General features: G+C 37.8%; 62 protein-coding genes and 1 pseudogene (1 of these 63 running past the window's edge). 20 read left to right on the plus strand and 43 right to left on the minus strand.

What is annotated here, in order from left to right:
- Positions 1-208: 208 nt before the first annotated feature.
- The 16 genes from HMPREF2795_RS02140 to HMPREF2795_RS02215 all read right to left on the minus strand — a co-directional run bounded on the left by HMPREF2795_RS02140 (position 209) and on the right by HMPREF2795_RS02215 (position 14,223).
- Positions 209-1,474, minus strand: a complete 1,266-nt coding sequence (locus tag HMPREF2795_RS02140; protein ID WP_075228120.1) for a tyrosine-type recombinase/integrase — start codon at positions 1,472-1,474, stop codon at positions 209-211.
- Positions 1,475-1,585: 111 nt separating this feature from the next.
- Entirely contained in the window at positions 1,586-1,843 is a 258-nt protein-coding gene (locus tag HMPREF2795_RS02145; RefSeq protein ID WP_075228121.1) for a MerR family transcriptional regulator, read from the minus strand.
- A 13-nt stretch (positions 1,844-1,856) separates the two neighbouring features.
- On the minus strand, positions 1,857-2,969 hold the full coding sequence (locus HMPREF2795_RS02150; protein WP_075228122.1) for a CHAP domain-containing protein: 1,113 nt from the start codon (positions 2,967-2,969) through the stop codon (positions 1,857-1,859).
- Between the two features lie 16 nt (positions 2,970-2,985).
- Positions 2,986-3,210, minus strand: coding sequence for a hypothetical protein (locus HMPREF2795_RS02155; RefSeq protein WP_075228123.1), 225 nt, complete (start codon positions 3,208-3,210; stop codon positions 2,986-2,988).
- A gap of 1 nt (position 3,211) precedes the next feature.
- Positions 3,212-5,095, minus strand: coding sequence for an MFS transporter (locus tag HMPREF2795_RS02160; protein ID WP_075228124.1), 1,884 nt, complete (start codon positions 5,093-5,095; stop codon positions 3,212-3,214).
- A gap of 11 nt (positions 5,096-5,106) precedes the next feature.
- A complete protein-coding gene (locus tag HMPREF2795_RS02165; RefSeq protein ID WP_075228125.1) occupies positions 5,107-7,611 on the minus strand; it encodes an ATP-binding protein in 2,505 nt (834 codons plus the stop codon).
- A gap of 13 nt (positions 7,612-7,624) precedes the next feature.
- Entirely contained in the window at positions 7,625-8,035 is a 411-nt protein-coding gene (locus tag HMPREF2795_RS02170) for a conjugal transfer protein (RefSeq protein ID WP_049503699.1), read from the minus strand.
- Between the two features lie 2 nt (positions 8,036-8,037).
- Positions 8,038-8,262: a TcpD family membrane protein gene (locus HMPREF2795_RS02175; protein WP_001095596.1), complete on the minus strand. Its 225-nt coding sequence runs from the start codon at positions 8,260-8,262 to the stop codon at positions 8,038-8,040.
- Positions 8,263-8,271: 9 nt separating this feature from the next.
- Entirely contained in the window at positions 8,272-9,267 is a 996-nt protein-coding gene (locus HMPREF2795_RS02180; protein ID WP_075228126.1) for a conjugal transfer protein, read from the minus strand.
- A gap of 10 nt (positions 9,268-9,277) precedes the next feature.
- Positions 9,278-9,835: a conjugal transfer protein gene (locus tag HMPREF2795_RS02185; RefSeq protein WP_075228127.1), complete on the minus strand. Its 558-nt coding sequence runs from the start codon at positions 9,833-9,835 to the stop codon at positions 9,278-9,280.
- Position 9,836: 1 nt separating this feature from the next.
- Positions 9,837-10,070, minus strand: a complete 234-nt coding sequence (locus tag HMPREF2795_RS02190; protein WP_000456042.1) for a hypothetical protein — start codon at positions 10,068-10,070, stop codon at positions 9,837-9,839.
- A gap of 14 nt (positions 10,071-10,084) precedes the next feature.
- Positions 10,085-11,317 carry a replication initiation factor domain-containing protein gene (locus HMPREF2795_RS02195; protein ID WP_075228128.1) on the minus strand — a complete coding sequence of 411 codons (1,233 nt, stop codon included), beginning with the start codon at positions 11,315-11,317 and terminating at the stop codon, positions 10,085-10,087.
- A 207-nt stretch (positions 11,318-11,524) separates the two neighbouring features.
- Positions 11,525-13,213: an FtsK/SpoIIIE domain-containing protein gene (locus HMPREF2795_RS02200; RefSeq protein WP_075228129.1), complete on the minus strand. Its 1,689-nt coding sequence runs from the start codon at positions 13,211-13,213 to the stop codon at positions 11,525-11,527.
- 13 nt (positions 13,214-13,226) lie between these two features.
- Positions 13,227-13,688 carry a hypothetical protein gene (locus HMPREF2795_RS02205; RefSeq protein ID WP_013904644.1) on the minus strand — a complete coding sequence of 154 codons (462 nt, stop codon included), beginning with the start codon at positions 13,686-13,688 and terminating at the stop codon, positions 13,227-13,229.
- Between the two features lie 21 nt (positions 13,689-13,709).
- On the minus strand, positions 13,710-14,006 hold the full coding sequence (locus HMPREF2795_RS02210; RefSeq protein WP_006149313.1) for a hypothetical protein: 297 nt from the start codon (positions 14,004-14,006) through the stop codon (positions 13,710-13,712).
- A 34-nt stretch (positions 14,007-14,040) separates the two neighbouring features.
- Entirely contained in the window at positions 14,041-14,223 is a 183-nt protein-coding gene (locus HMPREF2795_RS02215; protein ID WP_049488287.1) for a hypothetical protein, read from the minus strand.
- Between the two features lie 660 nt (positions 14,224-14,883).
- Between HMPREF2795_RS02215 and HMPREF2795_RS02220 the strand changes: the two genes are divergently transcribed.
- The 7 genes from HMPREF2795_RS02220 to HMPREF2795_RS02245 all read left to right on the plus strand — a co-directional run bounded on the left by HMPREF2795_RS02220 (position 14,884) and on the right by HMPREF2795_RS02245 (position 18,590).
- Entirely contained in the window at positions 14,884-15,231 is a 348-nt protein-coding gene (locus tag HMPREF2795_RS02220) for a helix-turn-helix domain-containing protein (protein ID WP_049502657.1), read from the plus strand.
- A gap of 57 nt (positions 15,232-15,288) precedes the next feature.
- Positions 15,289-15,705 (plus strand): pyridoxamine 5'-phosphate oxidase family protein, encoded by a 417-nt coding sequence (locus tag HMPREF2795_RS02225; protein WP_049502658.1) that lies wholly within the window; start codon positions 15,289-15,291, stop codon positions 15,703-15,705.
- Positions 15,706-15,734: 29 nt separating this feature from the next.
- A complete protein-coding gene (locus tag HMPREF2795_RS10850; protein WP_261675613.1) occupies positions 15,735-16,007 on the plus strand; it encodes a hypothetical protein in 273 nt (90 codons plus the stop codon).
- 204 nt (positions 16,008-16,211) lie between these two features.
- A complete protein-coding gene (locus HMPREF2795_RS10855; RefSeq protein ID WP_261675614.1) occupies positions 16,212-16,748 on the plus strand; it encodes a hypothetical protein in 537 nt (178 codons plus the stop codon).
- Positions 16,729-16,914, plus strand: a complete 186-nt coding sequence (locus tag HMPREF2795_RS02235) for a hypothetical protein (RefSeq protein ID WP_006595229.1) — start codon at positions 16,729-16,731, stop codon at positions 16,912-16,914. Before HMPREF2795_RS10855 ends, HMPREF2795_RS02235 begins: the two co-directional genes overlap by 20 nt.
- A 120-nt stretch (positions 16,915-17,034) precedes the next feature.
- Complete coding sequence (locus HMPREF2795_RS02240; RefSeq protein ID WP_075228130.1) at positions 17,035-17,895, plus strand: ImmA/IrrE family metallo-endopeptidase; 861 nt, start codon at positions 17,035-17,037, stop codon at positions 17,893-17,895.
- Between the two features lie 8 nt (positions 17,896-17,903).
- Positions 17,904-18,590, plus strand: a complete 687-nt coding sequence (locus HMPREF2795_RS02245) for a LexA family transcriptional regulator (RefSeq protein ID WP_075228131.1) — start codon at positions 17,904-17,906, stop codon at positions 18,588-18,590.
- A 112-nt stretch (positions 18,591-18,702) separates the two neighbouring features.
- On the opposite strand, the gene HMPREF2795_RS02250 is transcribed toward HMPREF2795_RS02245, so the two are convergent.
- Together HMPREF2795_RS02250 and HMPREF2795_RS02255 are read right to left on the minus strand one after the other, a co-directional pair.
- The gene (locus HMPREF2795_RS02250; protein ID WP_070458754.1) at positions 18,703-20,073 is read right to left on the minus strand and encodes a sensor histidine kinase; all 1,371 of its coding nucleotides are present in this window, start codon (positions 20,071-20,073) and stop codon (positions 18,703-18,705) included.
- Positions 20,070-20,768 carry a response regulator transcription factor gene (locus HMPREF2795_RS02255; protein WP_006149379.1) on the minus strand — a complete coding sequence of 233 codons (699 nt, stop codon included), beginning with the start codon at positions 20,766-20,768 and terminating at the stop codon, positions 20,070-20,072. Before HMPREF2795_RS02255 ends, HMPREF2795_RS02250 begins: the two co-directional genes overlap by 4 nt.
- A gap of 223 nt (positions 20,769-20,991) precedes the next feature.
- Here HMPREF2795_RS02255 and HMPREF2795_RS02260 point away from each other — a divergent pair, with 223 nt between their 5' ends.
- The 3 genes from HMPREF2795_RS02260 to HMPREF2795_RS02270 are packed head-to-tail and all read left to right on the plus strand — an operon-like array spanning position 20,992 to position 23,383.
- Positions 20,992-21,903, plus strand: a complete 912-nt coding sequence (locus HMPREF2795_RS02260) for an ABC transporter ATP-binding protein (RefSeq protein WP_080979260.1) — start codon at positions 20,992-20,994, stop codon at positions 21,901-21,903.
- A gap of 5 nt (positions 21,904-21,908) precedes the next feature.
- Positions 21,909-22,658 (plus strand): ABC transporter permease, encoded by a 750-nt coding sequence (locus HMPREF2795_RS02265; RefSeq protein WP_075228132.1) that lies wholly within the window; start codon positions 21,909-21,911, stop codon positions 22,656-22,658.
- The gene (locus tag HMPREF2795_RS02270; RefSeq protein ID WP_006149384.1) at positions 22,655-23,383 is read left to right on the plus strand and encodes an ABC transporter permease; all 729 of its coding nucleotides are present in this window, start codon (positions 22,655-22,657) and stop codon (positions 23,381-23,383) included. The genes HMPREF2795_RS02265 and HMPREF2795_RS02270 overlap by 4 nt, the downstream gene beginning before the upstream one ends.
- Before the next feature lie 69 nt (positions 23,384-23,452).
- Here the strand turns inward: HMPREF2795_RS02270 and HMPREF2795_RS02275 are convergent, their stop codons facing one another.
- Together HMPREF2795_RS02275 and HMPREF2795_RS02280 are read right to left on the minus strand one after the other, a co-directional pair.
- The gene (locus HMPREF2795_RS02275; protein WP_049526032.1) at positions 23,453-23,815 is read right to left on the minus strand and encodes a hypothetical protein; all 363 of its coding nucleotides are present in this window, start codon (positions 23,813-23,815) and stop codon (positions 23,453-23,455) included.
- A gap of 297 nt (positions 23,816-24,112) precedes the next feature.
- Positions 24,113-24,475 carry a MerR family transcriptional regulator gene (locus tag HMPREF2795_RS02280; RefSeq protein WP_075228133.1) on the minus strand — a complete coding sequence of 121 codons (363 nt, stop codon included), beginning with the start codon at positions 24,473-24,475 and terminating at the stop codon, positions 24,113-24,115.
- Between the two features lie 283 nt (positions 24,476-24,758).
- On the opposite strand from HMPREF2795_RS02280, the gene HMPREF2795_RS02285 reads away from it, so the two are divergent.
- Entirely contained in the window at positions 24,759-25,514 is a 756-nt protein-coding gene (locus tag HMPREF2795_RS02285) for an SDR family NAD(P)-dependent oxidoreductase (RefSeq protein WP_075228134.1), read from the plus strand.
- A gap of 192 nt (positions 25,515-25,706) precedes the next feature.
- Here the strand turns inward: HMPREF2795_RS02285 and HMPREF2795_RS02290 are convergent, their stop codons facing one another.
- The 3 genes from HMPREF2795_RS02290 to HMPREF2795_RS02300 all read right to left on the minus strand — a co-directional run bounded on the left by HMPREF2795_RS02290 (position 25,707) and on the right by HMPREF2795_RS02300 (position 27,831).
- The gene (locus HMPREF2795_RS02290) at positions 25,707-26,318 is read right to left on the minus strand and encodes a Fic/DOC family protein (RefSeq protein ID WP_075228135.1); all 612 of its coding nucleotides are present in this window, start codon (positions 26,316-26,318) and stop codon (positions 25,707-25,709) included.
- On the minus strand, positions 26,311-26,499 hold the full coding sequence (locus HMPREF2795_RS02295; protein ID WP_000171299.1) for a hypothetical protein: 189 nt from the start codon (positions 26,497-26,499) through the stop codon (positions 26,311-26,313). The genes HMPREF2795_RS02290 and HMPREF2795_RS02295 overlap by 8 nt, the downstream gene beginning before the upstream one ends.
- A gap of 177 nt (positions 26,500-26,676) precedes the next feature.
- Positions 26,677-27,831 carry an MFS transporter gene (locus tag HMPREF2795_RS02300; RefSeq protein ID WP_075228136.1) on the minus strand — a complete coding sequence of 385 codons (1,155 nt, stop codon included), beginning with the start codon at positions 27,829-27,831 and terminating at the stop codon, positions 26,677-26,679.
- 226 nt (positions 27,832-28,057) lie between these two features.
- Here HMPREF2795_RS02300 and HMPREF2795_RS02305 point away from each other — a divergent pair, with 226 nt between their 5' ends.
- Together HMPREF2795_RS02305 and HMPREF2795_RS10860 are read left to right on the plus strand one after the other, a co-directional pair.
- Positions 28,058-28,360, plus strand: a complete 303-nt coding sequence (locus HMPREF2795_RS02305) for an ArsR/SmtB family transcription factor (protein ID WP_006146248.1) — start codon at positions 28,058-28,060, stop codon at positions 28,358-28,360.
- Positions 28,361-28,412: 52 nt separating this feature from the next.
- Entirely contained in the window at positions 28,413-28,544 is a 132-nt protein-coding gene (locus HMPREF2795_RS10860; RefSeq protein ID WP_006146247.1) for a hypothetical protein, read from the plus strand.
- Between the two features lie 563 nt (positions 28,545-29,107).
- Here HMPREF2795_RS10860 and rpmG read toward each other — a convergent pair.
- The 4 genes from rpmG to HMPREF2795_RS02325 all read right to left on the minus strand — a co-directional run bounded on the left by rpmG (position 29,108) and on the right by HMPREF2795_RS02325 (position 30,814).
- Complete coding sequence (gene rpmG / locus HMPREF2795_RS02310; protein WP_001265622.1) at positions 29,108-29,257, minus strand: 50S ribosomal protein L33; 150 nt, start codon at positions 29,255-29,257, stop codon at positions 29,108-29,110.
- Between the two features lie 15 nt (positions 29,258-29,272).
- On the minus strand, positions 29,273-29,455 hold the full coding sequence (gene rpmF / locus HMPREF2795_RS02315; protein ID WP_003009516.1) for a 50S ribosomal protein L32: 183 nt from the start codon (positions 29,453-29,455) through the stop codon (positions 29,273-29,275).
- A 148-nt stretch (positions 29,456-29,603) separates the two neighbouring features.
- A complete protein-coding gene (locus HMPREF2795_RS02320; protein ID WP_075228137.1) occupies positions 29,604-29,804 on the minus strand; it encodes a type II toxin-antitoxin system antitoxin in 201 nt (66 codons plus the stop codon).
- A 2-nt stretch (positions 29,805-29,806) separates the two neighbouring features.
- Entirely contained in the window at positions 29,807-30,814 is a 1,008-nt protein-coding gene (locus HMPREF2795_RS02325) for an SPFH domain-containing protein (protein ID WP_075228138.1), read from the minus strand.
- Positions 30,815-30,998: 184 nt separating this feature from the next.
- Between HMPREF2795_RS02325 and ilvD the strand changes: the two genes are divergently transcribed.
- Positions 30,999-32,702, plus strand: a complete 1,704-nt coding sequence (gene ilvD / locus HMPREF2795_RS02330; protein WP_000137339.1) for a dihydroxy-acid dehydratase — start codon at positions 30,999-31,001, stop codon at positions 32,700-32,702.
- Between the two features lie 105 nt (positions 32,703-32,807).
- The gene (locus tag HMPREF2795_RS02335) at positions 32,808-33,176 is read left to right on the plus strand and encodes a VOC family protein (RefSeq protein WP_000492762.1); all 369 of its coding nucleotides are present in this window, start codon (positions 32,808-32,810) and stop codon (positions 33,174-33,176) included.
- A gap of 194 nt (positions 33,177-33,370) precedes the next feature.
- Here the strand turns inward: HMPREF2795_RS02335 and HMPREF2795_RS02340 are convergent, their stop codons facing one another.
- From HMPREF2795_RS02340 to tgt, 3 genes are all read right to left on the minus strand, one after another.
- Entirely contained in the window at positions 33,371-33,712 is a 342-nt protein-coding gene (locus tag HMPREF2795_RS02340) for a metal-sulfur cluster assembly factor (RefSeq protein ID WP_001206377.1), read from the minus strand.
- Between the two features lie 263 nt (positions 33,713-33,975).
- Positions 33,976-35,793, minus strand: a complete 1,818-nt coding sequence (locus tag HMPREF2795_RS02345; RefSeq protein WP_001220901.1) for an acyltransferase family protein — start codon at positions 35,791-35,793, stop codon at positions 33,976-33,978.
- Between the two features lie 132 nt (positions 35,794-35,925).
- Positions 35,926-37,068 (minus strand): tRNA guanosine(34) transglycosylase Tgt, encoded by a 1,143-nt coding sequence (gene tgt / locus HMPREF2795_RS02350; protein WP_004250663.1) that lies wholly within the window; start codon positions 37,066-37,068, stop codon positions 35,926-35,928.
- Between the two features lie 116 nt (positions 37,069-37,184).
- Between tgt and HMPREF2795_RS02355 the strand changes: the two genes are divergently transcribed.
- A complete protein-coding gene (locus tag HMPREF2795_RS02355) occupies positions 37,185-38,042 on the plus strand; it encodes a DUF975 family protein (protein ID WP_075228139.1) in 858 nt (285 codons plus the stop codon).
- A 47-nt stretch (positions 38,043-38,089) separates the two neighbouring features.
- On the opposite strand, the gene HMPREF2795_RS02360 is transcribed toward HMPREF2795_RS02355, so the two are convergent.
- The 8 genes from HMPREF2795_RS02360 to HMPREF2795_RS02395 all read right to left on the minus strand — a co-directional run bounded on the left by HMPREF2795_RS02360 (position 38,090) and on the right by HMPREF2795_RS02395 (position 46,178).
- The gene (locus HMPREF2795_RS02360) at positions 38,090-38,452 is read right to left on the minus strand and encodes a DUF1304 domain-containing protein (protein WP_075228140.1); all 363 of its coding nucleotides are present in this window, start codon (positions 38,450-38,452) and stop codon (positions 38,090-38,092) included.
- A 10-nt stretch (positions 38,453-38,462) separates the two neighbouring features.
- On the minus strand, positions 38,463-38,888 hold the full coding sequence (locus tag HMPREF2795_RS02365) for a MarR family winged helix-turn-helix transcriptional regulator (protein ID WP_075228141.1): 426 nt from the start codon (positions 38,886-38,888) through the stop codon (positions 38,463-38,465).
- Between the two features lie 158 nt (positions 38,889-39,046).
- Positions 39,047-39,910 carry a DUF2262 domain-containing protein gene (locus HMPREF2795_RS02370; RefSeq protein WP_000184918.1) on the minus strand — a complete coding sequence of 288 codons (864 nt, stop codon included), beginning with the start codon at positions 39,908-39,910 and terminating at the stop codon, positions 39,047-39,049.
- A gap of 149 nt (positions 39,911-40,059) precedes the next feature.
- Positions 40,060-41,205 carry a LysM peptidoglycan-binding domain-containing protein gene (locus tag HMPREF2795_RS02375; protein WP_049502673.1) on the minus strand — a complete coding sequence of 382 codons (1,146 nt, stop codon included), beginning with the start codon at positions 41,203-41,205 and terminating at the stop codon, positions 40,060-40,062.
- A 177-nt stretch (positions 41,206-41,382) separates the two neighbouring features.
- Entirely contained in the window at positions 41,383-41,997 is a 615-nt protein-coding gene (locus HMPREF2795_RS02380) for an HAD-IA family hydrolase (RefSeq protein ID WP_000719439.1), read from the minus strand.
- A 3-nt stretch (positions 41,998-42,000) separates the two neighbouring features.
- Positions 42,001-43,281, minus strand: a complete 1,281-nt coding sequence (locus tag HMPREF2795_RS02385) for an MATE family efflux transporter (RefSeq protein WP_075228142.1) — start codon at positions 43,279-43,281, stop codon at positions 42,001-42,003.
- A 60-nt stretch (positions 43,282-43,341) separates the two neighbouring features.
- Positions 43,342-44,826, minus strand: coding sequence for a threonine synthase (gene thrC, locus HMPREF2795_RS02390; protein ID WP_075228143.1), 1,485 nt, complete (start codon positions 44,824-44,826; stop codon positions 43,342-43,344).
- Between the two features lie 74 nt (positions 44,827-44,900).
- Entirely contained in the window at positions 44,901-46,178 is a 1,278-nt protein-coding gene (locus HMPREF2795_RS02395; RefSeq protein ID WP_075228144.1) for a glutamate-cysteine ligase family protein, read from the minus strand.
- A gap of 372 nt (positions 46,179-46,550) precedes the next feature.
- Here HMPREF2795_RS02395 and adhP point away from each other — a divergent pair, with 372 nt between their 5' ends.
- The 4 genes from adhP to HMPREF2795_RS02415 all read left to right on the plus strand — a co-directional run bounded on the left by adhP (position 46,551) and on the right by HMPREF2795_RS02415 (position 50,769).
- Entirely contained in the window at positions 46,551-47,570 is a 1,020-nt protein-coding gene (gene adhP, locus HMPREF2795_RS02400; protein ID WP_075228145.1) for an alcohol dehydrogenase AdhP, read from the plus strand.
- 441 nt (positions 47,571-48,011) lie between these two features.
- The gene (locus HMPREF2795_RS02405; protein ID WP_000021981.1) at positions 48,012-49,001 is read left to right on the plus strand and encodes a PTS sugar transporter subunit IIB; all 990 of its coding nucleotides are present in this window, start codon (positions 48,012-48,014) and stop codon (positions 48,999-49,001) included.
- A 29-nt stretch (positions 49,002-49,030) separates the two neighbouring features.
- On the plus strand, positions 49,031-49,843 hold the full coding sequence (locus HMPREF2795_RS02410; RefSeq protein ID WP_001280303.1) for a PTS mannose/fructose/sorbose transporter subunit IIC: 813 nt from the start codon (positions 49,031-49,033) through the stop codon (positions 49,841-49,843).
- A 14-nt stretch (positions 49,844-49,857) separates the two neighbouring features.
- On the plus strand, positions 49,858-50,769 hold the full coding sequence (locus tag HMPREF2795_RS02415; RefSeq protein ID WP_075228146.1) for a PTS system mannose/fructose/sorbose family transporter subunit IID: 912 nt from the start codon (positions 49,858-49,860) through the stop codon (positions 50,767-50,769).
- A gap of 595 nt (positions 50,770-51,364) precedes the next feature.
- Here the strand turns inward: HMPREF2795_RS02415 and HMPREF2795_RS02420 are convergent.
- The 5 genes and pseudogenes from HMPREF2795_RS02420 to HMPREF2795_RS02445 all read right to left on the minus strand — a co-directional run.
- Complete coding sequence (locus HMPREF2795_RS02420) at positions 51,365-51,610, minus strand: glutamate synthase (protein ID WP_070458797.1); 246 nt, start codon at positions 51,608-51,610, stop codon at positions 51,365-51,367.
- Positions 51,611-51,776: 166 nt separating this feature from the next.
- Positions 51,777-52,355 carry a DUF4230 domain-containing protein gene (locus HMPREF2795_RS02425; RefSeq protein WP_083279572.1) on the minus strand — a complete coding sequence of 193 codons (579 nt, stop codon included), beginning with the start codon at positions 52,353-52,355 and terminating at the stop codon, positions 51,777-51,779.
- Between the two features lie 261 nt (positions 52,356-52,616).
- Positions 52,617-53,932: pseudogene (locus tag HMPREF2795_RS02430) on the minus strand (ISL3 family transposase).
- Positions 53,933-54,070: 138 nt separating this feature from the next.
- Positions 54,071-55,405: an aminopeptidase C gene (gene pepC, locus HMPREF2795_RS02440; protein ID WP_075228148.1), complete on the minus strand. Its 1,335-nt coding sequence runs from the start codon at positions 55,403-55,405 to the stop codon at positions 54,071-54,073.
- A 110-nt stretch (positions 55,406-55,515) separates the two neighbouring features.
- Positions 55,516-56,171, minus strand: the 3' portion of a protein-coding gene (locus HMPREF2795_RS02445) for a pseudouridine synthase (protein WP_075228149.1). It continues 67 nt past the right edge of the window; only the last 656 of its 723 coding nucleotides appear in the window; the start codon falls outside the window, past its right edge; it ends in the stop codon at positions 55,516-55,518.

Below are 56,171 nucleotides of genomic sequence, written 5' to 3' on the forward strand. Positions count from 1 at the left end.
AAGGTAGTGAAAAAGGTAGTGATTCGGTTGATTTTTATTGCAATGTAGTGAAATTTAAAATTTCAAGAATCGCTTAAAATCAAGGGCTCTCACATCTATTGACGTGTAGTGAATCCCTATTTCACCTCTGTAAGGGTTAAATAATTGACCTGTAACCCTTGCCACATCAAGGAGTACAGGCTTTTGAAGTAAAAAGGTAGTGATTGTATTAATCCGTGAGTTCTTGTAGTTTATCCAGAAAAATATCAACTGCTTCGAATTTTTTCTTTGGTGCTAGTTCAGCATATGTATCCATAGTTGTGGTAATAGACTTATGTCCCATCCTATGTTGTAGCTCTTTCCAGTTAGTTCCGGCATTGAGCATCATAGATGCATGTGTATGTCGGAATAGGTGAAACCCATAATCTGGTAGTCCCAATTCGATCAGTCGTTTTTTTAGAGTTGCACGCTCATTTCTATCACACATATAATTTCCATAAATCGTCGGAAATATCAATTTGGATCTTGGTAAATGATGTTCTTCAAAGTAGAGACTCATTTCTTGATGAAATTCTCTTAGTCCTTCTAAAGTTGATATAGGAACAGCAACTCTACGATTACCGGCATCAGTTTTAGGAGAATTCTTACAAATGATCCCTCCTTTTTGGTTCAATTTTTTATTAGCACTTTTCCACATTAAAGTTTTATTGACAATGATTTCATTAGTTTCAAAATCAAGATCAGTAATTTCTAAAGCTAATAGTTCATTGATTCGTAGTGCTGAAGCCAGTAATGTATTACAAATGATTTTAAACCGCCGATTTGCTCTCGTGTTTGGTAGTGTGTCAAGGTAAGTTAACCAAAGTTTTAAATCCTCATCATGAAGGACCATGATACGTTCTTTAATAGCTTTGGGTTTTGGTGGTATCTTGATTGTCTTTGCAGGATTGTTTTTTAAACCGCAATTTGTTATTCCAAAATCAAAAATATCACTCATTTTATGTGCCATTGCACCAAAATCTTTTGCACTGCCTTTCGGGGCACGTTTTTTCCCAGATTCAATTGCTTGTTTGGCTTTTTTGGCTAATTGATTTAGCCATAATTGGATATCTGATGCTTCGATCTGCTCTGGTCTATAATCGCCAAATTGTGGAATGATGTAAGTATCTAAGTACCCTCGAACGCGATTTATTGTATTTTGCGAAGATACCCAAGTTTTAAAATGGCTGAACCAAATTTCAGCTAAACTTTCAAAATTACCGATTTGGATAGTTTCTTTAGTAGTTGACCCAGATTTTTCAAATTGAATTTTGGATTCAATAATTTTTCTATCTAGAGCTTTTAATGTTTTAGCAGTGATTGTTCTTGTAATTCGCTTACCAGTCTTAATGTCTGTTCCGATATAAACACCTTTGATTGAATAGCTTATTTCACCGTTCTGCTTGGTAATTTTTATAACTTTTTTATTGTTGTATTGAATGGTTTCTTTATTCATATCGCCTCTTGATTCGGATATTTAAAAGGCTAAAATAAGACCCTCACCTTCTTTTAAGATGATATTATTTTAGCATATTCATGAGTTGTTTGTTGCAATTCTGCTTTACTATTAAGTTGATAGAAATTTAATGATGTCATGCCGTTTATAGTAGACTGTTCTCGTTCCTTCAATAGGTGGCTCCAGACGAGCTAGTCCTTTTCTTTCCCAACTTTTCAGTGTGTTAGGTGATATATTCAATTCTTTTAGAACTTCTTTTTGAGTTATAATTTCCAAGTGATTGGAGTTGCTTTTTTTGTCAAGAAGGTTCACCAATACTTGAAGAAGATTTTCAATTTTATCTAGTTTTACTTGTTGTGGTGTATCCATATAATTATCCTTTCTAATGTCCTATTACATAGGTAAATTGTTTGGCAGTTTCCGCATCAAATGTCCGGTAACTAATGATCCCCAATCCTTTAACATTACACTCTGAGACGAGAATTGAACCATCTGATTTGACCTGTTCCACAAATGAAATGTGCCCGTATATTGGATCAGCTCCAGCTTGGCCAGGGCTAAATGATAGTGCAGAGTGTTCTGTTGGTGTATGGGTTGTTGTGAATCCTGGCTTATTCATCCATTGTCCACCATTTCCCATAAATGGATCAAAGTTGACTCCGACTTGTTTTCCACGGTTGAAGACATACCAGGTACATTGTCCCCAAGGATAGGTACTAGTGATATATCCTGTGGTGTCAATAGCTGTTGTCAGACTATAACCCACCGGTATATCATTTGAAGTGACTCCTCCACCATCTCTAGTTTTTCCTGTAGTTTGTTCAGGAGCTTTTGGTGTTCCTCCATGTTCATCAATGAAGGCATCCAGTTTTTGCATGGTTTCTGCACGTCTTTTTCCCGATCCTGTAGTATCTGTAAAATAGACTCCACCATCATTTGCTGGATTGAGTGTTCCATTCGCAAACTTTTTAGCCTTGTCATCTTGAATTTTGAAGGTTTGGTTTTTATTTCCAATGATGGTTTGTTGGGTTAATCCGACAACAGCAATCTCATCATTAAAATTATTGGCATATTCTGGATTGGAGTCATAGGCCCCAAAACCAAACATATTGGCTCCAGGATTAGTGGCTACTCCAGCAGTTCCAAGGGAACTTTCATTCAGTGCGATCGCAACAATTCCACGGACATCAAGATTAGATTTAGCTTCCCATTCGAGAAGCTTTTTTCCATTAATTCGGTTCTTATCATAGGAGATTCCTAACGTATCTAAAAAGCCGTCTAATTGCTCTGCTGTGATACCGAAGCGATGAACAAGTAGGTTATGAGTATAAGGGTCTCCATCTGACCAGTGATCCGCATAAGTCACTCCATTTTGAGATTGGGGCGAGCCATTCGTTCCACCACCTCCGACAGCCCCCATAAGGATAATGATAATGAGGACTGGTAGAAAGAGAGGAATGAGACCAGCTAATAGAAACCATTTTAGTTTTTTCATCGAATCTCCTTTCTAGTTAATGTCTTATATAAGCAGTGAACAGGACAGTCCCAAAACGCCATTTAGCATCTAGAACGACTGAATAGGACTTAGCCTGTAAGATAATTTTGTCTTGCTCTTGTTCTGTGACTGGAAATAAAAGAAGGAAATCGACTGAGCGTTTTCCTTCTTGGTAGGCCTGATAAAGAGTTTCTTCAAGAACCCTTGGAAAAGAAGTTCTTGAGCGTATTTTCGTATTCATATCATTCTCCTCTAAGTTGTTTTAAGCGTTCTGTTAATCTGTCTCTTCGTTCAATATTGGCTCTTAATTTATCATCTCGTGTCATAGTCTTTCTATAAGTACGAGTGAAAGCATTCGATCCTTGAGCTTTGTACATAGCTTGAGGATCTTTATATTCCTCTAATTTGCGCTCAATACTATTAATGCGGAGTTGTTTAAATGGAGAAATCCATTCTTCTTTAAGAGTTTGAAATTCCTTGTTTGAACTTGATGTTGGCTCCGCTGTGATTGGGGATTCCATTGAAGGAGTTGGTGTTTTTTCTTCAGCTGGTTTAACACTTTCAAGCGTTGTCTTTGTTTTTGGAATCCTTGGTTCTGGAGCATCCGGACTTGTTGGCGTCTCAAGTGTTTCTGTTGGGAGCACTTCATCGGGTTGGTGCTCTGATTCCTTATTGGTAAAGAAAGAACCAACATTTTGGAAGTGACTCTTGGCATTCATCATCATCCCAGCTCCAAAACCAGCACCTGCTAGGGCAAAGTTCCCAAGGTGTTGTGCAGATGAAAGACTTCTCGATGGTACTTGTGAAGCCACCTCTCTGGTCTTTGCGACTCCTTTTTCAACTTTGTTTCCAATGTCACTTGCCACCATTCGTGCTTTAGAGCCAAGAATGAATTGGATCAGTTCAGCTTTGTATTTCCATAGAAGGAAGTATACAAGTCCTTTTGATACAACTGAAATGAGTAGTTTAAAGACAAGGCCAAAGATGATCAAGGATGGAAGAGTTTTAAGGATACCATCAAATCCAGTAATGACGATATTTTCAATCATTTTTTCAATGTAGAAGACTAACAGAGTTAATAGGCTCGTGATAGCTGGGAAAAGCAATCCACCAAACATGACTTTTAAAACTCCAAAAATCAAATCTTGCATTCTTGGTACAAAGGACATCAATAGCACAATTGGAAAGAGCAGAATCATCATCAATACAAGTGTTTGAGCAATGACGTTTAGCATCTGAATCAAAATAACTGGTATCGCTAATACAAAAGCTTCACAGATTTTGAAGATAACATAAAACATACGAGTGAAAATGAAATCTGGCATAGCTGAAACCCACCGGTTCTTTTCACCATCATCATTGGCTCCATTTCCTAGTTCATCCAGATATTTATTGCGATCTTTCGATTTAACTGCTTTAAAGTTTCCATTCTTATCGCCTGTTCCTAGTACCTTACTATCATCAAAAGTTTCTTGTTTCCCGTTTTGGCTATTCTTATATTTCCCATTTTCTTGTCCAGTATTGACAAAGACATAGGCTTTATAAGATGTTTCTGCTATATAGCTATCTGCCATAGAATCACCGATTTTGATCGTCTTATTTTTTCCATATTCTACTTTAATATGAGTGATATTTTTAGTGACCTCTTTAGAGACATTATTGATTGTATCAAGCAGATAAAGACCACCAGAGGTCCCTGCAACTGTTCCAAAGTAACCAAAACCAAGGATGAGAACTAGAAAAACATGAAGGAGTGTTCTTGAAAAGGATCCTTTCGAAAAGAAATATTGATAAAAAAGGTAGAAAGCTAAAATCAGAAGCAACATTGAAACGAGTGATTGCTTGGAAACACCACTCCCATTTGAACCGATAAATCCTTTCCAGATACTCATTGCTCCATTAAACACATAGTTTTTATAGCTAGAGTATAGATCAATTTTTTCAAGAATTCGAATCAGCAAAGAAAAGAAGCCCACCACTGCGTTTAGAATGAAAAAGAAGAAGTTGACGAAAAGCTCATTAATCAGAACCCAAGCCCCATTAAAGGAAGCAAACCCAGTTGGCTCCATGTAAGACTTGAGAGAGAAGATATCGACTCCCCTTAGTTTGTCAAAAGCTTCTTGCATGGATTCACCTCCTAACTAGCGTATTTATTTTCAAGGCTTGATGATACCGTAGCTTTCATTGGTTTTAGAAGCATATCAATATCTTCAAAGATGTTGTGTACGGAAATCATATTGAGATTGCCATACACGTCATAGTACAGGCATTGACCAGAGATCATATTGTCAATCCATTCGAGATTACTTTCAGTGACTTCTAGATTGACGTGTTTTAAGATATCTTCTCGTTCAGACTTTTCATAGAAAGCAAAGATAGTCCCAAATCCGGTTGTATCATCGTCGTTTTCTGCATCATGTACAGATTGAGTAATCAGTGCCAGAGTATTATTTTTGGAGCGTCCAATCCGACGCATATTTTTGATAACGGCTTTTCCTTCTGCGGACTTCATAAGAATCCATGCTTCATCAAAGAACTCAATGGTATCTTCATTTTCATTTCGTTCTCCAAAGTGGGTACAGAAGGCACCCAGCGCAAACATGAGAGCAATAGAGTTGCGTTCATGATCTGAAATTTTTGTGGAATCGTCCTTTGGTAGTTTGAGGTTATTGACCTCTAGGATGGTCACTCGTGATTCATAGTTAAGGCCTTGAGTGGTCCCGTCTGAAAAGGCTAGTTCCAAGATAGAGTTCGTCACAATTGATGTCAGATAACGACCAACTGAAGCAATTTCAGAGGAAGTGGAGTCTCTCAACACTTTTAGGACGTGTTTAAAGCCGACTTTCTCACCAGCGACTCGTTTTTCTACAATCGCATTAATAGCTTCTGTGATAGCTGTTTTTTGATCCATCGTGACATCATCTACAGCTTGTAGTAGAAATTCAAGCATGTTTTTTGCGACCTCTACAGCTTGTTCTTTATCTAAAACGACAATAGGATCTAAAACTCCGTGGTTTGATGGAAGCGAGCTATCCAGTGTCACAAAGTTAAAGTTCTCAATCTGTTTCTTGCGTTCAGGATAGAGACGTGCAAATTCAGGTGAGTTGATCACTTCTTGATAGTGATTTCTGAGTTCACGTTTGGGGTCGATATAAAGGGTTTTAACATTTTGTAAAGCCACACTTAAAAAGATGATCTGAGCAAGGAAAGATTTTCCTTGACCTGTTGCACCCGTAATGATGATATGCGGGTTCTTGGTAATCTTTCCAGCTATATCTTCCTTATTTCCGACTGTCGCATTGTAGAGGACAATGTTCTTTGAGGAATCAATGGCTTTAGCTATATTGTCCCAACGACCTGTCCAGTTATCTACTCGGCCAATATACCAACCGATACGGTTTCCAGAAGAAGTATTGGTGAAAGGCATGAGTTCTGAAAAACCACGAGCTGTGACCATATGTGTCCAGGTGCGAGTTTTCTTTTGGAGGTTTTCTCCATAGAGCAGGGCTTGAAAGAGATAAGGTCCGTCTTGAGAGGCCTCACTGATTTCAACGCCCATATCATCAAAGTAGTTCAAAACCACTTGCCGTCTTTGTCGGAGTTGGTTTACGCTAGAAGCAGAGACAATCAGATAGGCTCCATATTCGATGATATCTTCCTTGTTTCCGACTTTCTTCATTAAGTCCTTTAGGGAGATAGAGCCCATGATGATCTCGTCTTGTTGGACAGTATCAGTATTTTCTGCCTCTTCCATGATGTTTCTGTAACGTGTATTCGAGCGTCCCATTCGCCCCTTGATTTTACCAGTATCAATAAATTCTGCCTTGATTCGTAGCTCTACGGGAAAGTTCAAACGTTGGATAAATTCGCCAAGATGAAAACCATTGAATTGAACAGGAAATTTACCAACCGGAAGAATCGTCACAAAAGAAGATCCATAAGGGCTTTCTAGCTTAAGAAAGCCACCTTTTAGGACTTTGATCAAGGTATCTGTGATATTGAATTGAGCACGATTAGCGAGCACCTCCTTCTTGTAGTGAGGGATATAGCGAAGGTACTGCATCCGCTGGTAATAAAAGAGTTCTTCATTAGATAACCGTTTTGCCCGAAGGACAGAGAAGGCTTGAAAAATAGTGAATTCATCACTTTTATAGTCTTCATACCAAGTGGGACTTAATTCATATTCATAGCCAAGACCCTTGGCAATTTTTTCTGAGAACTCATTGAAGCTCTCATAGGCCAAGTCTTTGACGGTCGCTCCATGATTTTGTTTGCGCAAGGTCACTCCAACGACCCAGTCAAACTGATAAGGAATTTCCATTTCATCCGTTAGACGATCCACCGTGTAAAGAAGAAGTTCTTCTCCTAGTTCTCGGCTGTCATCTGCTAGAGCATCTGAAAAGTCCCGCATTTTCTCCTCTAAAAGATAGTCTTTAGGGATCAGAGATATTTCAAAGAACTTGTTTTTCTGGAGCTTCTTCATCATTTGAGCAACAGTGATTTTGTGTTTGCCCTTTTTTTCATCATCCGTAATCGTGATAGGAGTGTTTGGAATACGATAATAAGCAACGACGGTTTGATCTTTTTTGAGAACTAGGTTTTCATGTGTTTCCCTAATAGGATAGGTTAAAGTAATACTCATAGGTCCTCCTTTTCTATAGATTTGTTTTTTCAAAGACAATTTCTTCTACAGGCTCTATCCGATCTTCATGGTAGATAGCTTTTTTATTGATCTTAAAGTCCCAAAAGTAAATCAGGTAATCTCCAATAAAGACGTGCATCTTCTTACCGTGAGGCTCATATTCCGTATAGAATTTAGCTAATTTATAAGGAAGATACCAATAGAGAAGTAATGAAATTGAATGAGTGATTTTTGCGAGTGGCACAAAGATAAATCCTCCAAAGAGTAACATGGCCACAAAGACGATGATAAAAACAATGAAAAAGGACAACTGCATAGGTGTCGCAAAGTACCATAGTCGAGTGCCCTTTTTTGTCTTAATTTCTTGGATCCAATAAGGAGCATTTAGGCCCTTACTGTAATCATAAAGTCTTTCTTCATTCATACTTAGAGTCCTGATTCAATACCAAAGAGTCGAAGGAACCAGCCGACTGCTTTTAGGATATCTTGTCCTTTCGCAATTGAAACAATAACGGCATAGAAACCAACGACAGAGAAGAGTTGAAGCCAAGAACTGTTCCGCCAAGCCTTGATCGCTAAGAGCACGGCAATAGCTGTTAGGATCCAAATTCCATCACCCTGAAGGAAGGTTCGTAGATTGTTTGTATTCATAGAGTTCTCCTATTCTTTATCATTTGCATAATTCAGTGGAATGGTGTGTTCTAGTTTTGTGACATAGTAGGTCTTTTCTTTTTCTGAGAGAGTAAAGGTGAAGTTTTCTGAGTGAGTGGTACCTCCAACTTCAAAGGTAGCTTGGACATAAGCGATTAAATCATCACCGTCCTGTTTGAGATAAGTGTAGTCGATCGTTTTGAAAGTGCTATTTGCGATGATATCCACATTTTTAGCGATCAGATTAAGATTATCTTGGTTTGTGGTGTAGTTTGTAAAGAAGATCTTGAGGAATTTTTCTACCTTCTTACGCTGAGTATCTGAAAAGTGGTCGTTAGCGGTTAGTTGGAGCTTATCATCTTCGCTAAAGTGTCCAGCTTGTGAGGATTCAATGGCAGAAAACCAAGGAAGGCCAGAAACGTAATATTTTCCATCTTTTTCATCAAAAGGAATATTGAAACCTGTCACAATTTCTTTTTCTTCTGTGTTGTTATCCCGACGGATAGTTTCCTTGTATTTAACCTTATAGGTCGCAACTTTTCCTTCTACAGTCACTAACTGAGAATAGAGAAGTGAGCTGGGGTTTCGAACTTGCCCTTGAGATTTTACATCAGGGATGAAGTTGTAGAATTTATTTAAGTAGTCCACTTGCTCTTTTTGTTTTTCACCTTCATTAGGAAGTGTGAAATAAGCATATACGTAATCATTCAAGTAATACTGGAGTTTATAGTCATATTTTCTACTAGACTCCATTGGCTGTGCTTTTTGATTTTTTGTTGCCTCCACTTGAGCTTGTAGTGTTCCTACCTTATTTGAGAGTGTGATAGCACGGACAGATCCTAAGAGACCAACAAAAAGGAGGAAAGAAATTCCTCCTATGACTACAATATTGACGGTCTTTTTATTGGTGACTTTTAGTTTTGGTGGACCTCCTTTTTTCTCCACCTTTTTAAAGTGTGAGAGATATTCTTTTGCTTGAAGCAAATAGCGTTTAGCTTTATCCATATATCCTCCTTTAGAGACCAGCAAGCTCAATGAGCTTTGAGCCTTTCGCATAGAGGCACTTATTGGCTTTTTCGATCTCGCCATTAATGTAATAGTAGCCTCGTAGCTCAGTTTGAAGTTGTTCAATCAGGTCAGGTTTTAGGTCTTTGGCTTCTTCTTTTTTAAGGAGACTATTTAATTCTCCAGCCTTGGTCCAAGCCTCTCTATGATCTTTCTTTTTAAGTAATTCTCCCAGTTCATTCATGACTTGAGAGACTTTCTTTTCAAAAATAGTTTTAGTAGCCATTTCAATTTCCTTTCTAAATGTTTCTTGATTGTCTTTGATGGTCTTTTGGATATAAGTAATGAGTGAGGGACGCATTTTTTTATTTACGCTCAACACTTGACCATCTAGCGTGAAACAGGCATGTTCATAGTCATAGAAACCTTTCGCATCTGGTGGTTTTTCGGTAGATCTTCCAGCGCATTCATAGTAGAAGTCTTTTCCTTTTCGTAAGAGAACGTACATATGCCAGAATTCTTGTTCTGGAAGAAGCAGAAAATCTGCTTGATAAATCTTCTTCAGCATCTCAAGAAGCCTCAAGCAGATCATCGTATCCTAGAGCTTGGTAGATAAAATCTGAATCAAACCAGAGCCAGTCATTGATTTGTCCTTCAGTTGGTGTATCACCAGAGAAGATATCCTCACAAATGACGGTTAGGGTATCCACTCCACCACGTTCACGGACAGTGTTCAAGGTGGTTAGTCCACCAGACCAGGCTTTAAAGTTTTCTAGTGAATTGATTTGAACTTTGTATTCCATATAGCTTTTCCTTTCTAGTGTTCATAGTGTTTATTGGCTTTGAGAAGTCGTAACATGGCTTTTCCTCGATCAGTGATCTCTCCGCTATTCTGAATCATTTTCATGTATTCTGTTTGGAGGATCTTGTCTGCTTCAGTGACTAGTGCAAGAGAGTTAGCAACTTGATAGGTTAGCCAGCGAATCGTTCGCTCAATACTGTAAGGCTGTGGGTTGGTGGAGAGCTTTAAGGGTTCGACACCTCCAAAGAGCCGTTGCCATTTTTCATCGGGTTTATAGGCTCCAAATCGAGTGAGACCATCATAGACTTGGATTTCTTTATTGATGATGCCTCGTGCGATTTCTCCGAGGTCTACACCGTTAATGTATTCCTCCACAATGCCCTGAGCTTTCTGATCTGAGAAGCGGAGTTCATAGCGATTCCATATACCAAAAATCTCCAAGGATTCGTCCAAGGAGATGTTTTCCATTCGAGCAATTTCATAGCGCTTTTCATAAAAGTTGAAGTAGAGTTGACTTTGACGGCTCCCAAAATAAATGGACAAGCCGTGATTCGCTTCCATGTCTTCATTATTTGTGAAAGATCCACCACCCGTGATATTCCATTTCTTGATCGTGTCTAGGACAATCTCTTTGGAATAGAGTTTATCAATCAATTTGGGAATTTGAATTTGTTCGTCCTCGTGCCCGTAACCCTTATAGAGTTCATCTAGAGCAATATCGAGTCGCTTCACCCGAACATCTTCATAGGAATAAAGAATGTTTTGAAGAAAGATCTGCCAAGTGATTCCCTTGTCTTCTAGAAGCAATTCCAACTCACGGCATCCTTGACCGGATAGTTGAAGACAAGTTTGGTAATCATTGGTCACAGACTTATCAAAGAAATCAAAAATCCAGATGTTCCCTCGTTGCCATAAGTGGGTATAGTTCATGAGACGAGTTTCTTGGTCTGTAAATTCGCTTAAGTGACAGTGAAGGAAGTTTTCGCAGAAAGCATCTAAATCCTTTAATCTCGGAAAGGTCAATCGGAGATAGTCGATCTGAGCTCGAAGACTGTTTTTATCACAATCTTTATAGTAACCAAGTCTTTCTTTTAGTTCTCTGAACTTATCAATCGTCAATCCTCTTTCGCCTGTTTCATAAGAGCGATAGGTTCGTGTAGGAAGATCAACAGCTTGTGCAAATGCTTTTTGACTAAGTCCTGTTTGTTTTCTGAAATTCTTAATATGAAAAGGACTAATTTTGTCCATTCATCGCAACACCTCTTTCTAACGAAGTGACACACTTTTTTGATGAAAGTGACACACTTCATAAAAATTGAAAACCCAACTCCCATAAGGAATGAGGAGGGGTGGACTTGGCGTTTTTGCCAAATGTAACCCCCCTATTAGAAAACGGGGGTTGAAGTTTCATCATGGTCTAGAGACTTCGGGCTACGGTCTGCGCCTGACCTGCGGTCAGGCTTGCCCTTGCCCTTGTCCTAGCCCATGATGAACAATCGTCGCTTCAACTGCTTTTGGATAAGACCTGCGTCCTCCCTCTTCAAATTGAGCGAGGATTTCAAGAAGAAGTTTTTCTTGAAAAGGATCCACTAGAATAGCGGATACAGTCCGTTCAAAGATGATCCCTTGTTCTGTTAAGAGATAGATAATCTTGCGTAAGGTTGGCATTTTAAGATTTTGTTCGTCCGCAAATTCCTTGAGTGGTCGTTTGTTTGATTCGTTTTCTATGGTCTCCTCTTCCTCTATAGGATCAATTGTTTCAAGCGGTGGTTTATATTCTTCAAAAGCTGAGAATTCTTCTCCTTCAAACTCCATAATCGGAATGTTAGAGTAGGCATCGTAGAAGGAAAAGCCTTGATCAAGCGGTACATAAGGAGAGAAAAACTCACCAGCCAACTCACCATTATTTGCGATATAGCCCCGTCCTTTGACCTTGATTCCATTGATTTCATCTAGCTTTTTGAACTCTTTAGTTTTATTAGCATCTCCAAACATCATGTCATATCCTGTTGATTCTAAATGACCGACGGAGAGACGCTTCATAAAATTATCCCGAAGAGCAGTTTTAATAAATTCACCATCGGGACGTTGCATAGCAAAGATGATAAAGACTCCAGCTTGACGGCCTTCTAGAACTAACTGGGAGAGGTATTCCATTAGTTCTGACTGTTGGCTATAGTCACGATCGATCTTTGCCATAAGCGCTGCCCACTCGTCTACTAGAATGAATTTTGGTTTCATGTCATAATGAGTAAAGTTCTTTCCAGCTTGGAATTTTGGCGAAGTAGACATCCGTTCATAGCGTTTTTCCATGAACTCTACACTCTCTTTAAAACAGTTAATGATATCTTCCTTACTAGTATATACCCGACCATGAAAGACTGGAATTTTCTTTAATCCAGCCAGGTCAGAATTCTTTGGATCACAGATATCGACAAAGCCGACTTTAGCTAGTGCATAGATTATGGTCATCAGAACAACGGTTTTTCCTCCACCAGTTCCACCACCGATGAGAAGATGAGGTTCTTCAATATAATCCCAAGATACATCTTTCATGAGCTGGAGTTTTGATCCCTTGACTTTTACTTCATCGATGGTGATTCGACTATCAATCCGATTAATAGCAATTTCATATTTGATAAAGCGGTTATCAAAGGTTTTATTTCGAAAATCTCCATTAAACATGACTTCAAGCGTAGCTCCAAGATTGAGGAAGCGATCTTGAAATTTATTACCTTCTAGAATGAAACTCACTTCAATCTTGTAGCGAGACTGTTTGATATACACTTGAGGTAAGGTGATTTTTTCAATGATCTTGTTTTCACGTCTGACCTTTTTAACTAGATAGAGGTTATTCTCTAGCAAAAAGCGAGAAAGAATTCGAAGGCTATTGAGCTTTTGAAAAAAGAGCATCTTCCTGTAGCAAACCCGATTAATAAACCAAGAGAGAAGCAAAGAAAAGAGAAGCCCAGCTCCTAGAAAATATCCTTGGGGTAAGGGATGAGATTTTAATTCTTCTAAATGTAAGTAGCTGTAGTAACTAATAGCCAACAAAAAAGGAAACCACCAGATAAACCATGTGATTCCCTTTAGTTTACGATGAAAAACTCGAACTCTTTTTCCCCGATAGGTAAAGAGTTTCATCCTGCATCACCTCCTAGTTTTCCTTCTTATTTTCTACCGGTTTGTTTTCTTTAATCGGTGCGCCTCCAGTTTTTTTCTTGATTTTAGAAGCAAAGAGCTTATAGATATCATTACGATTGACGTGGGTATGAGTGATAACAATATCTTCCAATTCAACCTCTTCTCGGTATTTAATACCTAGGTCTTCAATTTCAGACTCAGACATATCTGCGATAGTGAAAAAGAGGGTTTCATGCTGGACAGAAGAATGAATTCCTACAACAATTCCACGAATCTCACCTGTATTAACTTGTACAAATGATCCATCAGGATTTCGTTGTGAACGATCCACTTCAAAGATGATATCAGGACCTTCAATACCTCGGAAAGACAGTTTTCCAAGGACAGCTGGGACATCTAGTCCATCTGTAATGACACGATAAGTCTTATCAGCAATTTGTAGTTTTTCTCCGTAGTTTAATCCAATTTTAGCCATGTGATTTTCTCCTTTTATTTCTTATTTTTTAATTACCAATTTTTCCGCAAAGACATTGAGATAAGGTGCAACAGTATTGCCATTTAAAGCAGTGTCTGGGAAAAAGATTGGGTTGACAGTTTCTACTAGAGCATCTTCTGGAAAGACCGTTGTAGAAGCTGGTGTGATAACATGAAAGGCACCGTGCTCTGCGCTATTTAGAATGTGACGTTGGTATTTGCCTTCTTTTCCAAAAATAAATTTAGGAGCATTTCCTAAACGTTCATAGTAAGCAGGGCCAATAAATTCTGGTTTCATTTTAAGTGTTTCTGAGATCATAAGATTTTCCTTTCTGAGTGTAAAATAAAAAGAGTTAAGCTAGTTGCTTCACTCTTGAGTAATAGTGTGTAAAAAGTTTGCGTTTAAACATACGACTATAGAATTGAATATCCCCATGAGCGTAGCCATTTCTACGAGCAGCATCTGCCAGATGATCTAGATCTATTTGAGCTTGAGCATAAAGTTTAGCCTGTAGTTTATCAGATTCACTAAACATGCCATAGGTAAATTCATAGTTATCATAGAGTCGTTTACATTGTAGTGCGAAAAAAGTTTGTCATATCATTCTCCTTTATTGTAATAAGTAAAAAAAGCTACTAAGTGAAAAAAGGAAAGAACTTAGTAGCTTGAGAGTAGGTCTATCAATAATGATAGACAGCAGTAAAGAAAAGTTATTTGGTTGAAGGATCCCTCCTTCACGGTGGCAACGTTTAGCAAGGTGCTTTGCGTGAATTACCATCGCTTTCCCAGCCAATCTCTTTAGGTAGTCTTGATCATACCCAAGAGATTCTCTTACGCCCTTTGGCGAAGCCAGTTCACTTTACTATTCGGAAAAGTGCGAAAGTCCGAAATGCGTGGAAGCCCACAAGAATTGAATCTTGTTTTCTATCTTCACTTCAACCATAAAACGGACTTGACTTTTCTTATCAAAACATTTACAATAAAGGTACGAAGTTTATGTGTTGTTCTGATGATCAGTCCTCTGGTTGTCAGACGCACTTTTTATTTAATTGTCAATGATCATAATGCCGATAGTTAGGCGTTATTATTTTTAAAACCAATATAACTTCCGGCTATATTTTATATTATATAACCATTAGTTATATTTGTCAAGAGATTATTTGAAATTAATACAAAAAAATTTTAGAGGTTTAAAATGGAATTTTCGGAACGATTAAAAAACCTTAGAAAACAAGCACATCTTACACAAGTCGATGTAGCTGAAAAACTAGGAATTTCGCAACCAGCTTATGCTTCATGGGAACGTGGAGCTAAAAAACCAACACAAGATAATTTAGTCAAGATTGCACAAGTTTTAAATGTATCAATTGATTATTTAGTTGGTAATTCGGATGAACATCTAAAAGAAGACGAGTTAGATAATGTAGAACTTCTTTTCCGTATGAATTCAAATGGTCTAACCGAAGAAGAAAAGGCTATTTTCAAGAAAGAGTTGATCGAGTTTATGGAAAAGAGAAAAAAAGCATTTGAAAAAAATAAGTAAACAAAAAATTAGCTTTTTTGTTCGATAACTTCATTGATTAAAAGGAGTGTTTTATAAATGGATGTAAAAAAAGAATTTTTGAAAATAATGTCAGAACAAAAAGAAATTGCCTTAGCGACATCTGTAAACAATATTCCAAATGTAAGAATAGTAAATTTTGTTTTTGATTCAACCAATAATATACTCTACTTCTCATCTTTCAAAGGTAATGATAAGATTAAGGAAATGGAATCAAACTCTCATATTGCATTTACTACAATTCCACACTCTGGAAATGAACACGTAAAAGCTAAGGGCTTAGTTCAAAAAAGTACCAAAACTATTTTTGAAGTGGCGGACCAGTTTATTGCTAAAGTACCAGGTTACAAAAATACTATTGAATTTGCAGGGGAATCTTTAGTTTTATTTGAAATACGATTTGATACTGCGATCGTTACCAAAGATCTAGAAACAATACAAACTATAGAACTTTAAATTAAAGTTCCAAAAATGGGGATTAAAGTATGGAGAGTTTTGAAATTGAAATACCAAAAATGGAGCATTTTGAAGTTGATGTCAGAAAAAAGGAATTATACAACTATGATTTCCAATCATATTCATTAACTCCACTGCAAAAAGAAGCCTCTTTAGTAGTTGCTAATAAGATTAGAAATAATTTATTTGCTCATATTCCCGAAGCTAAATTATTAAAAAAGCTTGTTGAAAAGAATGATAATGACAATGTAGAATACGTTGCAAAATTATCCGAAGTTGCAAAAGAAAAGTTAAAATCGTGAGAATGGAGTTATGGTATACGAAAAAAGACAGGCGAGACCTATGCAGTATTAAAAGATACTGAATCTGGAAAAATTAAAAGTAGTGTAACCTTAGAGAAAAGGACTGTCAAAGAGTTAGGGAATCTACCTGAGCTTTCTGCAATACAAGGGCAACTAGCATCTATTTCAGAACAAATTGAAAGCTTAAATGAACTAGTTATCCGCGTGGAACAAGGGCAATACAATGATAGATTTTCAGGCTTTTTCAGTGCTCGCCAACTAATTGTAGAGGCCTTAGCAACCAGAAATGAGCAATTAAAAAAAGAATTACTACTTTCAGCGATTAAAGAAAATAATAATACCATTGCAAAACTAATGATGTCAATTTACACAGATGGTTTAGACTTTATCAACATTAAAACCAATTCAAAAGATGCAAAAAGAATAAATATTCTGCTTCAACAATCAATTAGTTACCTGTCATCTGCAATGCAATTAAATGTTGTTGCGTATACAGTATTAGAGGAACATGAGTCTGTTATAGCTGTATTAAGCAATTACAAAGCTTTTACTGAGCAAACTTTACTTGAGCCTAAATATGATGGAAAAAGTTTAGCTTGGAAAATTGATAATTTTACAAAAGGAAATAGCAGCTCTTTTATAAATTTGACACAGAGTATTTCAGAAAATATCAATGCATTGGTTAACCATTCAGAAACATTATTAGTAGAGGAAGATACGAATGAAAGAAGAGAAAATTAAAACATGTAAATACTTTAGATGTAATAAAGAAGTATACTCTCCAAAAGCAAAATTCTGTGGAGAGCACGAAAGATTTTATAGAGAACACAGGAATAAAATTGGAGGGGCGTTGCTGACTTTTGGAGGAATAGCACTTTCAGCTTTGGTAAAAAAAAGAAATAATTAGACTATGTTTATATATTTAACGTAATATAAAAAAAGTGGACACACATCCACTTTTTTTATATAATAAACTCAACTAAATTGGTTTAGTTTTGTATTTTATACTTAAAGGAGGTATCATTCTTTGGATGAATTGTATACAAGAATAAGTAAGTCTACAAAACATGTGTTATACCAGTATATGAAAGATCATGACATTTCATTACTAAATTATAATTTCAACTACTTCTTTCAACACTGTATTCAAGAATATCAGATTCAAGTGGTTAGTCACCACTTCTCTAATCGTAAGATTGAAGGATTGACTGTTATTGATGAATTAGGTATTAGTTTTTCTTATGAAAAGGATAATCCGATTGTAAAGCAGAATTTTACTCTGTGTCACGAACTGGGGCATTTCATACTTAAGCATGAAGGCACTTATTTTGCAGAATCTATTGATAATCAGGAGAACCTACTAGAGCGAGAAGCGAATATTTTCTCTGCTGTAGTATTAATGCCTGACATTGTTTTGTTGTCAAAGATTTATTATAGTTGCGACACCTTTCAAAAGATTCAAAATAGTCTGGATGTTTCAAAACAGGCATTGTTTTATCGCCTTTTAGATCTTCTTAGAGAATATTATCCTGGAAAAGAAAGTACCATTAAGCAGGCTATCGATGCTTATATTGATGGGCAAAATGCCACACTACTCCTTTTGTTTCACGGTGTCAAAGATCAGATTATAAAGGAATTCAACAACTATCAGACTTCTCTAATCAATAAGATTGAGCAATCAGTAATCAAAAAAGGCTTCGTGACTAGTCAAGAATATCCAGAACTTCTAGATCAAGAGAATTGGAAAACAATAAAGACTTACTGTAATAATTTAAGAGTATGGCTCATTTATGACAAAGGAAAATCTATAGCTTATGTTTGGGATAAAAATAAGCTAACGGACAAAGAGGCAAAACAAAAAGCTGAATTGAAATTACTATTAATGTGAGGGAAACGATGTACCAACCAGAAAAACTAAAGGCTCGCAGAAAAGAGCTAAAAATGACTCAAAAAGATATTGCAGATCAATTGGGTATTACCTACCAAGCCTATTCTGCATGGGAACGCGGAATAAAACAACCATCTAGAGAAAAAATAAAGCTTTTGGAGCAGATTCTAAATGTTCCAAAAGGTTATTTTACAGAGGTCGAAATCGTCCGACTATATAATACTTTATCGGATGAAGGTAAGAATAATGCACTTAGTTATGTCAGAGGCCTAGTTCAAAAAGAAAAATGTAAGAACATTGTTTCAATGTCAGAAAAACTATACGAATACCATGTTTACGAACAAATGTCTGCTGGTATCGGTTCATCGGTGTATAACGATCAAAACTATGATACTGTCTATTTTGATGAAGAACTAGCCCACGATTTCGCCTCATGGATTTCTGGTGACTCAATGGAACCCAAATATCAAAATGGTTCTGTGGCTCTCATCCGTGAAACAGGATTTGATTATGATGGTGCAGTATATGCAGTAGTCTGTAATAATCAGACATACATTAAAAGAGTTTACCGGGAAGAACAGGGTTTACGGTTAGTTTCTATCAATCCAAAATATCGAGATATTTTTCTTTCGTATGATGAAGATCCTAGAATTGTAGGAATTATTGTAGGGAATTTCTTACCTGTTGAACAGTGATATTGTTAATGTAAAATAATAATAGTGTATTATTTTTTCTAGACAGGGTATAAGTGGAAGATAAGATGAATAAAATGGAGAAGACTCTAATGGTTCTTCTCCATTTTTTTATCTAATTGGTAATGTTGAAAATCGGAAGTGAAATGATACTTTCAAAGAATTCATTTTGAACACTAGCAAATGAAATAGAGCCCTGATGCAAATCAACAATTTGTTTTGAAATTTTTAGCCCAATTCCAGTCGTTCTAATTTTAGAAATATCAATATTTTTAAAAGATAATTCATTAAGTTCAGCAATTTTTTCTGGTGAAGCTCCCTGTCCATTATCTTTGATTTCGACAATTACATTTGTATCTTTTTTGTATAAGTGGATTCTTATTGTGCAACCCTTTTCGTTATGTAAAACAGAGTTGTAGATGATATTATGGATAACTCTTGTGATTAAAAACTGCTCAATCATGATAGATTGATTAACAAGTGAATAATCGTAATCAAATTCAAATTCAAATTCATTCCAGATTTCTTGATTTAAAATATGGATGAGAATGTCTTTGAAGAAGGGGATAATTTTTGTTTCAGTCTGATTTAATTGAAGATGACCGGATGAAAGGCGAGCTACTATATTTAAGTCATTTAAAACATTTTGGATGTAATAGGATTCCGTCAATATTGGACGAATATGTTTTTTAAACTGTGTATCTAGTTCAGAATCATTTAACAAGGACGCGTTAGAAATGATGACAGAAAGAGGTGTTTTGATATCGTGTGCAATACCTGAAATCCATTGCTCTTTAAAGACTTCATTCTCTTTGAGTAGAGTATCGGTTTGATTAATTGCAGTTGTAAGATATTCTAGTTCTGATATAGAATTTATTGGATTTTTCAAACCATCTGGGAGATTCTGAATAGCAGTTACAAGAGGCACAATTTTACGATTGATATGCGTCACGCCATAGTAGTAAAGAAAAGCGAAATAAAGGCAGTTGAAAAGCAATACTCCAAATGCTATTAGTGGAAACAGGCGGAGACTATCTATATCTAAGTAATTAAAACTATAACGAGCAATTTTATCTTTTGGAAAACCAACAACAATGATGTATCCACCTTTTATCTGACTAAAAACAGGATAATCTGAAAGATAATAGCGAGAAAACTGTAAAATGTCCCCGTAGTCAAATTGCGAAGGAACTTCTGTAGGTTTATACTGTTCGAACACTTGTTTTCCAGTCTGCTTATCCAATACCATGAGCCATAACTTTTGTTCTTTTAGACTAGAAATATCATTTTCAGGTATGTGGACGTTATTATTTGTGATGGTAATGTGTTCAGAAATTATTTTCACAGTCTCAGTAGCAGTTTGCTTTTTACTAATGTAGAAAACAAAACTGGCAATTAGAATAATATTGGTAATAAAGATAATGATGGAAGAAAAGATAAATTTCTTTAGTGAATACCTTAAAATTTTGGTTTGATTCATAATCATGATAACAATTTATATCCTAGCCCTTTAGCTGTCTTTAAATATTGAGGTTTTGAAGGATTTTCTTCTATTTTTTCTCGAATTTTCCGAATATGTACAGTCAAAGAGTTTTCATAACCAAAGCTATCCACTCCCCAAATCGTATCACAGAGAGATTCGGTTGAAACGATGTAATTTTTATTATCGTAAAGTTTTTTCAAAATCTGAATTTCAATTGGCGTAATAGAAATTTCTGCTCCATTTTTTTGTACTGTTGCATTCCGAAAACTCACCAAAGTCTGTCCAATCTGTATTGTTTCCTGTTCTGATTTATAACTTCTACGGAGCAGAGCCATAATACGATAGATAAGATTTTTTGGAATGAAGGGTTTCATGATATAATCATCACCACCAGCATTGAAACCAGCTATCTCATCTTCAGGATTATTTTTGGCAGTCAGAAAGAGGATAGGAGTATCGCCTTTTTTTCGGATATGTTTTGCTAATGTGTAGCCATCCCCATCGGGTAGCATAATGTCCAAAAGGAAAAGGTCGAACTGCTCTATTTCAATCATGTCCAAACTAGATTCTATATCATAGGCTGATGTTAGATTGGAAAATCCGTAGGCAGTGAGAATATCTCTTATGGAAGAGTTTAAAATTTTGTCGTCATCAATGATAAGGATGTGCTTATTCAGGAGTTGTTGTTCGAAACTCATAATCTTACCTCGCTTATTTAAATTATACCATTTAAAAGAGTGAAAAAAAGAAAAATACTTTAATCTTAATGTAAAATTAAGGTTAGCTTAGTTTAAAATTAATCTAGCATGTCTATAATAAAGACATAACCTAGATAGAGATACTTCTCAAATAAATTTTAATCAGTGAGGTATTTCCAAATGGCTAAACAACAAATGAATCTCGTTGAGGAGGAAGTTCATAATGATTAGTAATGTTTTACAGATAAAAAACTTACAAAAGGAATTTAAGGACACTCAGGTAGTTAACCTTAGTTCCTTATCAGTTCAACAAGGTGAGATTTATGGTTTTCTAGGTCCAAATGGAGCTGGGAAAACAACCACCATGAAGATGATTTTGTCTTTGATTTCTCGTACAGCTGGGGATATTGAAGTGTTCGGTCAATCCATAGGTACGGACAAGCAGTATCTTAATCAGATTGGCTCTATGATTGAAGAACCGTCTTATTATCCTAATTTGACAGGCTATGAAAATCTCTTGGTTTTCCAAAAAATCCTTGGATTTGATAAGAAAAATATTCAGGAAACCTTGAAAATTGTTGGGTTAGATCAACCTAAAAACAAGAAAAAATTGGTTAAAGATTATTCTCTGGGTATGAAACAGCGTTTGGCTTTAGCCTTTGCCTTAGTCAAGAAACCGCGTTTGTTGATACTGGATGAACCAACTAACGGGCTAGACCCAGCAGGGATTCATGAAATTCGGGAACTGATTATCAAGTTGGCAAAAGAACAGGGCATTACTGTCTTCATCTCTACCCATATCCTTTCTGAAGTAGAGCATATCGCTGACCGTGTAGGGATTATCAATCATGGTCAACTCGTTTACGAGGGAGAAATTCGTAAAATTCAGTCCAATAAATGGCTGGAAGTGCGTGGGGATTTTAGAGGTCGACATGAAGCCATTAGCCAAGTGTTATTTGGTTATCCGTGCAAGATGTTAGAAATACATGAGGATAAACTCAAGCTGACTAACCTTGCCGACCAGCAGATTTCTAGTTTGTTACGAGATTTAATAGTCGAGGAAGTTCCAATTTATGAAGTGAAGCAAGAACAAGAAACCTTGGAATCTATCTTCCTCAACTTAACCAAGGAGTGAGTCTTATGTTGAATAATTTGTCTATTGAATTGCTCAAGGCAAAACGAACCAAATCCTTCTTCATTATCATACTAGTTATGGGAGTCGGATTTGCTTGGGCAATTGCAGCCGCTACACGCTACCTAAGTAATCCAGACATGCACCAGATTAACCTAATTTTCTATATGATAAAAGAAGTAAATGGCTTGATTCTCCCTATCGTGATTGCTCTCTTTGTATCCCGGATTGTCAAGAACGAGAAGGAGGGCAACACTTTCAAACTGCTTATGGCAAATGGTGAAAATGTACGGCATATCTTTCTGAGTAAGCTTGGCCTGACTATGTTCGTTTTGACCTTTCTCGCTATTTTGGAGGGAGTAGTAGTCCAGTTGATTGCAAACTTTTCTGGTCTAGAAATGCCTGTTAGCCTAATCCTCTGGCAAATCGTCATTTTCTTGCTAGCATCTTTTGTCTTAACCTGTCTGTTTTTGACTTTGCAGTTTTTACTGAAAAAGCAGGCATTGATAATGGCATTAGGGATTTTCGGAGGATTTCTTGGAGTTGGATTTGGTCATGCAACAGCTTTTCTACAGCTGATTTTCCCATTTGGTGGTATAGCATATCTGTCTCTGGTGGATTACCAGAAAGTCGCCAGTCAAGTGAGTTATGTTTTGGCGACAAACCTAGGATTTAAACTCTTTACATATTTGCCAATAGCCCTAATCTATCTCTTCTTATCTCTCTATCTAGTTGAAAAGAAAGGAGGCAAGCTATGATGTCTTATCTATCAGTAGAATGGCGGAAAACCCAAAAATTTTCCATGTTGATGATTGGTATTTTCTTCTTAGCTTTTTGTAGCCTGATTGGTCTTGGTATTTACTTAGGTGCAGCTTATTCTATGGTTGCAGAAAGTGAAAAAGTGCCTGTTTTATGGGGACAATTGACCTTCTATTATAGCCAGCTTTTCTTTCCGATTTTGGTCAGCATTTATGTAGCCATGATGTTAGGAAAAGAGTTTGATAGGAAAAATATTGAATTTCTCAGAGCTAATAATGTCAGTCTTGGGAAATTATTGTTGGCAAAAGAAATAGTAATTATCTTGTTTATTGCTGTTTTACAGTTGTTCTTGTTTGGTATTTTTTATGTCAGTGCTCACCTAATTCATTTAGAAATTTCTAATTTGTTCACCTACCTTAAGTGGGATTTATTGGGGATTTTTGGAACAATTAGTATGATGGCAGTACAGTTTTTTGTGACAGCTAAAACTCGTGTTTTTAGTAAATCTGTGGGAATTGGTTCTATTGGTACTTTCGTAGGATTCATGATGATTTTTGTATCAGATAAATTATCTTTAATCTATCCCTACTCCCAAGCTATGGTGGCAATGCGGTCACGGAATTTGATAGACTTTAATTTAGTGGAAATATTGCTGTTTATCATTGTAAATATTCTTCTGTGGGGGATTTTTCATACATTGAGTAATAAAGAATTGCATAAGTAATGCGAAGACTCTCCGGAGTCTTTTTTATTTGAAAAAAACACCTATTCAGGAAAATAGGTGTGAATGATGTTATTTATATCCATATTGTTTTAGTGCGTTATTATATGCTTCGCTATCTTTAAGATAGTAGTCGTGCTTAACTCCACTAATATCAACAGAAAAGACCCCATCTTTAAATGAATATTCTTCTGTTCGACTTGCAATATTTTGTCCAGTTAATTCGATCGTATTCTTTTTTTTGTTAATGATAAAACTATCGGCTTCTCCATGCTCTATGGAAGCATTATCTCCTTTAATAGTAAACGCCAACTCGTTTCTTTCACTTGAGATCCAATAATACTCACCATCTAAAGATTGGTGGTTGTTTTTTGAGCAAGCAATTAAAGTAATTATTGATAATGAAAGCAGTAATATACCTACTAATTTTCTCATAATCTTTGCCTCCTTTTATAATATTACTATACCAAAATAATGTTACAAAACTGTATTAATGTCTGTTATAATGGAAATTTCAAATAATGTCCATTATAACAGACATTAGTAAATTATAGAAAAAGATCTATATTTGGCTATAGTTTTACTAAATCTCTACGACTATAGATTAAAAATGTATACACTTCTATTTTACAAGTTCAACTTAAGAAAATCCCAATTACAACCATTTAACAAGTAATATAAAAAGAGTTCAATTGTCAATCCCTTTTTTAGATAAAGAAAATAATAATGGTGCTAATTAGGATTAATACCTAAATAAGTTTTAATTTTCTTTTCAAGAAAATCAATATGTTGGTTAATTTCAGTTTGTTGCTTATGAAGTTCATCAAGTTGAAAAAATAGTAGTCTAAGTCGTTGAGGAATTGTGGAGTCTCCTTTATATCTTAGGTCAGTGTATTCTTGCATATTTTTAATAGACATTCCCGTCTTTTTTAATCTAATAATGAATTGAGCCCACGCTATATCAGAGTCATCATAGTATCTACGATTATTTTCTTCTCTGTGTGAGTAAATCAATTTTTCTTGCTCATAGTATCGAAGTGTGGAAATAGGAAGTCCAGTTTTTTTAGCAAATTCTCCAATAGAATAGTAAGCCATAATATTTCCCCCCTTTATTTTTTATTATTTTAGCATAATTTTTAAAAAATTAAAAAATTTTCAGTTTTCTCTTGACATAAAGTGCGCTTTACTATGTAAAATACATAGTATCAAAGGAATTTGATATAAAGCTAGGAGAGGAGGTAATACCATATAGACGAAAAATTGGTTTGAAGGAATAGAGAGCTCCAAAGGGGCTTAGTGATAAGGCTGTCAAGAACCTTGATGGGAGCAGCGACTCTTATAAAAAATGCAAATAGCAATCTGTAAAGGAGAAAAAAGTATGGGACAAACGAAGAATTATACTTGTATTACTGGAGCCAGTGCTGGTATAGGAGCGGAGACAGCAAGACAATTTGCAAAATTAGGAACGAATCTTATTTTAATTGCTCGGCGTCAAGAACGACTAGAAAAATTGAAGCAAGAGATTTTGAACCATTATCCGGATTTAGATGTTGTTATTAAAGTTGTTGATTTATCGAAGTCCAGTAATATTTTTGCTCTTTATGAAAGCTTGAAAAAATATCACATTACTACGCTAATAAATAATGCTGGTTTTGGAAATTATGATAAGGTTGAATCTCAAGATTTAGAAAAGATAATAACATTAATCCATCTAAACATTGAAGCTTTAACAATTCTATCAACTCTATATGTGAGAGATTATAAAGATTGTAAAGGCGCTCAATTGATTAACTTATCATCTAGAGGCGGATACATGATGGTTCCAAATGCAGTTACATACTGTGCAAGTAAATTTTATGTCAGTGCTTTTACAGAAGGCTTGGCATTGGAACTAGAGGCAAATCAACATCAATTAAAAGCTAAGGTTTTAGCTCCAGCTGCCACAAAAACGGAATTCGGTCAAGTTGCTACAGATTCTAAAGAATATGATTATGATGAGCATTTTGCTAAATATCACACAAGTGAAGAGATGGCACAATTTTTGATGGAATTATATCAAAGTGACAAAGTTGTTGGTTTAGTTGATGTTACAAATTTTGATTTTCATCTTAGTGGGCCACTACTTAATCATTAATTATTTTAATAAATAGAGATAATATGTATTGAATAATAATAGTTGCAGCCATTTTATGACAAGAAAAAAGCTTCTGAAATGTTAGATTTCAGAAGCTTTTTGTCTATCTATTATGATTTAAACCTTGGTAAGTTATAATTTTCTGTGATATTTAGGATATTTAAAAATATAGAAGTATTTTTGTAGACTAATTTACAATTTTTCCAGTATTTTACCAAGTAGTTCTTCTAACTTTCTTAATTCTCCATAGACAGTTCCGTCCATATAAAGGTTGTAAATTTCATCATCTTGTTCCACTCGTATTTGTGCAGAATAACCTTTTGATAGTGCTAAGGAACGAATAACTTCTCGTTGAGTTCGTCCATTCCCTTCTCGAAAGGGATGGAAATAATTAAGATTATCAAGAATTTTTGCTAATTGTTTAATAATCTCATCTTTTGAATTAGCAGTTTGATAATAGGTATGAATAAGGCGATTTATATATGCTTGGGCAGTACTGAAAGATTGTATTGACATAAAAGGATTCCCATTTTTTGAGATATTCACCTTGCGAAATTGTCCCGCCCAAGCATAGACATCTTGAAATAAATATTTATGAATGGCTAAAATATCACTAATGGAGTAGACTTCTATGGTTTTCAAGCGCAAGTCTGCAAGCCTTCTAGTAACGAATAAATGCTCATTCCGGTAGGCTTCTTCAATATTTGTAATATTTTGTTTGTTGATTAAGACTGTAGAATTTGGATAGGTATATTGGTGATTGGGATCAATGTACTCATAGCCTTCGTATTGATTTTTAACCAATATTCAATTCCTTTCGTTTGTTGATAACATAAGTTTTTAAATCAATCACATCTTGAACAGTAGGTTCATAATTTTCAATCATTGATGACCCAATAGCATACCAGACGGTATCAAAATCTGAAAAGTTATCAAAGGGAATTCCTAAAATTGTTAATTCTTCTTTATTTACATCAAGAGTCATGGCACACCTCCTTGTATAGAGTTATCCTTATTATACCATAAAATCGGTATTTTCACCTAAAGGATAGAGACTGTTATTAAAGCCAGAAAACTAGTTTTGTTCGCTTTTTATATTTGAGGTCAGACTTTTGTTCCAACCTCTTTATTTTATATTGTTTTTAGAATTAAAATATTGAGCTTAAGATTTATCTTTCTTAAACGCCCCTGCTTGTGCATACAATAACCATGATAAGGCAATCATAATAGCTGCGAAAACAGAAATTCCTGAGAATCCTGTAAATTTCACAAAGAGAACTCCTCCCACTATACCTGCAATTGTTTCACCTAAATACATTACTGCATTTGATAATGAAGAAATCGTACTTCGTGCATTTTCAACAGTACCTTGCAAAGTCGCCATAAACAAAGGAAAAATAAATCCATTATTTATATAGATAATTATTAATAAAATTTCGGCTACCCAAAAATTATTAGCAAAAGGTAGAATAAGGTAGAGGATAATTAATGTAAGTAATTCAGTTTTAAAAGTTCTTTGTAAACCAAATTTTTTAACCAATTGACTTCCAAATAAAGAACCCAATAAGTTACCTGCACCAATAGCTATAATTGCAGTACTAATGTTAGTTAAACTCATATTAAAGTCATTGGTAAACCATGTAGATATGAAGGTAATGGCTGTAAAAGAACCTGTTTGAAAAACAAAATAAGCAATTAGATAACTAACTGATTTTTTATTAGTTAGGATATTTTTATAAGCCTCTGTAAAAGAAATTCTATTTGCTTTTCCAATTTCAAGTTTTGGTAGAAAAATATGGATTAAAATGAGAAGTATTAAGGAAGCAAACGCAATCGTATAAAAGGGAGTTTGCCAAGAAAAGTTTGCCAGATAGCCACCAATAGGTACCCCAGCCATTTGAGAAACGGATAAACCAGCGGTCGCATATCCCATAACCTGCACAATATACTTTTTATCAACAACAATAGGAATTGAAGCCCAAACTTGTGGAGTTATAAATGAAGCACTGATACCTGCAAATAAGCGAAAAAGGAGCATTAAAGGAAAACTTGTTGCAAAACCACATAGAAAAGTTGAAATGGTAAAAGCAATCAGCCCATAAGTCATTACTTTTTTTCTATCACGACCATCTGAAATTGGGCCTGAGATAAGGGCAAATACAGCATAACCTATTGCATATGCGCTGACCATCCAACCAGAAACTGAAGAATTTATATTATATAGGTTTGCTAAAGTTGGAAGCAGTGGAGAAATTAAAAATGTATCGGTCCCTATAATGAACATTGTTAAGAAGAACAAATAAGAGTATTTTTTCATTGTATATTAACATCACTTTCTAAGAATATTTTTGTTATAAGTTATAAATAGATACTTTACGTAATAATTGCTATCCAGTTCTGTTTCATAAAACACCTCCTTTTTAAATTTAATAGTTAAACAATTATTGAACTATTAAACTTTATATTATCACTATAATGCAGAAAAGTCAACGACGGCCGTACAAAAAATTGACAAGTGTTTATTTCAATAGTAAAATTACTTTATGACTATGAAACAATATAACCTTAGCGAAGATGATTTAAGAGTTAAAATTTTTAAAGCATTAGCAGATAATGTTCGTCTAAAAATTATTAGATTACTGTACAGAGCGAATACTGAACTAAGTTGTGGAGAAATTGGCGATTTGCTCATTATTAGTAAATCAGCTGCTTCGTATCATTTTAAAACTTTGCGAGAAGCTGGTCTTACTACAACAAGAAAAGTAGGTCAGAATAAATTTGTAAAGTTAAATCATGAGACATTTGATACTTTCTTACCTGGCTTTCTTAATTCTTTAGACAAATAATCAAATGCATTTCAACTAGACCAGTAGTTTTCTTGTGTTAACGGGGAGGTATATGAAAAGATATTTAAAAAATGTAGTTTGTGATGTTTTATTTAGAAATACTGGTTCAACAACTACTTTATTAGAGGCATTGACTAATGACCATGTTGATGTAGAAATAGTTAAGGAAGAAATCTCTTTCTAGTAATGTTTCGCAACTCTACTATAACGGATTTATTCCTTTTTGTGTTTACACAACTTATTGTACACTACCCTAAAATTTGGTTTGATATTAGAAATAAAACAAATTTATAGATTATAGAGGTGTCAAATTATTTTGTATGTATTACACATGAAAAATTGTTCTATTAATCTTCATATTCATTCTTACACAGTTTAATTATATTTAACTACTAAAGATTTAATTTCCTAATTATGAGATTTTTGTTGCACTATATTTTACAATTTATCAAATGAAAAAGCAGTCCAAGTCTTCTGAAATCTGATCTAAAGCTATTTATAAATTACTTGAAATCAAACCGTGTCAAACCAGGTCTTACGATTTGTAAGTAAAAGAACAAATAAAAAAGAGGAGCTTCACACTAAAGTTCCTCTTCTTTTAAATATCCGAATCATTATTTTTATTTCAAAAAAGGTAGTGAAAAAGGTAGTGATTCGGTTGATTTATATTGCAATGTAGTGAAATTTAGAATTTCAGGAATCGCTTAAAATCAAGGGTTTTCACATCTATTGACGTGTAGTGAATCCCTATTTCACCTCGGTAAACACAACGTGTTTGCGAAGTTTTGGTGAGTATTTCTTCAATTGAAGACGGTCTGGAGTGTTACGTTTGTTTTTAGAAGTAAGGTACAAGCGTTCACCAGATTCTTTGTGTTCAAGTGTAATATTTACGCGCATGGTATCTCCCTTCTATTATTCAGCTGATGCAGCTTTAGCGATCTTACGTCCTTTGTAGTATCCTTTAAGTGATACACGGTGAGAACGTGAGTAATCTCCAGTTGCTTCGTCAAAGTTTACAGATGGAGCTGTTACTTTGTAGTGCGTACGACGTTTGTTTTTCTTCGCTTTTGATGTGCGACGTGCAGGTACTGCCATTTTGATTTCTCCTTTTAAGATATAAATTCAGTTAGGTTTGATTTTCATCAACTTTAATAGTATATCAAAACTTTTTTGTAAAGTAAAGTTACTTGACAAAAAAAGATAAAAAAATTTTCCTATCCAATCTTCTGGATAGGAAAATAAATTAAATATCAATCTCGAAGGGTTCATCAATGGTTTCTGGGATGTATTTCCCGTCTTTTTTACGTTGCTTGACACATTCTGTAAGGAGATATTCAATCTGCCCGTTAACTGATCGGAAGTCATCCTCTGCCCATGATGCGAGTGCAGCATATAACTTTGCCGAAAGTCGAAGGGGGATTTGCTTTTTTTTAGCTTCTGCCATTTCTAATAAAGGCTTCCTGTATTGACAATTGGTTGTGCATCATGATTGCCACAGAGAACTACTAGAAGATTTGAAACCATAGCAGCCTTCCGTTCTTCGTCTAGCTCTACAATCTCTCCTTCGCTCAGGCGTTCAAGGGCCATTTCAACCATTCCTACAGCGCCGTCTACAATCATCTTACGTGCATCAATAATGGCTGATGCTTGTTGACGTTGAAGCATGACAGCTGCAATTTCCGGTGCATAAGCTAAGTAAGTAATACGTGCTTCAAGAATTTCCAAGCCAGCATCCTCTACACGATTTTGAATTTCCTCACGAATGCGACTAGCTACAATTTCACTAGAACCACGGAGGCTTCCTTCGTCGGCTTGTCCATCACCTGTAGTATCTACATTAGGAGACACATCGTAAGGATAGATGCGGACAATATTACGAAGGGCGCTATCACACTGCAATGACAGATATTCTTTATAGTTATCAACGTTGAAGACTGCTTTTGCCGTATCAACTACACGCCAAGTAACGGCAATACCGATTTCAACAGGGTTCCCTAAGCAATCGTTAATTTTTTGGCGAGAATTGCTCAAAGTCATAACTTTGAGAGAAATCTGCTTTTTGCCAATTTCAAGATTTACGTCATTACCATTTGATGATTTAACTCCTGAAAAAGGAGATTTCGTGCTAACATCCCCACTTTGACCAAGTCGAGTGTGGTTTGCAGGATTGACTGCTATACTGAAGGGATTGACAAAGTAAAAACCAGGTTCTTTAATGGTACCCGTATAGTTACCAAAGAGGGTCAAAACCAGAGCTTCCTGAGGTTTGACAACTTTTAAACCAGCATGAGCTAGACCTGCAATTAAGCTTAATAAAAGTCCGATAATAATTCCAAAAATGTTTTCTGAACCAGCACCCATTATAAATATAAGGAAACCAAGTACGAGTGCCAACTCAATGAGTACCAATGCTACTACACCATTTGGTTTTGAATTGATTAGTTTTTCAGTCATCAGAATGACCTCCTGTATTTGATATCTAAATGATATCACTTTAATTTTAAATGTCAACAAAAATATGCAATCTTTTTTAAGAAGATTTCAATGGTTTGAATTGTCTGAAAATTCAAGAATTTTCTTCTGTTCATTGTTTTTAAAATGTGCTATAATGGTAAAAACTGAAATGGGAGGGAACTTAATGACAGAATTAGATAAACGTCACCGCAGTAGCATTTATGACAGTATGGTTAAATCACCAAACCGTGCCATGCTTCGTGCGACTGGTATGACAGATAAGGACTTTGAAACACCAATTGTGGGAGTCATTTCGACTTGGGCAGAAAATACACCATGTAATATCCACTTGCATGACTTCGGTAAGCTTGCAAAAGAAGGTGTCAAATCTGCTGGTGCTTGGCCGGTTCAATTTGGAACCATTACGGTAGCAGACGGGATTGCCATGGGAACGCCTGGTATGCGCTTCTCTTTGACATCTCGTGATATCATCGCGGACTCTATCGAAGCTGCTATGGGTGGTCATAACGTAGATGCCTTTGTAGCTATCGGGGGCTGTGATAAGAACATGCCTGGTTCTATGATTGCCATTGCCAATATGGATATCCCAGCTATTTTCGCTTACGGTGGTACTATCGCCCCTGGAAAACTGGATGGCAAAGACATCGACTTGGTTTCTGTATTTGAAGGAATCGGTAAATGGAACCACGGTGATATGACAGCTGAGGACGTGAAACGTCTCGAATGTAATGCCTGCCCTGGGCCTGGTGGTTGTGGTGGTATGTATACTGCCAATACTATGGCGACTGCTATCGAAGTTTTGGGGATGAGCTTGCCAGGTTCTTCTTCTCACCCAGCAGAATCTGCTGATAAGAAAGAAGACATTGAAGCAGCTGGACGTGCTGTTGTTAAGATGCTGGAGCTCGGTCTCAAACCGTCTGATATCTTGACTCGTGAAGCCTTTGAAGATGCCATTACTGTGACTATGGCTCTAGGTGGTTCTACAAATGCTACTCTTCACTTGCTCGCCATTGCCCACGCAGCTAATGTTGACTTGTCACTTGAGGACTTCAATACTATCCAAGAACGTGTGCCTCACTTGGCTGACTTGAAACCTTCTGGTCAATATGTCTTCCAAGATCTTTACGAGGTTGGTGGTGTACCTGCAGTTATGAAGTACTTGCTGGCAAATGGATTCCTTCACGGAGACCGCATCACATGTACTGGTAAGACTGTCGCTGAAAACTTGGCTGACTTTGCAGATCTTACTCCAGGTCAAAAAGTCATCATGCCACTTGAAAATCCTAAACGTGCGGACGGTCCGCTTATCATCTTGAACGGTAATCTTGCTCCTGACGGTGCAGTTGCCAAGGTGTCAGGTGTTAAGGTTCGTCGTCACGTTGGTCCAGCCAAGGTCTTTGACTCAGAAGAAGACGCTATCCAAGCTGTCTTGTCAGATGAAATCGTTGATGGCGATGTTGTCGTTGTTCGTTTCGTTGGACCTAAGGGTGGTCCTGGTATGCCTGAGATGCTATCACTTTCATCAATGATCGTTGGTAAAGGCCAAGGAGACAAGGTTGCCCTCTTGACAGACGGACGCTTCTCTGGTGGTACTTATGGATTGGTTGTTGGACATATCGCTCCTGAAGCTCAGGATGGCGGATCAATTGCCTACCTTCGTACAGGCGATATCGTCACTGTCGACCAAGATACGAAAGAAATTTCCATGGACGTTTCCGATGAAGAACTTGAAAAACGCAAGGCAGAAACAACCTTGCCACCACTCTATAGCCGTGGTGTTCTTGGTAAGTATGCCCATACCGTATCTTCTGCATCACGTGGTGCCGTTACAGATTTCTGGAATATGGAACAATCTGGTAAAAAATAACTAGAAAATAAGCAGTCGCTAAATGACTGCTTTTTCTAGTTATTTGTATTTTCTCATAGAATGTTATAAAATCTTTGCTCTAACTATGATTACAAAGGAGAAATGATGTTTTCACAAAATACAGGAATTATGCTCTACGTAGATGATGTAGCAGTGGAGAGAGACTTTTGGTTTGCCATTGGATTTGAAGTTTTTAATCAACCAGAAATAATGGAATTTGAAACTTTTGAGATGAAACCTCACGCTGACAGTACGCTGACTTTCACTATCTATGCTAAGGATTTTATTCGTCAAGTATCACCGGAGGTAGTCGATATGAAACCCAGCCTACTCTTTGAGTCAGCAGACCTTCACGGTCTTCATCAACGCCTAGCTGCAGTGACTGATACCACTAGTTCGATCAATACTCAGCCTTTCCCTAACTTTAACTTTGCAAATCCAAGTGGACACTATTTTGCAGTTAGAGGAATCTAATAACAAAAAGGAGCCTGGGACAAAAGTCCTAGCCTCTCAATTGTCTTTGGATTGTCGAGCAAGACGCAGTGGTTGAGTGGGCTCTACTACGCTGATTTCATCAGCTTTTACAGCCCTACTCAACTGTGCGGAGGTGGGACTACGAAATCGAATTCTATCGAATTACCGATTCCTGTCCCACTCTCTCTTGTTTTTTAGCGCGGTGGTAGTCCAAGTGCTATACGTCCATAGCGACTGATGCGTGTAATCTTCCAGGCAGGTGACCAGGTAACTTTAACCCTAACATCCTCAATTCCTTCAATCTGTTTCAGACCTGCCACAATTTCAATAGGTAAACTTTCTGCACAGTCACAGGCTGTATCGGTGAAGGTCATGACAATTGTACAAAGACCAGCCTCGTCCAAATGAATCTCGTAAATCAAGCCAAGATTATAGACATCTAATTCCACATCTGTATCGTAAACTTTTTCTAGCTTGTCAATGATTTGATTTCCTAATGCTAAAGCACGGTCATTAATCTTGATGTCTTCTCTCATTGCATTCCCTCCATTTTCTGACTGCACCTATTTTCTCATAATTCTGACAATTTGGCAAGCTTTTCCCAATCAAGACGTGATCCGCCATAAAAACGAAAGCCTAGAGATTGCCAGAGTTGGGCCAAATCACCCAAAGATCTAACAACCTAGAGTAAGACGATATTGCCATAAGTTAGAGAGAGAAGCTTAGAGAATGAATTATTTTCTAAGAAGTACTTTTTAAAAAGAAAAAGTAGAGAAAGGTCATCTCTACTTTTTAGATATTATTTTGACTTCACAGGCTTATCTGCCAAGGCCTTGATAGCTGATGCTATCGTTTCTGCGTAGAGCTTAGCACCCTCTTCTAATTTGGTATTATCACTTCCAAAGTGAACCTGGTCCGTTCCTTTCCAGATGTCTGGATGATCTTTAGACACCTGATTCCAGTCTGCAACCTCAATGTAAGGATACTTTTGAGCTACTTCACGCACATAGCTAGCATACTGTTCTACATAAGGCTGAGTTGCTTGAGTTGTATCACCCTCATAAGGTGTCACAAGTACAAGCTGATGTCCCTTAGGTAGATTTGTTATCAAAGAATCAATATCAGCCTTATAATCCTCAGGGTTATTCACTCCAGTAGCAATAACAACTATTTTAGGGAGGACTTTATTCTGACTGTGGTTGAGCATAATAGCATTGGCTTGCTTGGTATTTCTGCTTACTTGACCATCTGTCTGAGCGTCTGGTAGAACCTCTTTAAGTCCAGGTGTTGCACGCAAGGTTACAGAATCTCCGATAATGGATACACCTTCAGCAATATTGTAGCGACTGGCTTCTGCTTGATCCGCCATGGTTTTTGTACGGGTAATATTGGTTTGAGCTTGATTGAGGCCATTTACCATCAAATCCGTTTCAAAAGCACCGACTTGGGGAGCTATGAGCATCACAATCAGTGTCAGCAAGCTAAGAAAACCGACGCTACCCGCAAAGATTGGTTGAATATGCGGAATTTCTTTTACCCTTTGCAATAAGCTAGTGTTCTTCCCGGCAATGAAAGGTTCAATCACATAGAAAGAAAGGCTTGCAAAGAGATAAGAAAAGATAGTGGTGAGAATCACTGCCGGTAGATTGCTCATCAACTGAGAGAAAATGATATAAAACGGCCAGTGGAAAAGATAAACGGCATAGCTCGTATCAGCTAAGAAGCTAATTACCTTGGGTTCTTCAATCGTCGGAGTTTTCTCATGTAAAACTCGTGCTGCAACGATCATCAAAAGGGCAGCTAAACTTGCCAACAAGAAGCCAAGCAAGTAGGCAAAGAGATAATTGAATTTCACAAAGAAGGTCAATAAGAGTAAAACTCCGAGACCAGCCCCAAATACTAGCAAGGTCTGTTTCAAGTCTAGGGTTTGATTCAAACGTTTGAGAAGAGGTGTCGTATGACGAACTCCTATCAAGGTCGCAAGCACACTTCCTAAAAAGAATGGATAAACATGAGTCAAACTTGAAAAGTAAAGCGTTGAGTATGAGCTAACGATAAAGCTACCAATAAACATTGAAAGAAAGCTAACGACGAAGGTAGCTGAAGATAGTAGAAAGACCATTCCCCGTAGTTGCCCACCTGTTTTGGCTTGCTTAGACATGAGCCAAACTGCCAAGCCCCACAAGATATAGTAATGAACTTCAACCGCTAAACTCCAGTTGTGAACAAAGAGGTGAGGGATAAATTGAGATTCATAACTTCCTCCTGTCAGCATTTCATAGAAGTTAGTCATAAAACCAAGGACACCAGCAATCTGACCACCGATTCCTGCCACATAATCCTGTCGAACCAAGAAAGTAAAAGGCATAACAACCAGGATCATCAAGACGACTGGGGGAAAAATCCGATAGAAGCGTCTCCTGAAAAATCCTAAGATATCGATTTTCCCTTTTTGTCCAAATTCTTCTAACAGGAGTGACGTAATTAGGAAACCTGAGAAGGTGAAAAAGACATCAACCCCGAAGAAACCTCCTGGAAAAACCGTCTGAAAGAAATGGTACAAAAGCACCAAGAGTAAGCCTGTAATCCTGATCAAGGAAAACCATTTAATACGCATACGAGTTTATTCTCCGTTCATTAGAGTAGTTAAAAAACCATCTAATGTTCATTCCATATTACCTTTATTTTATCAAAAAAAGAAGAAAAATCCTAAGAGAAAACTTAGGATTTCAGCTTTAGATTGATAATCTTAGAAATTACGACCTGATTTATTGTAGCCATATTTTTCAACAAAATGCTCACGGAATTCCAAGAGATTGTCATCCATAATAGCCTGACGGACCTGCTTCATGAGATTGAGCAAGAAGTAGAGGTTATGGTAACTTGTCAAGCGGATACCAAAGGTTTCGTCAGCCTTGAGCAAGTGACGAAGGTAGGCACGGGTGTAGTTCTTACATGTGTAGCAATCGCACTCAGGATCAAGTGGGGTAAAGTCCTCCGCAAACTGGGCATTCTTGACAACCAAACGTCCTTGGCTAGTCATACAAGTTCCGTTACGAGCGATACGAGTCGGCAAGACACAGTCAAACATATCAACCCCACGAATAACCCCATCAATCAAGCTATCTGGTGCTCCCACTCCCATCAAGTAGCGAGGTTTGTTTTCAGGAAGGAGTTGAGTGGTGAAGTCCAAAACTGCGTTCATCTCTTCATGAGTTTCACCTACTGCCAACCCTCCGATAGAGTATCCTGGGAAGTCCATGCTGACAAGGTCATGAGCTGACTGACGACGAAGATCTTCAAATCCTGCACCTTGTACAATCCCAAACAAACCTTGGTCATGTGGACGACGATGAGCTTTTAATCCACGCTCAGCCCAACGGCTGGTACGTTCGATTGACTTCTTCACATAATCATAAGGTTGATAAAATTGAGGACATTCGTCAAAGGACATCATAATGTCTGACCCTAGATTGTTTTGGATAGAGATGGCTTTTTCAGGTGATAGAAACATTTTAGAACCATTGAGGTGGTTCTTAAACGTTACCCCTTCTTCTGTGATGTTACGACTATCCGCTAGAGAGTATACTTGGAAACCGCCACTATCCGTTAAGATAGGTTGGTCCCAGTTCATGAACTTATGAAGCCCACCTGCTCGAGCAATCAACTCATCTCCAGGGCGAAGCCACAAGTGATAGGTGTTGGATAGGATAATTCCTGAACCCATCTCTTTCAATTCTTCTGGCGATTGGGTTTTAACAGTTGCTTGTGTCCCAACCGGCATAAACATAGGGGTTGGGAAGGTTCCGTGGGGTGTGATAATCTCCCCCAGACGAGCTCCTGTGTGTTTTTCTTTTTTAATCAATCGATATTTGATTGGTGAATCTGACATTTTTTACCTCCGAAGCTGGGAAAAACAGTCCCAGTTCTTACTTTGTGCCCAAGGGCATACTGTATGATTCTATCAAAAAAAACAGGAACTGTCACGAACTATGGTATAATGAAAGAATGAAATACCCAAAAATTGATTTAAAAGAAGTTCGTCAACAAGCTAAACAGTTTCAAGCCGAACATCCTCGTCTATTGCTTGTCTTTTTATTACCAAGCATTTTCCTGATTCTATCCAGCTTTATAAGTCCATTATCCCTACTTGATGAGGGGATTCTTGAGCAATCCTTCTTTACTTTTTTGATGAGCTTGATCCAGTCTTCACTCTTTCCTCTAGCAGTCGGATTTACAAGTTCTATTATCCTAGCTGGCGCCCTCTTTACAACCATTAATCTTTACAGAATTTCCGAGATAGAGCTTTCCTTTAAAGATAGTCTGTCCTTACTTGACAATCGCTTCTTCACCCAGACCTTTCTGACTCTCTTGCTCAAGCGTTTCTATCTCTTTTTGTGGAGCATCCCTAATCTTTTTGGTGTCTACTTGCTCTTCTATAGCAGTGCTATGGCTCGTAAATTTGTAGAACTTCATCCCGAATTTCCAGCCGTAGACGTCACCAATTCAGATATCGAACATTTTCTGCTCACTTTTGCACTCTACTTCTTTGGCAGCGTCTTTCTGATGATTTTGGGAACCATTGCCTATCTGCCACAATACTACGCTTATTCCCAAGTAGAGCTTCTCCTATGTGATACCCTTGCAATTGGAATTGCCAAGCCAAGTCGCGTACTCAAAACCAGCCGCTTCCTTATGAAAGGCTATAAGTTCCAACGCTTCGTCCTTGATTTACAGCTACTTCCTTGGTATCTCCTTATCTGGATCAGCTTCGGAATTGCGAGCATCCCTACTTTCCCTTATATCTATAGTAGTCAATTCTTCTTTTATCAAAGATTACTCGAAATCAAGCGGAGAAAAGTTTAATGTGAATGATTAAAACCAGCACCTTCAATAGAAAGTGCTGGTTGTTTTTATCTCAAGAAAAGGATGCTCAAGAGTGCTAAGATTGCTGAACCACCTTGCTTGAGAATGATTTTTTTATCTGCTGTTAAGGCACCATAAGTAGCTGCTCCTATGACAAATAAAACAAAGATTGTTACGATTTCTAAGCTATGTGAGAAATAAATTCCGTAAATAAAAAATACCCCAATCAAGGCATTATAAATTCCTTGGTTTTTAAACAATGAGGTTACAGATGGTCGAGTCAACTCTTCCATTTCCATATTAAAGACTCGACTGGTGGCGTCTGATTGAGTTGCGATACTCTCCAAATAAAAGATATAAAAATGTTCGAGGGCAACAATAGTTGCTAAAATAGTAGTAATGATTGACATCGTTTTCTCCTTAAAATTCTATTTCTTCTAATCCTGATACTAGTTTTGTCAACAAAGCTGTCAGGTCTTGCTGCTCAGTAGAGGATAAGATGTTCTCCATCTGCTCCTTCACTCGCAAGTGATGTTTAGGCGGATTGACCAAGAGTTGATTCTTGGCTTCTTGGGTTAATTCAACTAAGACTTCTCGCTGATTGATTGGATTCCGATTGCGACTGACATAGCCCTCTGACTCCAGTATCTTAAAATGACGGGTCAAGGCCGCCTGGTCAATCTTTAACTTCTCCTGAACGGCAATCTGGTTGCAGGGTGACTGTTGCAGTAAAAACTGCAGGATTTGATAGCGGGTCAAACTAATTCCCAATTGTTTCTTAAAAAGTTGAGTGATCATCTGATCTGTTAAATGGAGCTGGTACAATAAGTCGTTAATTTTTTTCATTTCTACCTCCCTGCGTAAACTTGATTTGTCAACTATTGACTTATCAAGTATATTGCAGAAAGATTAAAAACGCAACTATTTTGCTTACTCACGAAAAATAGCCTCTTGGTTTCAATCCCAAAAGGCTATTACTTCTATATTCTAGATAAAATCCAGCACTAACCTACCAAATCTGCTCGAAGGATTTCTCCCTCTTTATCAATGACCACTTCGATGGCATGGCCTGCAAAAATTTCTTCACGATCATCATAGTAGAGGGTCAATTCTCCATCTTCGTTGATTGATAGTTCACTCAAGGAAAGTGAGTTGGTAAAATACTCTTCTGTTAACACTACATCATTTTCATCTGAATCTATCCAGTCTTGAGCTGTTTCCCACAGTTCTTTGACAATATAGTCTTTAATCCGAGTATCTTGAACTTGGAAAGTTCCCATAAATTTCTTTAGATCATCAAAAGAACTTGGTGGGAGACTTTCATCTGCACTCGCAGCAAAGATAGCATGAATCTTACCACCCTCGTAAGTGATAAATCCTTCAAACCAAGAATAGGCTCTGTTTAAGGTGAATTCGCCAATATCGTCTTGAATGATGACCGGTTTTTGATAGGTTTCAATCAAGGTCTCTAACCTAGAGTCTGTGGATTGGTCATCTAGGTATTCCAGCAAGTGGTAGCAGTTATTAGCTACTTCTGACATATATGGCTCTAACTCCATGAAGGGGCGTTTTTGGCATTTGATATGATGAATTTTGTAGGGTTCAAAACTAAAGCCCCATCTCTTTTCTTCAAATTCCTCAGGAGTCAATACCCATTCCAAACGTCCCTCACGTTCAGAGAAGTCCTGAGTTTCAACATTGACACTAGCTTTAAAATGAACGGACGGCATTTTACAGCCATCTTTTAAAGAAGCAGCCCCATTTACATTTTGGAGGGTAAAAATCAAGAGTTCAACGATTTCTCCAGTAAATTCCTGTTCAAAATCATCTCTTGTTTTCTCAAATGGAGTTTTTAATCGGTTTGTCATCCTTATCACCCTTTCTCTCTATGCTTAAAATCGTTAGCATAACCTTGTATCCGCTTACATTATATCGTGTTTTAGATTTTATTTCACTTATAAAGTGTGTCATAACAAAAAAAGAAGCGGAAACTCAAGTTCCCAACTTCTCATTATTCTTAGTTCATCGATACGTGTACGTGGTCATAGTGGTTTTCTGTAACGCTTCCACGATCTGGCATTGGATTCCAAGTGTAGGCTGGTCCGTATTTGCTATCGAATGGTGCATAGAAACGTTGTTTCCAGATGATGTAGCTGATGCCACGGCTAGCCATATTTTGGATAGCATAATCTGCAATTTGGTCCCCAAGAGCAGAGCTTACTGGAACCATAAAGTCAATGGCAAGACCTTTTCCGTGGTCGCCACTATCTCCTGGACGGTAACCACTAAATGACGTGATTCCGAACAAATTAGCTACTTCCTCTTTAAAGGCAGCCGTTTGTGGCTGAAGACCTGCATTTTCTGATTTTGAAGCTGCAATACTTGCATAATCAGGTGCTGCTGGTGCTGCATAAGTCGCTGATGAACCTTGGCTTGCTTCAGCTTGATAAGTTGATGGTGCTGATTGAGTCTCTGTTACAGTCTCTGTAACTGGTGCTTCTGTTGTAGTCGTTTCTTCCACTACAGGTGTTTCTGCGACCGGCTCTTCTACTGGTGCTGAAACTTCTGTAACGGCTCCTGTTGTTGTTTCTGCTGCAGATTCTTCTGCTGGTGTTGCAACTTCTGTAGTGGCTCCTGTTGTTGTTTCTGCTGCAGATTCTTCTGCTGGTGTTGCAACTTCTGTAACAGCTTCTGTTGTTGCTTCTGCCACTGGCTCAGCTACAGTTGTTTCTGCAACTGGTTGAGTTAAATCTTCAACCTGTACAGTTTGGTCATCTACAGTGACTTGGTTGGTTGTCAAATCTGCTGTTGCAGTTGTACCTTCGCCTCCTTGAACTGTATCAGGGGTTTGAATTTCAACCTCTGTCACTTCTTCTTTTTCATTTACAGTTGTTGTAAGGACTGTCTCAGGGAAGATCAAATCAATATTGCTGATCTTGTTCAAGTTAGCAAGAACGGTCACATCCACTCCCAAAGCTTCGGCAATGGTACTTAAGGTATCACCATACTGAATCGTATAGCTTGTTTTATTCTCACTCTTGGTAACATCGTTTTGAATTTGCTCAACACTACGCGCTGTCCACACTAATTCTTCTGCTTGAGTTGCCAAGGCAGGGGCAAAAGATAATGCTACTGTTGATGCTAAAATAATTCTTTTCTTCATACTATTCAAACTCCTTTTCAAATGTAGTACCTGTCTATCATAACACAAAGAAAATAGAAAAAAAGCCCTTTTGGGGCTATTTAACAGAACTGTACATTCGTTGTAACAAATCACATTACTTGAAATAGTTTGTTAGTTTCCTGTCATCAGGCTGACACATTCTTCTTGAAGAAAATTCTAGAAGGAAAGCGAACTAATATCTTCTAAACGCTCTATCTGTTGATTACAAGTTGCAGGTGAGGCAAGAAAATTGATACTCTGAATCCCACTATTTTGAGCAAATTCGATATCCAAAGTCCGATCACCGATATAATAAGTTTGCTGAGGATCTAGTTCATACTTATCTATAAGATAAATCGCAGCTTCTGGACTAGGCTTCCGAGAAAAGCCACTTTGATTGGTTAAAATTTCTGTGAAATAGTGGGCCAAACCCAAATTCTCCAAAATTGTAAAAGCATTGTCCCCTTTATGGGTATAAACAAACTGCTCAATCCCTTGCTGATCTGCCCAAGCTAAGATTTCACGCGCCCCTGGCATCAGAACAACTTGAGCATTCTTCTCAGCCAAGCTCTGAGCACGAACCTGATTGAGCATATCTGCATCCAAGCCTCTTTCTTCTCCCACCTTTTCCAACAGATCTTGAACGGAAGTTTGTAGAATAAAGGCACGAACCTCAGCCTTATCATAAGGAATGTCAAACTGGTCAAAAGTCTCTTCGATTCCTGCTAAAATAGCCTCATAAGAGTCCAACAAGGTCCCATCTAAATCCCAGATAAATCCAATTTTTTTCATATGTCATCCTTTCAAAGAGATATATTGCTTATAACGATAGTGCAGGAAGAACCAGCGAAAACCATTATCCAAAAGCGTTCCTGCCCAAATACCAGGCAAGCCCCATCCAAGAACAATTCCCATCAGATACCCTGTTCCGATACGGATACACCACATTCCGATACTTGTCGCATAAAAGGGGAGGCGTGCATTTCCCAAACCCTGCCAGACAGCTGTATAAATGACTGTTCCCGTCGTCATAGGAGTTCCTAGTAGAGAGAACAGCGTCACCATAACACTGGCTTCAATAGCCACAGGATTGCTGGTATAGAGGTGACTTAGGGGCGTTCCGAGAGCATAGATACTAAGAGTTAAGGGCAACATAAGAAAGAGGGATAGCCAAAAAGTTTGCTTACTTAAGTTGTCTACCCTTGCCCAATCATCTTCTCCAACTGCTCGAGCTACCTGCATGACTGTTGCTGTAGCAACACCAAAGGCTGGCATATAGTTAAACTGAGTCAAGACTTCACCGATAGCATTTCCTGCGACTGCCTCAGTTCCGAAAGAAACAACCAAGGCAATAATGACCACATCTCCAGCTCGCATCATGAGACGTTCTCCCGCTGCAGGTAAAGCCAAAGTCAGTAAGTCTTTGTCCAGTCCAAAGCTTGGTCTCGTATATGGAAGTTTTAATTGTGACCATAAAATCACAACCCCAACCAAACGAGATAGGATGGTTCCCCAGGCTACACCAGCTATGCCCATATCAAGGATGAAAATAGCTAGACTTGAAAAGAGAATATTCAAGGCATTGGATAAAAGACTCACATAAAGGGGAAGACGCGGATTGTGGGTGGCACGAATCAAGGCACCCAGACTAGTCATCAAGCCCAAGAGAACAATTGTCCCACCGACCAAAGCTAGGTATAGTCCTCCACTCTCAGCTACAGACGCTTCTGTCCCCAAAAGACCAATCATCTCTCGACCGGCAAAGATGGACAAGAACCCTAAAATCAAGCTCAAAAGCAAGGTTATCTTGAGCGCTTCTGTCACATGGTAGGCTAGTCTAGACTGGTCCTTCTGCCCCAAACTTTTTGAAATGACGCTGGAAATAGCTGCTCCCAAAGCAATAAAAATAGCCTGGTAAATGGTGATAATGTTACCCGCTACAGACACACCCGAAATGGCAATTAAGCCTAGATGTGCTACCAGATAACTATCCACCATTCCCATGAGCATCTGTAAAAAATTTTCACCCATGGCTGGCAGAGCTATGTTGAGAATGTCTTTATATTTCTTAAACAATCCTTCCTCCTGATGAAAAGAAACTCAGTTAGTTTCCCAACCGAGTTTACTTCCTCTGTTTTAAAGTCCTAGATAAGATTCTACTGCAGTCTGCATCTCTGATGCTGCAACAGTTGTCTTGTGACGAACTGGAGCTGTTTCAAGGCCATCCACTGCTGGTGGCACTGCTACTCCTGAAATTTCGTGTAATTGAGCCAAGGCTTCAAAATCGCTAAGACCTGATTTTCCTGTCACAGCTTCTACTGCAACGACTGGGAATTTGTATGGACTAGCTGTTGACGCAATCACAGTCTTAGTCGCATCACCTGTCGCTGCTTGGTATTTTTTATAAACTGCTGAAGCAACCGCTGTATGAGGATCCTCAATATAAGAATCTGACTCGTAGACACGCTTGATTTCTGCTGCGGTTTCCGCTTCTGTCGCATACTCTGCCGCAAAAAGATCAAGAATCTCTGCATCAAAATCTGTCAACTCATACTGACCTTGAGTGTTCAAAGCATCCATGAGTTCAGCTGTCTCTTCAGCATCATTTTCTAAAAGGTGGAAAATGAGACGCTCCAAGTTTGAAGATACCAAGATATCCATAGACGGACTAGTGGTTACCTTAAACTCACGCTTCTTGTCATAGACACGAGTTTTGAAGAAGTCTGACAAAACATTGTTGTCATTTGAAGCACAGATCAGTTTCCCAACTGGTAGACCGATTTGCTTAGCGTAAAAGGCAGCCAAGATATTTCCAAAGTTTCCTGTCGGTACAGTAAAGTTAACCTTGTCACCAGCCTTAATCTCACCAGTTTTAACAAGTTGAGCGTAAGCATAAACATAGTAGACAATCTGTGGCACCAAACGGCCAATATTCATAGAGTTTGCTGATGAGAACTGGAGCTTGTTAGCTGCTAATTTTTCACGAAGAGCCACATCGTTGAACATATGCTTGACGTTGGTTTGAGCATCGTCAAAGTTTCCATCAATGGCGATGACATGAGTGTTGTCACCAGTTTGAGTGGTCATTTGCAATTCTTGCACCTTGCTGACACCGTCTTTTGGATAAAAGACGATAATTTCAGTTCCAGGAACATCCGCAAATCCTGCCATGGCAGCTTTTCCAGTGTCTCCAGAAGTTGCAGTCAAGATAACAATCTTGTTTTCCAAGCCGTGTTTCTTAGCTGCCGTTGTCATAAAGTATGGCAAGATAGACAAGGCCATATCCTTGAAGGCAATGGTAGAACCATGGAAGAGTTCCAAGTTGTATTGACCATCAAGTTTAACAAGAGGAGCAATGGCTGGCGTATCAAACTTACTGTCATAGGCATTGGTGATACAGTAGTCCAACTCTTCTGCTGTAAAGTCATCCAAGAAGGCTGACAAGACAAGATTAGCTACTTCCTGGTATGAAGCGTCCTTTAATGTTTCAAAATCCAAATCTACCTTTGGATAACTAACCGGAGTAAACAAACCTCCATCTGTTGCCAAACCTTGCAAAATCGCCTGGCTGGCTGTTACGGTATTTTTCGCATCACGCGTTGATTGATAAACTAATGTCATAAATCTCTATCCTTTATCTATAGTCTCATCCATTATAACATGATTTTTCAGAAAATTCTTCCTTTATAAGAAAATTATAGAGTCAATTTTTCTTTCAGAGGCTCTAAATAGCTCATTTCACTCTGCCCTCTCATCTCAAGTCCTTGCTCTGCTATCGCTAGCAAGTCTTTTGAGAATTGAACAATTCCAGCTGTCTCCTCATCTGAAAGCTGTTTCTTAGAAAACTGGCGTCTCAAAGATTTGTAGTCACGACCAAAGTGCTCAAAGAAAGGAGCTGTCTCTAGGTAAGCTTCAAGCTTGTCTAGATTTACCAACAAACCTAGATGAAAGGCTGCTGAAGCAAAGGTTCGATCTAGTGGCTGTGTACAAACACTACGAAATTCGACCGTTCCTCGTGTTGTCAAGTCTTGGAATTGATAGCTACGGTGCGTCTGGAAATCCTTCTCTTGAGGAACCAGAAGAGTTTCTTTCCCAATTAGAGTATAGGCAGGAATTTCATCTGTAGTTAGGTAATCTCTAGCCCGAATCGGAGAAAAATAGTAGGTTTCCCCATCTCGTTCTGCTGTAAAAATCGCAGAGCGGTCGAGATAATCAAAGAAATCATCCTCATCTTTGAAGAGTTTTGCATTGACGCCGACATTCTCTGGATAAATTCCATGCATGGATTCTTCCCAAAAGATATCTCGTGAAATCTTAGTATCCCAGTCTGCTCCCGAAAACTCAGAATTGGCAAATAAGTAAGCTTTTGCTGCTTCAATCTGAGTGAAAGCATTGATGACACGTAGGTAGTTAGCAGTCGATACATCCAACTGAACTTGACTCCCACAGATAAAAGCACCGTATTGTGGAAAGTCATGCAAATCAGCCCCCTCTTGTCGGCTTCCCATCTGCAGGTAAGCCATCAGCATCTGGTAGCGTGGATAAGCCACCGGTCGATTGTCATTCTGATCCCAGTTTGGATGAATCCCCCAGCCCTGGATAGCATGATCCTTTTCTCCTAGTTTTTCCTGAATGACCTTCATATAAACTTGAAATCGTCCTTGGACCTCTTGGATTTTCTGGGCTCTACCAAAGGCAAACTCCAAGGTCGTGTAGGAAACCTCAAACAAAATCCGGTCTTGGCTCATCGGTTCTACAAGTTGAATCGGATTTCCGTCCTGGTCCTCTTTTTCAACTTCCAGGCTAAGAGCATCCACCAAAAAGCGCATCAAGTCCTTGGTGACTTCAATATCTGTCGGTTTCCCATTTACATGAACGATAGGAAACTCCAACTCAATCCCAATATAGAGATCTGGATTTTCTTTGATATTTTTTAAATAACGGTTTTTCAATAACTGAACAGAAGGGGACATAGATACCTCTCACTCTAAATTCTCTTACTAGAAAGATCAATTGCTTTCTATATTATACCAAAATCCCCTCGAGAAGAAACTCAGAAAATTTGCTGGTAATTTCGGGAAGTCGATACATACCAAACTATTCTCAGGTTTATAGGTATTCCTTCTCTTGTACTCCAATATTTATTGTTCAATTTTCACAGTCTCATCAACCGGTTAAGCGATTACATGGTTTTTTACCTCAAAACCATTGTACTATAGTAAATATCGTGATATACTTTACATATAAGTAAATAAGAGGGCAGTTCAAATTCGACTTCACTTGAAAACCTCTCAAGCCAAGCCCCTTTTCCACTGCACCTCAACGAATCATCAAGGAGGATAGCTATGAAAGCTGTTGTTGTAAATCCAGAAGGCACTGGTGTTGCTATTGAAGAAAAAGTTCTCCGTCCACTCGAAACTGGGGAAGCTCTTGTAGAAGTTGAGTACTGTGGTGTCTGCCACACTGACCTCCACGTTGCCCATGGTGACTTTGGTAAAGTTCCAGGACGCGTTCTCGGTCACGAAGGTATCGGTATCGTAAAAGAAATCGCCCCTGATGTTAAAAGTCTCAAAGTTGGCGACCGTGTCAGCGTAGCTTGGTTTTTTGAAGGCTGTGGTATGTGTGAATACTGTACAACTGGGCGCGAAACTCTTTGCCGTACAGTAAAAAATGCTGGCTACTCAGTAGATGGTGGTATGGCAGAACAATGTATCGTAACTGCAGATTATGCCGTTAAGGTTCCAGAAGGTCTCGATCCAGCCCAAGCTTCTTCAATTACTTGTGCCGGTGTTACTACCTACAAGGCTATCAAAGAAGCAAAAGTTGAACCAGGCCAATGGGTTGTACTCTATGGTGCTGGAGGACTTGGTAACTTAGCTGTTCAATACGCTAAAAAAGTATTTAACGCTCACGTTATCGCAGTAGATATTAACAACGATAAACTTGCCCTAGCTAAAGAAGTTGGTGCTGATATCGTGATTAATGGTCTTGAAGTCGAAGATGTCCCAGGCCTTATCAAAGAAAAAACAAACGGTGGGGCTCACTCAGCTGTCGTAACAGCTGTATCAAAAGTTGCCTTCAACCAAGCAGTTGACTCTGTTCGTGCAGGCGGTCGTGTAGTAGCTGTCGGGCTCCCTTCAGAAATGATGGATCTAAGCATCGTTAAAACAGTTCTTGATGGTATTCAGGTCATCGGTTCCCTTGTTGGAACACGTAAAGATTTGGAAGAAGCTTTCCAATTTGGTGCTGAAGGTCTCGTTGTTCCAGTCGTTCAAAAACGTCCTGTCGAAGATGCCATTGCTGTCTTTGATGAAATGGCTGCTGGAACCATCCAAGGTCGCATGGTTCTAGACTTTACCCACTAAGATAAAGATTAAGTACAAAATCGAGGAAGGGATAGAAAATCCCGCCTCGATTTTTTTGAGCAATGAAATTTTGACATAGCAACAATTGGACTTAAAGTTCTTTTTTTAACGCTCAATAACACCATTAAAGAAAACGTCATTTTTCTATCCACATTCTTTCAGCATCCAATGGTTGAGTGAAGTATAAGGGGCTGGAACTAAGTTACCGAGATTTGGTCAGTCGACTTCTGCACCGCCGCTTTTTATATTAAATTTTTTTATCATTCTATAGACTATTTTATAAAAAGTTGATATATCAACATTTAAAAAGATAGAACATTTAGATTTTTTTCACTCTTTATTATAATTAGTTGCTTTTTTTCTGAAAACGATTTATACTTAAGGAGTCTTAAAGTTTTCTTAAACTACAAGTCAAACATTTTATAAGGAGGAATGACAATAATGAGTATCGGAATCATTATTGCGAGCCACGGTGAATTTGCCGCGGGTATTCATCAGTCAGGATCTATGATCTTTGGTGAACAAGAAAAGGTTCAAGTTGTAACCTTTATGCCAAACGAAGGTCCAGATGATTTATACGCCAAGTTCAACAATGCTGTGGCTGCATTTGACGCAGAAGATGAGGTTCTAGTCTTGGCTGACCTTTGGAGTGGATCTCCATTTAACCAAGCTAGCCGCGTAATGGGAGAAAATCCTGAGCGTAAATTTGCCATCATCACAGGACTTAACTTGCCGATGTTGATTCAAGCCTACACAGAGCGCCTCATGGATGCTAATGCTGGAGTGGATAAAGTCGCTGCGAACATCATTAAAGAAGCCAAAGATGGCATCAAGGCTCTTCCAGAAGAGCTAAACCCAGCTGAGGAAGTTGCAACTGCTGCAGCTGCTCCTGTAGCCCAAGCTGCTATTCCAGAAGGAACTGTTATTGGAGACGGTAAATTGAAAATCAATCTTGCTCGTCTTGATACACGTCTTCTTCACGGACAAGTCGCAACTGCTTGGACACCAGATTCAAAAGCAGACCGTATCATCGTTGCTTCAGATAACGTTGCAAACGACGATCTTCGTAAAGAGTTGATCAAACAAGCTGCTCCTAACGGAGTAAAAGCTAACGTTGTACCAATCAAAAAATTGATTGAGGTTGCAAAAGATCCTCGTTTTGGTGAAACACACGCCCTTATCTTGTTTGAAACACCTCAAGATGCCCTTCGTGCTATCGAAGGCGGTGTGCCAATCAAGACTCTTAACGTTGGTTCAATGGCTCACTCAACTGGTAAAACAATGATCAACAACGTATTGTCAATGGACAAAGACGACGTTGCTACATTTGAAAAAATGCGTGATCTTGGTGTTGAATTTGACGTACGTAAAGTACCAAACGACACGAAAAAAGATTTGTTTGACTTGATTAGCAAAGCTAACGTTCAATAATTAAAACTAAATAGAAAAGGAATAAAACCATGTCAGATATTTCATTCATTTCTGCTATCTTGGTTGTAGTTGTTGCCTTCTTCGCAGGTCTTGAAGGTATCCTCGACCAATTCCAATTCCATCAACCAATCGTAGCATGTACCCTTATCGGTCTTGTAACTGGTAACCTCGAAGCAGGGGTTATGCTTGGTGGATCACTTCAAATGATCGCCCTTGGTTGGGCTAACATCGGAGCTGCCGTAGCTCCTGACGCTGCCCTTGCCTCTGTTGCTGCTGCAATCATCATGATCAAAGGTGGTAACTTTACTACTGAAGGTATCGCAGTCGCAACTGCAACTGCAATCCCTCTTGCAGTAGCTGGACTTTTCTTGACTATGATCGTTCGTACAATCTCAGTTGGTTTGGTTCACACTGCTGACGCTGCTGCTAAAGAAGGAAACATTGCTGCTGTTGAACGCGCTCACTACTTTGCCCTTGCTCTTCAAGGTCTACGTATTGCTATCCCAGCTGCACTCTTGCTTGCAATGCCAACTGAAGCCGTTCAAGGCGTATTGGAACTTATGCCAGAATGGCTTAAAGGTGGTATGGCTGTCGGTGGTGCTATGGTCGTTGCCGTTGGTTACGCTTTGGTTATCAACATGATGGCTACTCGTGAAGTATGGCCATTCTTCGCTATCGGTTTTGCTCTTGCAGCAATCTCTCAATTGACTTTGATTGCCCTTGGTGTCATCGGTGTTGCCCTTGCCTTCATCTACCTCAACCTTTCTAAACAAGGCGGAAACGGTGGCGGAGGAGCTGCAACTTCTAACGATCCAATCGGTGATATCCTAGAAGACTACTAGAAAGGGGAACAATCATGGCTGAAAAAATTCAATTATCAAAATCAGATCGCCAAAAAGTTTGGTGGCGTTCACAATTCCTTCAAGGTTCTTGGAACTACGAACGTATGCAAAACTTGGGTTGGGCTTACTCTTTGATCCCAGCTATCAAGAAACTTTACACTAAAAAAGAAGACCAAGCTGCTGCTCTTGAGCGTCACCTTGAGTTCTTCAATACTCACCCATACGTAGCTGCTCCAATCATGGGGGTTACTCTTGCACTTGAAGAAGAACGCGCAAACGGTACTGACATCGATGACGCTGCTATCCAAGGTGTTAAGATTGGTATGATGGGACCTCTTGCTGGTATCGGTGACCCAGTCTTCTGGTTTACAGTACGTCCTATCCTCGGTGCCCTTGGTGCATCACTTGCTGCGACTGGTAATATCGTCGGACCTCTTCTCTTCTTCTTTGGATGGAATGCAATCCGTATGTCTTTCCTATGGTACACACAAGAGTTTGGTTACAAGGCTGGATCTGAAATCACTAAAGACATGTCAGGTGGTATCTTGAAAGACATCACTAAAGGAGCTTCTATCCTTGGTATGTTCATCCTTGCTGTCCTTGTACAACGTTGGGTATCAATCAACTTCACTGTTAACCTCCCAGGTAAACAATTGTCAGAAGGTGCCTACATCAACTTCCCAGAAGGCGCTGTTACAGGTGGAGAATTGAAGGGTATTCTTGGTCAAGCACTTAGTGGCATGAGCTTGGATAGCGTTCAACCACAAACGCTTCAAGGTCAGTTGAACTCATTGATCCCAGGATTGATGGGACTTCTCCTTACTTTCCTTTGCATGTGGTTGCTTAAGAAAAAAGTATCTCCAATCACAATCATCCTTGCTCTCTTTGCAGTAGGTATCGCAGCTCGTTTCTTCGGTATCATGTAATCTCGGTGAGAATGTACAAACAAAAAAAGAATCAGGTTCATCACCTGATTCTTTTGGCTCTTTGTCAAATAGTGTTGATGAAGAACCTAATGAAAAAAGAATCCAACAAAAATTGGACTACCTGTCTCCGGTTGAATTCCGAAGACGGTAGCCCTAGGGTGTTTTTATTAAATTCTCACTTTTTGGGGTCAGTCCCTAAGCCTGATAATAGTTTCTTGTTCATACTATTCTCCTACTAATATTTTATGAATATATTAATACATATATTGTTATAAGATGTAGATATTGTTGCTAATATCAAATATTTCTATTTGATCTTCTCATAAATATATACATGTTAATATATTAAAATCTTTAAGTATTTATAACTATAGTTCCTTAATTTTCCCAGTAAAAAAACGAAAGGCACCACAAGTTATTTATGTGTTTTCTTTAAACGATTCATGTACTTCTGTCGCAACTTCTCACCCGCCTTTAATTGCGGTTACGATAGATTGAGGACCTAAATATGCATCACCTGTTATTAGTTCATTTCTATTGGACTCTGATGTTGACCGAAAGTCAAATTTTTACCTTTCATCTAGAACACTAAAGTCTACTTTTGTTCAATTGCTGCAACGACAAGGTCACATGGAATAATATGTTCACTACCTGCCAGTTCATGCGTTGATCTTCTTCCACTTTCATCAGGTTCACCAAGTTCCATTGTAATAACTTTTACACCAGTTACTTTCCCACTCTCATCACGCAATACTTCTTTAATATTCTCTAAGAAATGGAATGTAACACCTTCATTGTGTACATCTTTGATTTGTAGTGTAGCTTCTAGTATATTGTTCATATGGTCATCATCCTTTTGTTTTAGGTTTCAGCGCTTTTAATATAATGGATGTTGGCCTTTTTGTATACACTAAAATAGGGTTGGTGGAAAAATTCCATCAACCCTAAAAATTATAGAACCACACAAAACCCTGACCATCTCTGGTCAGGGTTTTGTATTTCAAAAATTATTCTGTAAATTCTATAGTTACTTTTACTTCAGAATCCATTGAAGAAAATATTGTTTTATAATAATTGATTGCAGATTCTTTAATTTCACTCTTAAATTTATCTAAATACTCTGCTTGTTTATCACTAGAAAGTTGGTTTGTGACCAATTTCCCAGTATCAACATCTTCTGTAGTCCCACTTAACAACTCTCCATGATTATCATACAAATTGTAAGGATTATCTTTTGAAAGTTCCACACCAATTACTTCAAATTTTGGAACAATAACCTTATATTCTTTTTCACCTATTTGTTCAACCTTTACACTACTTTTAATCCCAAATTTAGCGTTATAATTTAAAATTACTAATGCTGTTTTTTTAGAGAACGGCACATCATGCCCAAAAACTTGAGTTGTATTTGTTTTAGTAATAATTTCATTAATTCCCGCATTCAAAAATACAACTTCATTCACTTTTTCAATACTTTCGATATTAATTGACGATTTGACTTCTGATTTTTGTTCCTTAGGTAAGAAAAATAGCACTCCAATAGCTATAATAGCTATTAATACCACATTCAATAGTACACTAAACATATTAACTTTCTTCTTTAATATAGACAAGATAAAAAAACCTCACTTTAAATAATCTATCTAAAGTTTACACTTTCTAAAGAAAACAGTCAATATTTTTTCGTACTATCTTCTAAAATTAATTGTACCTATTAAAAATGAAATTAGTTTGTTGCATTTGATTTTATTTTTTGAACACCAAATCCATTTAAAATTGAGTGCTATTTTGAGCACTAAAAAAGGGCTCTTTGTCAAATAGTGTTGATGAAGAAATTTAGGAAGGGATTAAGCAACTAATTGTTGCTTAATTCCTTTTTGTTTTGGGCCAAACATTTTTGTTATTAAAATAATCCTATTTCTAAAATGGTAATAGTTTCTAAAGCCGTAGGCATTTCTTTTAAGCACTTTTATTTTATTGTTTATTCCTTCAATAGGGCCATTTGTTCTAGTTGGATACTCACAAGTATTTTGAATATATGGCAAGTAAGTCATAAGAGTCTTTAACACTCTTTTTAAACCAGGAGATAGGTCTAATTGCGTAGCTGCTTCAATCGTTTCCTTGAATTCTATATAATCTCTATCCTGTATACATTCACGAAGTGAATGTACAACCTCATAATCATTTTTAAGAGATGGATTTTTTTCTAAGATATAATCTACGATTCCTTTACTTGTTATGAAGCTTTCAAAAAGCTTATAACGATTATATTTATAGTTCTGAAGTTCATTAGGGTTCTTTAAAATTAACTTCCAATAATGTTTTAACTTTCGATATAATTTAGGATTTTTATAACGATGCTGATTCATGATACGTACCCGAGTTCAATTTAATTCTCTATTCAAGGCTTGTACAATGTGAAAAGGATCAATGATAATTTTTGCGTTAGGAAACATTTCTTTTATTAATTGAATGTATGGCAACTACATATCGATGGAGATAGTTTTCACCTTTAATCTAGTCTTAGGCTCAAAACGATAAAAATATTGTTTCAAACTGTAAGATTTTCTATCTCGTACAACATCGACCAACTTGTGTGTAGTGCTATCACAAATAATGAAGCTCATATTGCTATCGGAAGATTTAACAGATTTAAATTCATCAAAACACAAATGCTCAGGTAAATCATGTAATGGTTTAATCGTTAATAATCGTGCTGTATCATCTATGATACGTCTAACGGTATGAATTGAAACATTTGTTTCTTTGGCAACATATGTTTCAGATACTGTTTCACTTATTTTGCCTTAATTTCATTTTTTAATCGTTTCGAGATATGACAGTATTTTTCTACAATTCGACTAGTATCTGCAGTAAATGAAGAACCACATTCTCTACAGAGAAACCTCTGCTTTCGTAGCTTTAAGTAGGCCGGAAGGCCTGAAACAGAACAGAGAGTGATACGAGATGTTTTCGTGCCGTTTTTAACGATATTATTATTTCGGCTAACACACCCACAAACGGTACAAAATTCTGGTTTATGCGTATAAGTAGCTGCATAAAATAAAGATTTTCTCTTTTTAAATATCTTCTCTTGAACTTTATTATCCCAAATAATGTTTTTATCTTTGATTTGTAGTGTAGCTTCTAGTATATTGTTCATATGGTCATCATCCTTTTGTTTTAGGTTTCAGCGCTTTTAATATAATGGATGTTGGCCTTTTTGTATACACTAAAATAGGGTTGGTGGAAAATTTCCATCAACCCTAAAAATTATAGAACCGTTCTTTTTATATCTCATTTATTCAGCCAAGGCACCCATTGGATCCCATGGTGCAAGGACGATTGGTTCTGCTTCATAGGCAGCTTGTTCTTCTGCTGTTAGTAATTCTTTACGAACAACGATTTGGTAAGTGTATTCGTCCATCCAGGCATCTGAGGCAACAAAGTAACCATCTGTCCCAACCTTGTCTCCCCAAGAGTTTTCAACTTTCCACTTGATTGATTTACCATTTTCATCCAAATCAACACCTGTCAAGACCATGGCGTGAGTCATCAAGCTTTCGCTGTAGTCCAAACGTCCTGCCTTGTCTTGAGTGAGTTGAATGTCCATGCTTGATTCAAAGTCATAGACATCTGTCGCAAGGATTCCGGCTTTACGGTTGCTGAGCTGGCCAACATCTGAACCAAACCAAACAGTTTCTCCTGTCTGCATTTGGGCAATCGCCAATTCTTTCAAGCGTTCCATCGGTACATTGATGTAACGAACCGCACGGCTACCAACGACATTTCCCAACATCTCAACTGTGTAAGATTTACCGTAAGGTTTGTCAGCAGTTGGAGCATTGATCACAGAAACGTAGTCTTCTAGTGGAAGGTCAACGTATTTCTTGTAAAACTCTTGTGGCGTGATGCCTTTTTCGCTTTGGTAGTTGTTGTCCTTATCACGATAAGCAAAGTCAAATTGACGTGGTGGAAGACCTAGTGACATAGCAAGGAAGTTAAAGATTTCTTGCAAGAGGTCTTCTTTCTTAGCTTGAACAGTCGCTTGGTCTGCACCAGAAGCGAGCAAGTCACGCAAGATTTGAGCATCTTGACGAAGCAATTTGTTAAGAATTGCATTGAGCTCACGGCTGTTGCTAGATGAAACTGACTCAGGATAAACAGACTTGGGAACGACACCGTATTTCTCAAAGAGGGCAACCACCATATCCCACTGTCCACCGTCTTGTTGAGGGGTTTGAAGTAGGAAGCTAACCTTGCGGCTTGTCAATTCTTGGTCTGCAGTCGCAATGACTTGCTCCAAGAACCAGTTTGATTTTTCATACTTGTCCCAGAAGAAGGTGTGGGCTTGTGACAATTCAAAGTTTTCAAGTTTGTATTGAGAGATGAGTTTGTGACGGAAAGTGTTGAGGGCCGCAAACATCCAGCAACGACCAGAAGCCTTCTGGTTAGTGACCTTGTCCTTTGTCAAATCAAGTGAGAAAACAGGTGTGTTATCTACATGGCTTTGACGACGCTCAAGGGCTGAAAAAATTCCATTGTGGCTGGCAGCATTTTCGATAGCTTGGTATTTGACATTTGCTTCATAATTAGCAAATAATTTATCTGTAAATGATTCTTGAATCGCGTTCATAAAATCCTCCTTTTATTCTACAGTCTATTATAACTCTTTTCACAAAGGAAGCAACCAAAAACTGAAAAAGGTAAGGATATTTTCCTCACCTTTTTCAAAGATTACACAGTTTACCCAACACTTTCGAGCAAACCTTCTAATTCCTCTGTGGTTAAGCGACGCCATTCTCCACGTTTCAAATCCTCATCCAAGGTCAAAGTTCCCATGGTCAGACGTTGCAAGTCCATCACTTCCTTGCCACAGTAGGCTACCATTCGTTTAACCTGGTGAAATTTCCCCTCGGCAATGGTTACACGAACCAGACTTTGGTTTTTTTCTCTATCAAGAGACACAAGCTCCAGCTTAGCAGGTTGGCAGGTAAAGTCTTTGAGCGGAATCCCTTGTGCAAATGTCTCAATGTCTTTATCCGTCATGATTCCCTTGACCTGTGCCAGATAAGTCTTATCCACATGGCGTTTTGGTGAAAGAAGAGCATGAGCCAACTGGCCATCATTGGTCAAGAGTAAGAGTCCATGCGTATCAATATCCAAACGACCGACAGGGAAAACTTCCTTTGAACGAGCCAAGTCATCCAACAAGTCCAAAACAGTCTTGTGTTTAGGATCTTCAGTCGCTGAGATAACCCCCTGGGGCTTGTTCATCATATAGTAAACAAACTCCTCGTAGTCTAGCTTTTGCCCGTCAAAACAAATCTCGTCTGTCTCTTCATTGATTTGCAGCTTGGCAGATTTTTCCTTTTTACCATTGACCATCACGCGACCAGCCT

Source organism: Streptococcus sp. HMSC056C01 (assembly GCF_001811305.1).
Taxonomy (GTDB): Bacteria; Bacillota; Bacilli; order Lactobacillales; family Streptococcaceae; genus Streptococcus.

Coding starts and splice junctions, on each gene's coding strand:
- HMPREF2795_RS02140 (WP_075228120.1), bottom strand. CDS start 1,474: ATGAATAAAGAAACCATTCAATACAACAATAAAAAAGTTATAAAAATT.
- HMPREF2795_RS02145 (WP_075228121.1), bottom strand. CDS start 1,843: ATGGATACACCACAACAAGTAAAACTAGATAAAATTGAAAATCTTCTT.
- HMPREF2795_RS02150 (WP_075228122.1), bottom strand. CDS start 2,969: ATGAAAAAACTAAAATGGTTTCTATTAGCTGGTCTCATTCCTCTCTTT.
- HMPREF2795_RS02155 (WP_075228123.1), bottom strand. CDS start 3,210: ATGAATACGAAAATACGCTCAAGAACTTCTTTTCCAAGGGTTCTTGAA.
- HMPREF2795_RS02160 (WP_075228124.1), bottom strand. CDS start 5,095: ATGCAAGAAGCTTTTGACAAACTAAGGGGAGTCGATATCTTCTCTCTC.
- HMPREF2795_RS02165 (WP_075228125.1), bottom strand. CDS start 7,611: ATGAGTATTACTTTAACCTATCCTATTAGGGAAACACATGAAAACCTA.
- HMPREF2795_RS02170 (WP_049503699.1), bottom strand. CDS start 8,035: ATGAATGAAGAAAGACTTTATGATTACAGTAAGGGCCTAAATGCTCCT.
- HMPREF2795_RS02175 (WP_001095596.1), bottom strand. CDS start 8,262: ATGAATACAAACAATCTACGAACCTTCCTTCAGGGTGATGGAATTTGG.
- HMPREF2795_RS02180 (WP_075228126.1), bottom strand. CDS start 9,267: ATGGATAAAGCTAAACGCTATTTGCTTCAAGCAAAAGAATATCTCTCA.
- HMPREF2795_RS02185 (WP_075228127.1), bottom strand. CDS start 9,835: ATGCTGAAGAAGATTTATCAAGCAGATTTTCTGCTTCTTCCAGAACAA.
- HMPREF2795_RS02190 (WP_000456042.1), bottom strand. CDS start 10,070: ATGGAATACAAAGTTCAAATCAATTCACTAGAAAACTTTAAAGCCTGG.
- HMPREF2795_RS02195 (WP_075228128.1), bottom strand. CDS start 11,317: ATGGACAAAATTAGTCCTTTTCATATTAAGAATTTCAGAAAACAAACA.
- HMPREF2795_RS02200 (WP_075228129.1), bottom strand. CDS start 13,213: ATGAAACTCTTTACCTATCGGGGAAAAAGAGTTCGAGTTTTTCATCGT.
- HMPREF2795_RS02205 (WP_013904644.1), bottom strand. CDS start 13,688: ATGGCTAAAATTGGATTAAACTACGGAGAAAAACTACAAATTGCTGAT.
- HMPREF2795_RS02210 (WP_006149313.1), bottom strand. CDS start 14,006: ATGATCTCAGAAACACTTAAAATGAAACCAGAATTTATTGGCCCTGCT.
- HMPREF2795_RS02215 (WP_049488287.1), bottom strand. CDS start 14,223: ATGTTTAGTGAATCTGATAAACTACAGGCTAAACTTTATGCTCAAGCT.
- HMPREF2795_RS02220 (WP_049502657.1), top strand. CDS start 14,884: ATGGAATTTTCGGAACGATTAAAAAACCTTAGAAAACAAGCACATCTT.
- HMPREF2795_RS02225 (WP_049502658.1), top strand. CDS start 15,289: ATGGATGTAAAAAAAGAATTTTTGAAAATAATGTCAGAACAAAAAGAA.
- HMPREF2795_RS10850 (WP_261675613.1), top strand. CDS start 15,735: ATGGAGAGTTTTGAAATTGAAATACCAAAAATGGAGCATTTTGAAGTT.
- HMPREF2795_RS02235 (WP_006595229.1), top strand. CDS start 16,729: ATGAAAGAAGAGAAAATTAAAACATGTAAATACTTTAGATGTAATAAA.
- HMPREF2795_RS02245 (WP_075228131.1), top strand. CDS start 17,904: ATGTACCAACCAGAAAAACTAAAGGCTCGCAGAAAAGAGCTAAAAATG.
- HMPREF2795_RS02250 (WP_070458754.1), bottom strand. CDS start 20,073: ATGATTATGAATCAAACCAAAATTTTAAGGTATTCACTAAAGAAATTT.
- HMPREF2795_RS02255 (WP_006149379.1), bottom strand. CDS start 20,768: ATGAGTTTCGAACAACAACTCCTGAATAAGCACATCCTTATCATTGAT.
- HMPREF2795_RS02260 (WP_080979260.1), top strand. CDS start 20,992: ATGATTAGTAATGTTTTACAGATAAAAAACTTACAAAAGGAATTTAAG.
- HMPREF2795_RS02265 (WP_075228132.1), top strand. CDS start 21,909: ATGTTGAATAATTTGTCTATTGAATTGCTCAAGGCAAAACGAACCAAA.
- HMPREF2795_RS02270 (WP_006149384.1), top strand. CDS start 22,655: ATGATGTCTTATCTATCAGTAGAATGGCGGAAAACCCAAAAATTTTCC.
- HMPREF2795_RS02275 (WP_049526032.1), bottom strand. CDS start 23,815: ATGAGAAAATTAGTAGGTATATTACTGCTTTCATTATCAATAATTACT.
- HMPREF2795_RS02280 (WP_075228133.1), bottom strand. CDS start 24,475: ATGGCTTACTATTCTATTGGAGAATTTGCTAAAAAAACTGGACTTCCT.
- HMPREF2795_RS02285 (WP_075228134.1), top strand. CDS start 24,759: ATGGGACAAACGAAGAATTATACTTGTATTACTGGAGCCAGTGCTGGT.
- HMPREF2795_RS02295 (WP_000171299.1), bottom strand. CDS start 26,499: ATGACTCTTGATGTAAATAAAGAAGAATTAACAATTTTAGGAATTCCC.
- HMPREF2795_RS02300 (WP_075228136.1), bottom strand. CDS start 27,831: ATGAAAAAATACTCTTATTTGTTCTTCTTAACAATGTTCATTATAGGG.
- HMPREF2795_RS02305 (WP_006146248.1), top strand. CDS start 28,058: ATGACTATGAAACAATATAACCTTAGCGAAGATGATTTAAGAGTTAAA.
- HMPREF2795_RS10860 (WP_006146247.1), top strand. CDS start 28,413: ATGAAAAGATATTTAAAAAATGTAGTTTGTGATGTTTTATTTAGAAAT.
- rpmG (WP_001265622.1), bottom strand. CDS start 29,257: ATGCGCGTAAATATTACACTTGAACACAAAGAATCTGGTGAACGCTTG.
- rpmF (WP_003009516.1), bottom strand. CDS start 29,455: ATGGCAGTACCTGCACGTCGCACATCAAAAGCGAAGAAAAACAAACGT.
- HMPREF2795_RS02320 (WP_075228137.1), bottom strand. CDS start 29,804: ATGGCAGAAGCTAAAAAAAAGCAAATCCCCCTTCGACTTTCGGCAAAG.
- HMPREF2795_RS02325 (WP_075228138.1), bottom strand. CDS start 30,814: ATGACTGAAAAACTAATCAATTCAAAACCAAATGGTGTAGTAGCATTG.
- ilvD (WP_000137339.1), top strand. CDS start 30,999: ATGACAGAATTAGATAAACGTCACCGCAGTAGCATTTATGACAGTATG.
- HMPREF2795_RS02335 (WP_000492762.1), top strand. CDS start 32,808: ATGTTTTCACAAAATACAGGAATTATGCTCTACGTAGATGATGTAGCA.
- HMPREF2795_RS02340 (WP_001206377.1), bottom strand. CDS start 33,712: ATGAGAGAAGACATCAAGATTAATGACCGTGCTTTAGCATTAGGAAAT.
- HMPREF2795_RS02345 (WP_001220901.1), bottom strand. CDS start 35,793: ATGCGTATTAAATGGTTTTCCTTGATCAGGATTACAGGCTTACTCTTG.
- tgt (WP_004250663.1), bottom strand. CDS start 37,068: ATGTCAGATTCACCAATCAAATATCGATTGATTAAAAAAGAAAAACAC.
- HMPREF2795_RS02355 (WP_075228139.1), top strand. CDS start 37,185: ATGAAATACCCAAAAATTGATTTAAAAGAAGTTCGTCAACAAGCTAAA.
- HMPREF2795_RS02360 (WP_075228140.1), bottom strand. CDS start 38,452: ATGTCAATCATTACTACTATTTTAGCAACTATTGTTGCCCTCGAACAT.
- HMPREF2795_RS02365 (WP_075228141.1), bottom strand. CDS start 38,888: ATGAAAAAAATTAACGACTTATTGTACCAGCTCCATTTAACAGATCAG.
- HMPREF2795_RS02370 (WP_000184918.1), bottom strand. CDS start 39,910: ATGACAAACCGATTAAAAACTCCATTTGAGAAAACAAGAGATGATTTT.
- HMPREF2795_RS02375 (WP_049502673.1), bottom strand. CDS start 41,205: ATGAAGAAAAGAATTATTTTAGCATCAACAGTAGCATTATCTTTTGCC.
- HMPREF2795_RS02380 (WP_000719439.1), bottom strand. CDS start 41,997: ATGAAAAAAATTGGATTTATCTGGGATTTAGATGGGACCTTGTTGGAC.
- thrC (WP_075228143.1), bottom strand. CDS start 44,826: ATGACATTAGTTTATCAATCAACGCGTGATGCGAAAAATACCGTAACA.
- HMPREF2795_RS02395 (WP_075228144.1), bottom strand. CDS start 46,178: ATGTCCCCTTCTGTTCAGTTATTGAAAAACCGTTATTTAAAAAATATC.
- adhP (WP_075228145.1), top strand. CDS start 46,551: ATGAAAGCTGTTGTTGTAAATCCAGAAGGCACTGGTGTTGCTATTGAA.
- HMPREF2795_RS02405 (WP_000021981.1), top strand. CDS start 48,012: ATGAGTATCGGAATCATTATTGCGAGCCACGGTGAATTTGCCGCGGGT.
- HMPREF2795_RS02410 (WP_001280303.1), top strand. CDS start 49,031: ATGTCAGATATTTCATTCATTTCTGCTATCTTGGTTGTAGTTGTTGCC.
- HMPREF2795_RS02415 (WP_075228146.1), top strand. CDS start 49,858: ATGGCTGAAAAAATTCAATTATCAAAATCAGATCGCCAAAAAGTTTGG.
- HMPREF2795_RS02420 (WP_070458797.1), bottom strand. CDS start 51,610: ATGAACAATATACTAGAAGCTACACTACAAATCAAAGATGTACACAAT.
- HMPREF2795_RS02425 (WP_083279572.1), bottom strand. CDS start 52,355: ATGTTTAGTGTACTATTGAATGTGGTATTAATAGCTATTATAGCTATT.
- pepC (WP_075228148.1), bottom strand. CDS start 55,405: ATGAACGCGATTCAAGAATCATTTACAGATAAATTATTTGCTAATTAT.